A 57,671-nucleotide genomic window follows, 5' to 3' on the forward strand; every position below is an offset into this window, starting at 1 on the left:
CCCAACCCGTAAGCAACGCCCGCCCGCGCCGATGGTACTGCACTCGTGAGGGTGTGGGAGAGTAGGACGCCGCCGGACAATCTTCCAGTCGAGGGCCGCCCCATCCGGGTCGGCCCTCGACTGCGTAGCGCCATTGGTGGCGCAATCAGGAAGGATGTACCTGTGAGTTCAGGACCGCAGGGCGGAGACCGTCCCCGTCGCTACGAAGACCGTACTGACGGTGCGGGCGGACGCGACCGCGGCCCGCGCCGCGATGACCGAGACCGGCCCCCGTACCGGGGAGACCGCGACAGCGGTGGCGGCGCCCGCGGCGGATACGCCGGCGGCCGCGACTCTGGTTCCCGTGGCGGCGACCGGGACAGCTCGCGCTCCAGCGCCCCCCGCGAGGGCGGTTACCGGGGCGGCGACCGCGACGGTTCGCGCTCAGGTGCTCCCCGTGAGGGTGGCTTCCGCGGTGGCGACCGCGACGGTTCCCGCTCGGGTGCCCCGCGTGAGGGCGGTTTCCGTGGTGGTGACCGGGACGGTTCGCGCTCGGGTGCCCCGCGTGAGGGCGGTTACCGTGGTGGCGACCGCGACGGTTCGCGCTCGGGTGCCCCGCGTGAGGGTGGCTTCCGCGGTGGCGACCGGGACGGTTCGCGCTCGGCTGGTCCGCGTGAGGGCGGTTTCCGGAGTGGTGCTCCCCGTGAGGGCGGCTTCCGTGGTGGCGACCGGGACGGTTCCCGCTCGGGTGGCCCGCGTGAAAGCGGGTTCCGCGGTGGCGACCGGGACGGCGCGCGTTCCGGCGGCCCGCGCGAGGGTGGTTTCCGGGGCGGTGACCGCGATGGTGGTTTCCGAGGCGGCGACCGTCGTGAGGGCGGCTATCAGGGCGGCGACCGCACCCGGTCGGCCCCTTCCCGTGAGGGTGGTTTCCGGGGCGGTGACCGCGAGGGCGGCTTCCGCGGTGGCGACCGTCGCGAGGGCGGCTTCCGCGAGGGTTCCCGGCCTGGCGCCCCCCGCGACGGTGGCGGGTTCCGCGGCGGTGACCGCCGCGAGGGTGGTTTCCGTGGTGGGGACCGGCCGAGCGGACCGCGTGACGGCGGCGCGCCCCGTGAGGGCGGTTACCGGGGCGGCGACCGTGAGGGTGGTTTCCGGGGCGGTGACCGCGAGGGCGGCTTCCGTGGCGGTGACCGTCGTGAGGGTGGTTTCCGGGGCGGCGACCGTGACGGTGGGTTCCGTGGTGGCGATCGGGACGGCTCGCGTTCCAGTGGCCCGCGTGAGGGTGGTTTCCGGGGCGGTGACCGCGACGGTGGTTTCCGCGGTGGTGATCGTCGTGAGGGTGGTTTCCGTGGTGGGGACCGGCCGAGTGGCCCGCGTGACGGCGGCGCGCCTCGCGAGGGCGGCTTCCGCAGTGGTGGCCGCGAGGGCGGCTTCCGGGGCGGTGACCGTCGTGAGGGTGGTTTCCGGGGCGGCGACCGTGACGGTGGGTTCCGTGGTGGCGATCGGGACGGCTCGCGTTCCAGTGGCCCGCGTGAGGGTGGTTTCCGGGGCGGTGACCGCGACGGTGGTTTCCGCGGTGGTGATCGTCGTGAGGGTGGTTTCCGTGGTGGGGACCGGCCGAGCGGCCCGCGTGACGGCGGCGCGCCCCGTGAGGGCGGTTACCGGGGCGGCGACCGTGAGGGCGGCTTCCGTGGTGGCGACCGTCGTGAGGGTGGCTTCCGCGGTGGCGACCGGGACAGCGGTTTCCGCGGTGGCGACCGCGACGGTGGTTTCCGTGGCGGTGACCGCCGTGAGGGCGGCGCGCCTCGTGAGGGTGGCTTCCGGGGTGGCGACCGTCGTGAGGGCGGCTTCCGCGGTGGCGACCGGGACAACTCTCGGCCGAGTGGACCGCGTGCGGGCGGCGGCTACCGGGGCGGTGACCGCGAGAGCGGCTACCGTGGCGGCGACCGGACGGGTTCTTCCCGGGCCGACGAGCGGCCGCGTCGCGAGGGCGAGTTCCGCCGCGACGACCGTGCTGGTGGCTCGGAGTCGTTCGAGGGCGGGCGTAACTCCGCCCCGGCCCTGCCGGACGACATCCTCGCGACCGACCTCGACAAGGACGTTCGCGCTGAGCTGCTCTCGCTGAACAAGCCGGTCGCCGAGACGGTGGCCCGGCACCTGGTCGCGACCGGTCAGCTGATCGACGAGGACCCGGCCGAGGCGTTGGCGCACGCGCTTGCCGCTCGACGGCTCGCGTCGCGCATCTCCGCGGTCCGTGAAGCGGTGGGTCTTGCCGCGTACCACGCGGGGGAGTGGCAGTCGGCGATCGCCGAGCTGCGCACGTACCACCGGATGAGTGGTCTGCAGAGCCACCTGGCCGTGCTCGCGGACTGTGAGCGGGCGCTCGGCCGGCCGGAGCGGGCCATCGACCTGTTCCGGGGCGCCGACCGGGAGAAGTTGGACCAGGCTGTCGCGATCGAGCTGCTCATCGTCGCCGCGGGCGCCCGGGGTGACCTCGGGCAGAAGGACGCCGCGGTCGCGATGCTCCAGGTCCCGGACCTCACCAGTGAGGCCACGGTGCCGTGGACGGCTCGGCTGCGGTACGCGTACGCCGACGCGCTGCTGGCCGTGGGTCGACGCGAGGAAGCCCGCGAGTGGTTCTCCCGTGCCGCCGACGTGGACACCGAGGGCGAGACCGACGCCGCCGAGCGGCTGCTGGAACTCGACGGCGTCGTCATCGAAGGCGACGACGAGGACGAGGCCGCCGAGGAGATCGCCGCGGGACCGGGTGCTCCCGGCGCGGTTCCGGCCCAGCCGGACGCCGACCTGACCGGCGACGACCGCGACGAAGACGAAGACGAAGACGACGAAGACGACGAAGACGACGAAGACGAAGACTTCGACGACGACGAGCAGGACAGTGCTGTCGGCCGCGCTGACGACGACGAGGACTCCGTCGACGAGGACGAGGACTTCGACGACGACGAGACCGGCACCGCCACGGCGGACACCGCCGCCACCGGCGGCGTGACGTCCGCCGACGCGGTGAACACCGACGCGGTGAACGGCGACGGAACCGCCCCCACCCGGGGCGACGAGTCGGAGCCGACGCAGCGGTGAACGCGGGCGCGGGGGAGCGGCTGGTCGACGGGTACACGCTTGTCGTCTTCGACCTGGACGGGGTGATCTACCTGATCGACCGGCCGATCCCCGGTGCCGTCGAGGCGGTGGCTCGGCTGCACGACGAGGGTCGGGTGGTGGCGTACGCCACGAACAACGCTTCCCGCCGGTCCAGTGAGGTCGCCGACCTGCTGTCGGGGATGGGTGTGCCGGCCCGGCCGGAGGAGGTGCTCACCTCCGCTGCCGCCTCGGCCGAGCTGTTGCGGGACCGGCTGCCCGTCGGCGCACCGGTGCTGGTGGTCGGGGCGGAGGCCCTGCGCGCCGAGCTGCGCGCCGTCGGCCTGACCCCGGTCAGCAGGGCCGACGAGAGTCCGGCGGCGGTGGTGCAGGGGTACGGGCCACAGGTCGGCTGGGCCGAGCTGGCCGAAGCGTCGATCGCGGTGCGGGGCGGTGCGCTCTGGATCGCCACCAACACCGACCGGACCCTGCCCAGTGGGCGGGGACCGTTGCCGGGTAACGGTTCGCTGGTCGCGGTGCTGCGCACGGCGCTGGAGCGGGACCCGGACGTGGTGGTCGGAAAGCCGGAGTCGGCGCTGTTCGAGACCGCCGCCCGGCGTGCCGACGGTGGTCGGAGCCTGGTGGTGGGCGATCGGTTGGACACCGACATCGAGGGTGCCCGCCGCGCCGGTCTGGACAGCCTGCTCGTGCTCACCGGCGTCCACGGCGTACCGGAGCTGTTGGCCGCAGAACCGCGGCGGCGTCCCACGTACGTCGCGAGGGACCTGGCGGGGCTCTTCGACCCGGCTGCCGCGGTGCGGGTCCCGGGCCCGGCGGACGCCGGCGGTTGGTCCGTTACCGACCGCGACGGCACTCTGGAACTGGCCGGCTCGGGTCGGCCACTGGACGCGTTGGCCGCGCTCTGCGCGGTGGCCTGGTCGGCACCGGAGCCGGCGCTGCCGTCGATCCGCCCGATCGGCCCGGACGCGGCCCACGCGCTGGAGAGCTTCGGCCTGACCGCCGCCGCCTGACCGTGGTCGTCAGAGAAGCTTGCGGAGCTTCAGCAGGTCGAACGGGTTGGCTTTGATCGACACCCGGCGGGAGGTCACCGCGCTGGTGACGTCCAGGTCGCCGCGGACCAGGGCGAGCAGGTCGTCGCTGGACGTGCTCAGCGCGATCTTGGCCTTGGGGTCGTCGCCGTCGGTCAACTCGACAAGTCGACCGCCGGTGATCCGGCCGTGGAAGGCGGTGTCCAGGTCGGTGATTCGGCAGGCCAGCGTGCGGTCCAGGTCGATCCGTTCACGCACCGTCTCGGCGTTGCGATCCAGCCGGGCGGCCAGCTCCTGCAATGCCTGCCGGCACTCGTCCACGCTGGCCACATCTCCCCCTCGCTGATCGCCACGCCGTCCTCGGCACCGTACCGCACGGCACGGTCCGGGGTGCCCGGTAGCGTGACACCTGCACACCTCGCCCCGTGGAAGGACTCAGGCATGCAGGACGCGTGGCGCGCCTACCTCGAGCTGGCCATGGGCCTGACGGAGGCGCCGCGGAAGAAGGCCCAGGACGCGGCACGTCGCCTCGTCGGCTCCGGCGGCGCGACCGCCGCCCAACTCCAGGCCCTCGGCGAGGAGTTGGTCACCACCGGCGCCGCCAACCGAGAGGCGTTGACCAAGCTGGTCCGTTTCGAGGTCGACCGGGCCCTCGGCGCGGTCGGGTTGGCCACCGCCGACGAGGTGGCCGAGCTGACCCGACGGGTGCGCGACCTCGAACGGCAGCTACGCGAGGCGCGCGCCATGGAGCCACCGACCGCCGTGCCGACCGCCGCCGCACCGACGACCGCCGCACCGACGACCGCGCCGACGACCGCCGCACCGACGACCGCCGCACCGACGACCGCCGCTGACCCGGCGGCCGCGCCGACGGCCAGCCGCGGCGCGCAAGCCGACCCGACGCTCGCCGCGCAGCCCGGCACCGGCCTCGTGCCGTCGGACGCCCCCGCGGGTGCCCCGGTGGCCAAGAAGGCCGTGGCGAAGAAGGCGGTCGCCAAGAAGGCGGTCGCCAAGAAGGCCATCGCGAAGAAGCCGCCGGCGACGATCAGCCGCACCGCCGACGAGCCGCCCACTCCCGCGGACATGCCGGCCAAGAAGGCGGTCCGTAAGCAGCCCCCGGACGACGTCGAATGAACCGGCCCGGTCCACCGCCCGGCGGGTCGTTCCCGCCCCGGCCCGCCCCGCCTCCGGCTGGCGGAGCACTTCGGCCCGCCCCGCCGGCTGGCGGAGCAGCTCGGCCCGGCCCGCCGATGGGCGGGCCGCTGCCCGACCCCGGGGACGACGCGGCGCGGCACCCGGCGGTGGACGCCGCGGTGCGGGCCATGGCCAACGCGGCGACGCTGGCCCCGGCCGACCAGATCGCCCAGTACGAGGCGGCCTACGAGACGTTGCGGGAAACCCTCGCCACCATCGACCAGACCTGAGTGGAACGACCAGGCCTGAGCAGACCGGAGAACCACCCATGGCACGTCGCAACCGGCTGGACGCCGAACTCGTCCGCCGTGGTCTGGCCCGCTCCCGGGAGCAGGCCGCCGCGTTGGTCGAGGCCGGCCGCGTCCAGCTGCGTGGGGTCGTCGCGCGCAAGGCCGCCGCGATGGTCGACCCCGCCGATCCGCTGCTGGTGACCGGCGAGGACCCGACCGAGGAGTACGTCTCCCGGGGCGGGCACAAGCTCGCGGGCGCGCTTGCCGCGTTCGCCGCCGGTGGGCTGCGCGTCGCCGGTCGGCGCTGCCTGGACGCCGGCGCGTCGACAGGTGGCTTCACCGACGTGCTGCTGCGCGCCGACGCCGCCGAGGTGGTGGCCGTGGACGTCGGCTACGGGCAGCTCGCCTGGTCACTGCGCACGGATGAGCGGGTTCGCGTCCTGGAGCGCACCAATGTTCGTACCCTCGAACCGGACGTGATCGGCGGGCCGGTCGATCTCACGGTGGCCGACCTGTCGTTCATCTCGCTGCGGCTGGTGCTGCCGGCGTTGGCCGGCTGCACCCGCGACGACGGTGACCTGGCGTTGATGGTCAAACCGCAGTTCGAGGTCGGCAAGGACCGGGTCGGTGCCGGCGGTGTGGTCCGTGACCCGGAGCTGCGTGCCGAGGCGGTGCTGGACGTGGCGGCGGCGGCCGCGCGGCTCGGCCTCGGGCTGGCCGACGTGGCGGCCAGTCCGCTGCCCGGGCCCAGCGGCAACGTGGAGTTCTTCGTATGGTTGCGCCGGGGCGCCGCACCGGCCGACCCGCGGCGGGTGCGGGCCGTGGTGGCGGCCGGGCCGGACGGCCCGACGACGGCCGGCGACGTGCCGGGCGTGGCGGCGGAGGAGGTCGCAGGGTGAACGCGCGTAGCGAGGGCACCAGGGCGTGTGTCAACGCCTCGGTCGAGCCCAGGACGGCCAGGGGCTTTGCCACACGCCCTGGTACGACACGCGGTGGTGCCGGGGCGACGGTGGCGCACCGCCGCCCGGTCGGGCGGGTGACCCGATGAGCCGGACCGCTCTGCTGGTGACCCACACCGGCCGTCGGCGCAGCACCGAGCACGCCCGGTCGGTAGCGGCCGACCTGATCGCCGCGGGTTTCGAGGTACGCGTGGTGGCCGACGAGGCCGACGACCTCGACCTGCCCGGCGTGGTACCGATCGCCGGCCCGCAGGCCGCCGAGGGCGCCGAGATCGTCTTCGCGCTCGGCGGGGACGGCACCTTCCTGCGTGCCGCCGAGCTGGCCCGGCCGGCGAAGGCGCCGCTGCTCGGCATCAACCTCGGCAAGGTGGGCTTCCTGGCCGAGGCGGAGATCGACGACCTGGACAGCGCGGTGCGCGACGTCGTCGATCGCAACTACAGCGCCCACGAGCGGCTCACCCTGGACGTGACCGCCGAGTTCGACGGCGGGCCGACGATCGAGTCCTGGGCGCTCAACGAGATCAGCATCGAGAAGGGCGAGCGGGCGCAGATGCTCGAACTGCTCGTCGACGTGGACGGGCGGCCACTGTCCCGCTACGGCTGCGACGGTGTCGTGTGCGCCACCCCCACCGGCTCCACCGCGTACGCGTTCTCCGGTGGCGGCCCGGTGGTCTGGCCGGAGGTGGAGGCGCTGCTCCTGGTGCCGATCAGCGCGCACGCGTTGTTCAGCCGCCCGTTGGTCACCGCGCCGACGTCCACCTTCGTGATCACCGTCGACCCGTTCACGACCCTCGCGGTGCTCGCCTGCGACGGGCGCCGCGTCTACGACCTCCCGCCCGGTGCCCGGGTGACGGTGCGTCGGGGTGCGCTGCCGGTGCGCATCGTGCGGCTGCGGGCCCGCCCTTTCACCGACCGGCTGGTCGCCAAGTTCGGCCTTCCCGTGCACGGCTGGCGCGGCAGCCGCCGGTGACCGCGGCGCACACCGTGGGTGGACGGCGGTTGTCCACCTGACGACATGTCGCCGCTACGGCGGCTGGCGACTAGTGACCCGGTGACGGGCTCCGTCGCAGACTCCGATCGGCCCCCGTCCACGGATGGCGGGCCTGGAGGAGTAGAGGAGCACATCGCATGCACTGGTCCCCACGCTGGCTCGCCGTCGGCGCGGTCGGCGCGTTGGTGGTCGGCCTCGCCACACCGGCGTCCGCCGACCCGCCCGCCCGGCCCACCGGCCCGAGGGCGGGCACGCCCGCCCCGGGCGCCGCGCCCGTCCGTCTCACGCTGATCACCGGCGACCAGGTCGACCTGGTGCGGGCCGCACCTGGTCGGGTCGCCGCCACCGTCCGCCCGGGGCCCGGGCGCGAGCGGATCGTCTTCCAGACCATGCAGGTCGACGGCGCGCTGCGGGTGCTGCCCAGCGACGCCCTGCCGTACGTCTCCAGCGGGGTGCTCGACGCCAACCTGTTCGACGTGCAGGAGTTGGCCGCCGACGGCTACGGCGACGCCGCGCAGGGCAACCTGCCGCTGATCGTGCGTTACCAGGAGCCGGCCGCCGGCCGGGTCCGGCCGCTCGCCGGCGTCACCGACGCCCGACCCCTGGAGAGCATCAACGGCGCGGCGCTGCGGGTCGGCAAGGGCGACCTCGGTGGCCTGTGGAGCGTGCTCGCCGGCACGCCCACCACCCGGGCCACGGCCCGCGCGCCCCGGCTGGGTGGCGGCATCGCCCGGATCTGGCTGGACGGGCGGGTCCGCCCGACGTTGGAGCACAGCGTGCCGCAGATCGGCGCCCCGCAGGCCTGGGCGGCCGGGCGGGACGGCAGTGGCGTGACGGTGGCCGTCCTGGACACCGGTGTCGACGCCACCCACCCCGACCTGGCCGGGCGGATCACCGAGGCGCGGGACTTCTCCAACAGTGGCAGCGCCCGGGACGGTCACGGCCACGGCACGCACGTCGCGGCCACCATCGCCGGCAGCGGCGCCGCGTCCGCGGGGCTGCGCAAGGGCGTCGCGCCCGGCGCGCGGCTGCTGGTCGGCAAGGTGCTCGACGACGGCGGCTCGGGCTACGACTCGGCCATCATCGCCGGTATGGAGTGGGCCGCCCACTCCGGTGCGAAGGTCGTCAGCATGAGCCTCGGCGGCGGCCCGACCGACGGCACCGACCCGATGAGCCAGGCGGTCAACGACCTGACCGCCGAGACCGGTGCGCTCTTCGTGATCGCCGCCGGCAACGCGGGCGCGGCGCGTACCGTCGGCTCGCCGGGCGCGGCCGCGGCGGCGCTCACCGTCGGCGCGGTGGACCGCGACGACAACCTGGCCGAGTTTTCCAGCCGTGGTCCGCGGCTCGGCGACAACGGCCTCAAACCGGAGATCACCGCCCCGGGCGTCGGCATCATCGCCGCGCGGGCCGCCGGCACCACCATGGGTACGCCGGTGGGCGACGCCTACACGACCGCGTCCGGGACCTCGATGGCCACCCCGCACGTGGCCGGCGCGGCGGCGATCCTCGCCCAGGATCACCCGGACTGGGCCGCCGGGACGCTCAAGGACGCCCTCGTCAGCACCACGAAGGCCAACCCGGCGCTGACCGTCTTCGAGCAGGGTGGCGGCCGGGTCGACGTGGCTCGGGCGCTCAGGCAGCAGGTGTACGCCTCGGCCACCGTCGACTTCGGTCGGATCACCACCGGTGGCGCGGCGGTGCAGCGCACCGTGACGTACACCAACGACACGACGGGCGCGCAGACCCTGCGGTTGGCTCTGGACCTGCGCAACCTGGACAGCGGCGCGGCCGAGAACGACGGGGTCGCCGTCGAGTCCGGCGAGGTGACCGTTCCGGCGGGCGCCAGCGTGGCCGTGCCGCTGCGGGCCGACCCCGCGAAGCTGGGTCGGGGCCCGCACGGCGGTTGGCTGGTGGCGACGGGCGCGGACGGTGTCGCCGTACGCACGCCGGTGGGGCTCACCGTCAGTGGCCCGCTGCACCAGGTCACCGTGAAGGTGCTGGACCGGCAGGGTCAGCTGACCCTCTCGCCGGGGCTCACCCTCTACGGTGAGCAGCCCGAGTCGGACTTCTGGGGCTGGTGGCCGGGCGAGGGCACCCTGCGGGTCGAGGAGGGCACGTACCTGCTGACCGCGCTGGTCGAGCACGGCGCTCCCCTCGATGAGCAGCTGACCGAGGCCGTCGAGCCGGAGCTGGTCGTCGACCGGGACCTGACCGTGGTGCTCGACGCCCGCAGGGGCACGCCGGTGCGGATCGAGACGCCGAAGCCCAGCGAGCAGCGGGCCACGCTCAGCTACTACGTGCACCGGGTGTTGGGCAACGGCCGGCAGATCGACCACGGTGTCATGGCCTACAGCACGATCCAGCAGGTCAACGTCACGCCGACTCCCCCGGTACGCCAGGGTGAGTTCGAGTTCGCCTCCCGCTGGCAGCTCGTCGCGCCCATGGTGGACGCCACGATCAGCGGCGTGTCCGGCCCGTCGGACATCAACCTGCTGGGCACGTCCCCGACGCCGCCTGGTCGACGGAAGCTGCCGCTGGTCTGGGCCGGCACTGGAACCCCGGCCGAGCTGGCCCGGGTGCGGGGTGCGGCGGCGCTGCTCGCCGCCGATCCGGACCGTAACGAGGATGAGCAGGTGGCCGCCGCGGCGGCGGCTGGCGCCGCGGTGGTGCTGATCGTCCGACCGGAGGACCGGACCGCGTGGACGGTCTGGCGGCCGGCAGGGGAGCGGCTGCCGATCCCGGCGATGGTCGTCGCGTACGACGACGGGCAGCGGCTGATCGCGGCGGCGCGCAAGGGCCGGGCGACGCTGGACCTGACGCTGACGGTGGACAGCCCGTACCTGTACGACGTGTGGCAGGTGTCCAAGGGTCGGGTGCCGGAGCGGATCGTGCACACGGTGACCGCGCAGAACACCGCCGAGGTGACCGCCAGCTACGGCGACACGGGCGCGGGCTGGGCCACCGAGGAGCGGTTCGGCTGGCGTCCGTGGCAGGAGTACTCCTGGAACGACGACCAGCGCCTGGTCCGCAACGGGACCACCCGGCAGGAGTTCGTCAGCGCTGGGGACAACTGGTGGCAGCACCGGGTGCTGCACAAGGAGATGTTCATGCAGTGGGGGCAGGTGGCCGGTGGGCTGACCCAGGAGCCCCGGCGGTACGCGGCCGACGACCGGGAGACCGAGACCTGGCATGCCCCGGTGCTCCGCCCGGCCGTACCGGCCAGCGGGGCTCCGGTGCCCACGCGCACCGGTGACAGCCTGGACCTGCGGGTGCCCGAGTTCGTCGACGCCGACGGGCACTACAGCGTCGCCGGCGGCAGTGAGGAGTCGGACACCGTCGAGGCCCGGGTCAGCCGGGACGGCACGCCGATCGCCGACCTGTCCGGCGGGTGGGCACCGGTGCCCACCACGGCGCAGCGGGCCCGCTACCGGCTGGACCTGACCACGAGGCGGTCCTCGGCCGAGTGGCGCTACGGCACCCGGACCGACACGGCCTGGGAGTTCACCTCGGCCCGGCCGGCGGGTGCCGCCGCCACGCCGTTGTCGCTGCTCCAGGTGGACTACCGGGTGCCGGCCGACCTGCTCGGCACGGTACGCGGCAACCGGCCGCACCAACTGGGGCTGACCCTGCGGCAGCCCGCCGGGGTGCCCACGCCGACCGGCACCAGCGTCCGCGTGCAGGTCTCCTTCGACGGGGGCGTCACCTGGCGCGACGCGCCGACCAGGGGGTCGGGTACCCGGTACACCGCGACAGTGCCGGCCGGGCACGGAACGGTGTCGCTGCGGGTGCACGCCGCCGACCGGGCCGGGAACTCCGTCGACCAGACGGTGCTCCAGGCGTACGGGCTGCGCTGACCCGCACCGGGCGGGGCGGCCTGGCCGCCCCTGGGGTCCGCCGTCGACCGGCGGCGGACCCCACCGGCGTCAGAGCCAGCCGCGACGGGCGACCTGGAACGCCAACCCGGGCCGGGTGTCCACACCGGCGGCGGCCATCAGGTCGGCGATGCGCCGCTGCACGGTACGCCGGCTCACCCCGAGCTGGGAGGCGATGGACTTGTCCGGTACGCCGGCCACGAACAGCGAGAGCAGCCGCGCCTCGTCGGCGTCCGGCTGATAACCGTCGCCCGGCTGATCCGGTGGATCTGGACGTCGAGTGCCGGTCGTCGCGACGACGAGGGGATCGTCGAGCCGCAACCGGGTGGCCACCCGCCAGTGGCTCTCGAAGAGGGCGAGCAGCGCGTCGAGCAGTTGACTGCGACCGATCACGGCGGCGCTCGGTTCGCCGCCGTCGCGGTCGGGCACCAGCGGGCAGATGGCGACGCGGGCGTCCACGATGGCCAGCCGGACCGGCAGCCGGTCCAGGACCCGGGCCTGCTCCCCGGCGGCGACACCCTTGGCCAGGTCGGCAAGCGCGCCCGGTTCCAGCAGCAGGTCACGCTCGTAGATCGCCCGGTAGCTCACCCCGCGGGCCAGCGCGTCGAACTCCTCGACGTTCTCCGGGCCGGCCATCGCCAGGGGATTGGCGCGGCAGAACCAGAGCACCTCGGCGCGTGCCGCATTCTGCAGATCGCGCAGACGGTCCCGCAGCACCCGACCACCGGTGATCACCTCGACGAGGTGGTCGACGTGGTGCCGGCGCAGCCCGGACCGGTACTCCTCGGCCAGTTGGGTGACCCGGCGGCGGGCCGCCTCCAGGTCCTCCTGGCGGCGCAGCAGCGTCGCGCCGAGGGCGACGTCCGGGGCGGTCGGGCGCAGCGGAGCGTCCGGGTCGTTGTCGGTGGGCTGCACGAGGCCCTTGCCGCGCAGCGCCTCGACCTGGGCGACGACCTGCGCACGGGGCCGGTGCAGACGACGGACCAGCTCGTCGATGCGGGCCGTGGTGAGCTGGAGCAGGCAGCGGTAGAGCTCCTCCTCAGCCGAGGTCAGGCCGATCACGTCCAACACGGGGCAGAACTGTACGTCGGCCGGGTACGGGCCGCACCCGGGCCCGTCGGCTGGTCAACTGTCGTGCCTCGCGTCTACTGTCGGTGGCTGTGCTGGAAGAGCTGCGCATCACCGGACTGGGCGTCATCGAGGACACCACGCTGCCGTTGGCCGGCGGCATGAACGTCATCACCGGCGAGACCGGTGCGGGCAAGACGATGGTGGTGACCGGCCTCGGCCTGCTCTTCGGCGGTCGGGCCGACGCCGGGCGGGTCCGTGCCCAGCCGGGCCGGGCGGTGGTGGAGGGGCGGTTGCGCCTGCACGGGCGGGTCGCCGACGCCGTGCACGCGCGGATCACCGAGGCCGGTGGCGAGCCCGACGAGGACGGCTCGGTCCTGCTGAGCCGCACGGTGACGGTGGAGGGGCGCTCGCGGGCCCACGTCGGCGGCCGGAGCATGCCGGTGTCGATGCTCGGTGAGGTCGGCGAGCAGGCCGTGGCCGTGCACGGCCAGTCCGACCAACTGCGGCTGCTGCGCCCGGCCGAGCAACGCGCCGCACTGGACCGGTTCGCCGGCCCCGCGCACGAGAAGCTGCTCGACGCGCTGCGCGAGGCGTACACCGGGTGGCGGCGGGTGGTCGACGACCTGGCCGACCGGCGGCGCAACGCCCGCGAACGCAACCAGGAGGCCGACCTGCTGCGCCTCGGCCTCGACGAGATCACCCGGGTGGATCCGCAGCCCGGTGAGGACGACGAGCTGAAGACCGAGGCGCAGCGGTTGGAGCACGCCGAGGGGCTGCGCACGGCCGCGCAGATCGCCCAGCAGTGCGTGGCGGGCGGTGCGGAGGCCGCCGACGAGACCCCGGACGCGGCGGCGCTGCTCGGCACCGCCCGTCGGACGTTGGAGGCGCAGTCCGGCACCGACCCGGCGCTTGGTGAGTTGGCGGCCCGCCTGGAGGAGGCGGCCACGCTTGTCACCGACGTGTCGGCGGAGCTGTCGGCCTACCTGGCGACGCTCGACGCGGACCCGGCCCGCCTGCAGCACGTCTACGAGCGGCGGGCGGCGCTGCGCGCGCTGACCCGCAAGTACGCCGACGACGTCGACGGCGTGATCGCCTGGGCCGACCGGGCACGCACCCGGCTGTCCGACCTGGACATGTCCGACGACCTGCTCGACGAGTTGGAGCGCGAGGGTCAGCGGCTCGCCGTGGAGGTGGCCGACCTGGCAGGGCGGGTGTCGGCCTCCCGGCAGGAGGCGGCGATCCGGTTCGCCGAGCAGGTCACCGTCGAGCTGGCCGGTCTGGCCATGCCGCACGCGCGGATCGAGGTGGCGGTGCTGCCGCGACCGGCCGGTCGGGCCGAGCCGACGCTTGCGGTCAACGGCGTCGAGGTGGGTGTCACACCGGACGGTGGCGACGAGGTGGAGCTGCGGTTGCTGGCCCACCCGGGAGCGCCGTCGTTGCCGTTGCAGCGGGGCGCCTCGGGCGGTGAGTTGTCCCGGGTGATGCTCGCCATCGAGGTGGTCTTCGCCGGCTCGGGCGGCCCGCCCACGCTGGTCTTCGACGAGGTCGACGCGGGCGTCGGTGGGCAGGCTGCGGTGGAGATCGGCCGCCGGCTGGCCCGGTTGGCCCGCAGCCACCAGGTGCTCGTCGTCACGCACCTGCCGCAGGTGGCCGCGTTCGCCGACCGGCACCTGGTGGTGGCGAAGGACACCGGCGGGGCGGTGACGACAAGCGGGGTGCGGGTGGTGGAGGACACCGAGCGGGCCCGGGAACTGGCCCGGATGCTGGCAGGTTTGCCCGATTCGGATCTGGGTATCGCCCACGCCGAGGAGCTTCTGGCCGTGGCCGCCAAGGAAAGGCGGCTGTGACGCCGCGTATTGTGAGCGCAAGCACACCGGCTTATGCCGACGTGTGCTTCCCTGGGTAGGCGGCCCTGCTCAGGCATGTCGCGACAGAAAAGCCTGCCTCACATGCCAGGATGGTCACGATGCGTCTACCCACGTTGCGCCGAAACCGAAACTCCGACCCGGGCAAGGTCCTCGGCACCGCGCGCCTTGATCGCCGAACAAAACGCCTGGTCGGTCGGCTGCGACCCGGTGACATCGCGATCATCGACCACGTCGACCTGGATCGGGTCGCGGCCGACTCGCTCGTCGCGGTCGGGGTCGGCGCGGTGCTCAACGCCAAGCCCTCGGTCTCCGGCCGTTACCCGAACCTCGGGCCGGAGGTGCTGATCGCCGCCGGCATCCCGCTGCTCGACGACCTCGGTGAGGGCGTCTTCGAGCAGATCCGCGAGGGCGACCAGGTGCGCATCGAGGGCAACACGGTCTTCGCCGGTGACGAGCCGGTGGCCCACGGCAGCCTGCAGGACGCCGAGTCGGTCGCCAAGGCGATGGCCGACGCCCGGGAGGGTCTGTCGGTGCAGTTGGAAGCGTTCGCCGCCAACACGATGGACTACCTCCGGCAGGAGCGCGACCTGCTGCTCGACGGGGTGGGCGTGCCGGACATCGAGACGCAGATCCAGGGGCGGCACTGCCTGATCGTGGTCCGTGGCTACGACTACAAGGCCGACCTGGACGTGCTGCGCCCCTACATCCGCGAGTTCAAGCCGGTGCTCATCGGCGTCGACGGCGGCGCGGACGCGCTCGTCGAGGCCGGGTACACCCCCGACATGATCATCGGGGACATGGATTCGGTCACCGACGACGTGCTGCGCTGCGGTGCCGAGGTGATCGTGCACGCGTACCCGGACGGGCGGGCACCCGGCCTGCCCCGGGTCAACGGCCTCGGCGTGCCGGCGATCACCTTCCCGGCGGCGGCGACAAGCGAGGACCTGGCCATGTTGCTCGCCGACGAGAAGGGCGCCTCGCTGCTGGTCGCGGTCGGCACCCACGCCACCCTCGTCGAGTTCCTCGACAAAGGTCGCGGCGGGATGGCCTCGACCTTCCTGACCCGGCTGAAGGTCGGTGGCAAGCTTGTCGACGCCAAGGGCGTGAGCCGGCTCTACCGGCAGAGCATCTCCGGGTCGTCGCTGCTGCTGCTGGTGCTGTCGGCGATCGCGGCGATGGCGTCCGCGGTGGCTGTCTCGACCGTCGGGAAGGCGTACCTGGGTGTGGTCGCCGAGTGGTGGGACAATTTCGTGTTCCAGCTGTACCGGCTCTTCTAGTTCCCGACCGATCAAGAGGCTGCAAGCGTGATCAACTTCCGCTACCACGTGGTGTCCCTCACCGCGGTGTTCCTGGCTCTGGCGATCGGCCTGGTGGTCGGCACGGCCGCCCTCAACGGCCCGGTCGCCGATTCGCTTGAGGGTCAGGTCACCGGGCTGCGCAAGGACAACCAGTACTGGCGCCAGCAGGTCAACAACATGGAGAAGCAGCTCGGGCTGGAGGAGGAGTTCGCCGAGGAGATGTCCCAGGTCGTCCTCCCGGGCGCACTGACCGGGCGGCGCGTGCTGGTGCTCACCCTGCCCAACGGGCGCGACCACACCGAGGGTGTGCTCAAGAAGCTCCAGCTCGCCGGGGCCACCATCACCGGCCGGGTCGATCTCCAGGACAAGCTGGTCAACCCGGACAACAACTCCAACCTGCTGGAGTTGGCCGTCACCGCGGCCCGTCCGACCGCGCAGACCACCGGCCTGCCGGGCAACGGGCACGGCGTGGAGACCTCCAGCGCGCTGCTGGCCAGCGTCCTGCTGGACCGGGCTCAGGGCGTCGCGCCGGTCAGCGACGCCGACCGGCGGGCGGTGCTCGCCGCGTACAACAACGCCGGCTACCTGACCACCGACAACAACAAGGTCACCGGCTCGGCGGAGGCGGTCGTCGTGGTCAGCGGCCAGCCGTACGTCGACAAGGACTCCGACAAGCGGGACGAGTCGGTCGTCAAGATCGCCGAGCAGTTCGACCGGACCGGCGCGATAGTGGTGGCCGGCAACGGCTCCGCCGGCGGCAACCTGGTGTCCGTGGTCCGCGGTGACCCGGTGCTGTCCCAGACCATCTCCACGGTCGACAACGCCAACACCGTGCAGGGCCAACTGGTCACCAGCCTCGCCCTCGTGCAGCAGCTCACCGAGAAGAAGGCCGGCCAGTACGGCGTCGGTGACAACGCCGCCTCCGGCCTGTTGCCTAGACTGCCCCAGTGAGCGAACGACGTACCCCCGTGTCCGTAACCGACGAGGCGGCCGGAAGGGCAGCCGCGTGAGCGTCCTGGGCCGGCTGCTGATCGCCGGTGCCGGTGCCGCCGCCGCCCGCTACGCGCTGCGCGAGGTGCGTACCTCCCCGGCCGGCCCGGCGCTGGAGCGCACCAACTTCCGGGGCCGCACGGTGACCCTCGCCGCCGGGCCGGCGCTCGCCGCCGGGGCGAGCGCCGTCGGCGCGTTCGGTGCCACCAGCGGCGCGTCCGGTGGGGCCGCCCTGGTCGCCGGCCTCGGCGCCGGCAGCGTCGGTCTCTACGACGACGTGGTCGGCGCACGGCCGGAGCAGAAGGCGGCCAAGGGTTTCACCGGTCACCTCGCCGCGCTGCGCGCGGGACGGGTCACCGCGGGCCTGGTCAAGGTCGTCGGGGTGGGTGCCGCCGGGCTGGGTGCCGCCGCGCTGCTCGCCGCCGACCCCCGCGTCGCCGCCCACCCGCGCCGGCAGCGCCACGGGGCCGTCGGCCGCGGCGTCGACGTGCTGCTCGGCGCCGGTGTGATCGCCGGCACAGCCAACCTGCTCAACCTGCTCGACCTGCGGCCGGGCCGCGCCCTCAAGGCCGGGCTGCTGCTCGCCGCGCCGCTGACCGGCGGCCCGCACGGCGGGATCGCCGCCGGCGCGGCCGGTGCCGCCGCCGGCCTGCTCCGCGACGACCTGGCCGAGGACGTGATGCTCGGCGACAGCGGCGCGAACGCCCTCGGTGCGCTGCTCGGCGTCGCGCTCGCCGCCCGCACCGGCCCGCTCGGCCGGGCCGCCCTGCTCGCCGCGCTCGCCGGTCTCACCGCCACCAGTGAGAAGGTCAGCTTCACCGCCGTCATCCAGCGGACCCGGGGGCTGCGCGAGCTCGACGCACTGGGCCGCCGCGCCGACTGACGTGACCAGACCGGCCCCCCTCGCCGGCACCGGCCGGCTGGCCGGAGCAGCCGCGCTCATCGCCGTCCTCACCGTGGCCAGCCGGCTCGCCGGCTTCGGCCGCACCGCCGTGTTCACCTGGAGTCTGGGGACCACCGACCTCGGCGGCACCTACGTGGTGGCCAACGCCGTACCGAACTTCATCTTCGAGATCGTCGCCGGTGGTGCGCTGGCCAGTCTTGTCGTACCGCTGCTGGCCGGCGCCGTCGCGGCCGGCGACCGGACGGCCGTGGCCCGGACCACCGGCACGCTGCTGACCTGGACGCTGGCCCTGCTGGTGCCGCTCGCGGTGCTGGTGGTGCTGCTCGCCGGGCCGGTGGTCGAGTCGCTGGGCCACCACCTGACCGACGCCCAGCAGCAGAGCGGCGTCCGGATGTTGCGGGTCTTCGCGCCGCAGCTACCGCTGTACGGGGTCGGCATCGTGCTCACCGGGGTGCTCCAGGCGCACCGGCGCTTCGCCTGGCCGGTGCTCGCGCCGCTGCTGTCCAGTCTCACCGTGATCGTCGTCTACCTGGGGTTCACCGCGACGCAAGGTCGGTACGCCACCGTCGGCGGGGTGAGTCCCGGTGGGGAGTTGCTGCTCTCCGCCGGCACCACCCTCGGTGTGGTGGTGCTGTCGCTGTCCCTGCTGATCCCCGTCCGCCGACTCCACCTGGGGTTGCGGCCCAGCTTCGGGTTCCCCGCCGACGCGCGGGCCCGGGTCGGCGGGTTGGCGGTGGCCGGCGCGGTCACCGTCACCACCCAGCAGATCGCCCTGATCGTCAGCCTGAACCAGGTCACCGCCGGTGCGCGCAGCAACCCGGGCATCTACAACCTGGCCCAGACCGTCTACCTGCTGCCGTGGGCGGTGCTGGCGGTGCCGCTGGCCATCGCGGCGTACCCGACTCTGGTCGCGGCACGGGCTGCCGGTGACGAGGACGCCTACCGGGCGACGCTGGCACCGGCCGTGCGCGGGGTGCTGCTGTTCAGTTGCCTCGGCACTGCCGCGTTGATCGGGACCGCCGCACCCGTCGGGCATTTCTTCTTCCCGGCATCCACCGCACCCACCGCCGCCGCCGCGATCATCGGGTACGCCCCGGGCCTGGTCGGCTACGGCCTCTTCGCGGTGCTCACCAGGGCGCTCTACGCCCGGGGGGAGACCCGGGCGGCGACTGTCGCCACCGCCGTCGGCTTCCTGGTGGTACCGGCCGTCGTCCTGCTGTTCGGTGCGTTGCTGCCGCTGCGGGACCGGGTATTCGCGGTGACGTCCGCGAACTCGGTGGGCATGCTGGTGCTCGGTGCCCTGCTGCTCGGTGCCGTGCTGCGCGGCGCCGGCCGGGCGGCGCTGGCCGGTGCGGCCCGTGCCGGTGCGGCCGGTGGCCTCGCCGGAGTGCTCGCCGCGCTCGCCGGGTGGGGCCTCACCCGCTGGCTCGACACGCCGGGCGGCGGCACCCCGACGACGGCGGCGGCACTCGGTCAGGGCATGCTGTCCGGGGTTCTGGTCGGGGCGGTGTTCCTCGCTGTGGTCTGGTTCGTCGACCGGCGGGACGTGCAGCCGCTGCTCGCCGGGGTGCTGCGGCGTCTGGGTCGGCGGGGGCCACGGGGCGACGGGCCGACGCCGGTCTCCCCGGAGCGGGGCGACGGGAAGGAGACGGCAGCGCGATGACTGAGCCACCTCAGCCTGCCGGTTGGTCGGGCAGCGTCGCGTTGGTGCTCGCGTCCAGCACCGGCGGTGTCGGCCAGCACGTCCGTTCGGTGGCCCGTGGCCTCGTCGCGGGTGGTGCCACGGTCCTGGTCTGCGGGCCCGCCGCCACGCAGGAGCAGTTCGACTTCACCGGTGTCGGTGCGCGGTTCGAGCCGGTGGAGATCCCGGCCAGCCCGACCCCGGCCGACGCGCGGGCGGTGCTCGCGCTGCGCCGGGTGCTCGCCGCCGCCGGGGTCGACGTGGTGCACGCGCACGGCCTGCGGGCCGGCCTGGTCGCCGTACTGGCCCGCCCGGCCGCCCCGCTGATCGTCACCTGGCACAACGCGGTGCTCGCGGGGGGACTGCGGGGCAGGGTGTCCCGCCTCGTCGAACGGGTGGTGGCCCGAGGCGTCCGGGTGGCGCTCGGGGCTTCCGCGGACCTGGTGCGACGGGCCGCCGAGGTGGGCGCCACCGACGCCCGGCTCGCCCCGGTCGCCGCACCGACGCTGCCCGCGCCGCGTCGCCGTCCAGCGGCGGTACGTGCCGAGTTCGGCGTCCGCCCGGACCAGCCGTTGATCCTCTCGGTCGGCCGGCTGCACCCGCAGAAGCGCTACGACGTGCTGATCGACGCGGCGGCCCGCTGGCGTACGCGTACCCCGCCGCCGGTCGTGGTGATCGCGGGTAGCGGGCCGGCGTATCTGCCGCTTGCCGCGCGGACGTCGGCGGCCCGCGCACCGGTGACCCTGCTGGGGCACCGCACCGACGTGGCCGACCTGCTCGCCGGCGCCGATCTCGCGGTGGTGACAAGCGACTGGGAGGCCCGACAGCTCTTCGCCCAGGAGGCGCTGCGCGCCGGCGTACCGCTGGTGGCCACCGCGGTCGGTGGCCTCCCGGACCTGGTCGGTGACGCCGCCACGCTGATCTCCGCGGGTGACGTGGACGCGGTCGACGCGGCGGTGCGGGCGTTGCTGGACGACCCGGCGGCGCGGGCCGAGTTGGGTCGGCGGGGCGCCGAACAGGCGGCGACGTGGCCGACCGAGACGGACACCGTGCGCACGCTGGCCGCCCTCTACGACGAACTGGCCCCGGACCGCACCGCTCCGGCGGCCACCCCGGACTCCGACGCCCCGAGAACGGGACACCGGTGATGCTGCGCCGAATCGCCCCCGCCCTGTTGACCGTGCTCGTGGTGGCGCTCGGTGTCACCGCGCTGGCCGCCCGCCCACCCCAGGGCACCCCGCGACGCACCGCCGACTTCGTGGTGCTCGCCGGGATCGCCGGGCTGCGCTGGGAGGACGTCGACCCGCAGAGCACCCCGACGCTGTGGCGGATGGCCCGGGACGGGTCGATCGGCTCGCTGTCGGTGCGTTCCGCGCACCGCCCCACCTGCCCGGTGGACGGCTGGCTGACCCTGGGCGCGGGCAGCTTCGCCGCGTGGGACGGCAGCCGGCCGCCCGACGGTTGCCCGCCGGCCGGGGTGGTCGTGGAACAACCCGACGGCATCGGCGCGAACCTGCCCGAGCAGGAGAGCGTGGTGCAGCACAACCAGCAGCGCCTGTCCTGGGGGGCCATGCCCGGGTCGCTGTCGGAGTCGGTCCGCTGCTCCGTCGCGGTGGGCCCGGGTGCGGCGGTGGCGGCCGCCCGGCCGTTCGGCCGCGTCGACAGGTACGCTCCGGCGCTGCCGACCGATCCGCGGGCGCTGCTCGGTTCGTGCGTGCTGAGCATCGTCGACCTCGGCACCGTCGAGGGGATCGATCCGGCGTCGCGCGCCGCGCAGGCCCGCGCGGCGGACGCCCAACTGGCCCGGGTGCTCGCCGCACGGCCACCACGGTCGTTGGTGCTGGTCGCGGGGATCTCCGACACCGCCCAGCCGTCGCGGCTGCACGTGGCGGTCGCCGACGGGCCGGGCTGGGAGCGGGGGTGGCTCACCTCGGCCAGCACCGGCCGCGACGGGTACCTGCAACTCGTCGACCTCGCGCCGACCGCCCTCGCCGCGCTGGGCCGGCCGATGCCGGAGCGGCTCTTCCTCGGTCGTCCGGCGGTCAGCACCGACGGTCGTCCGGCCGACCTCGCCGACGCGATAAGCGCCCCGGCGGACGCCGATCAGGAGGCGGCCGCCCAGCGGACCGTCTCCGGCCGGTTCTTCACGCTGCTCGCCTGCGTGCAGGTGTTCCTGGCGCTGGCGGTCCTGCCGCTGCTGCGCCGTGCCCGCCCGCAGGCCGGGCCGACCGGCCCGACCCCGGGGCGGATCGTGGCGGTGGCGGAGTTGCTGCTGGTCGCCGCCGCGTTGACGGTGCCGGCGGCGCTGCTGGCCGACGCGGTGCCCTGGTGGCGGGGCGACCACCCCGGCTGGCTCTTCGCCGGGATCACCGCGCTGCTGGTGGCCGCCGGCACCGCGGCGGTCCGGTTCTTCCCCGGGTACGCGGGCACTCTCGGCCCCCTCGGCGCGGTGGCCGGCCTCACCACGCTGGTCGTCGGCATGGACGTGCTCACCGGGGCCCGACTCCAGCTCAACGGCGTGGTCGGCTACTCCGCGTTGCAGGGCGGCCGGTACGCCGGGCTGAGCACGGTGGGGCTGGGCGTGTTCCTCGCCGGCGCGTTGCTCACCGGGGGGTGGTTCGCCCAACGGGTGCACCGGGGCTGGCGACCCGCGGTGATGGTGGCCGTGGGCGGCCTCGCCGTGGTGGTGGTCGGCAGCCCGTACCTGGGCGCCGATCCGGTCGGCGCGATCGCGCTCACCGCCGGGGTGAGCGTCGCCGCCGTGATCAGCGCCGGTGGCTGGTTGACGATCAGCCGGCTGGCCTGGGCCGCCATGGCCGCTCTCGCGGTCGGTATCGGGTTCGCCGTGGTGGACCTGCGGCGTTCGGCGGCCGAGCGGGGCAGTCTGGGCAGGTTCCTCTCCGCGCTCGGCGACGGCACCGGCGGGTTCACCGTGCACCGGTCCAGCACGGAGAATTTCGAGACGTTGGTCAACAGCCCGCTGACCGTGTTGGCGCTCGTCGGTGGGTTGCTCGTGTGGTTCGCCCTGTTGCAGCCGTGGGGCGGGTTGATGCGGTTGTTCGGCATCTACCCGGCGGTCCGGGCCGCGATGGCCGGCACCGTGGTCGCCGCGGTGCTCGGTGGTGTGCTCGACGGCGCGGCACTGGACGTGTTGGGCACCGCCGCCGCGCTTGTGGTGCCGATGGCCGCCCTGGCGTCGTTGCGGGTCCTCGGACATGCCGCCGACCGGACCCGCCCGCTGGCGGGCCGCTCCCGCGCGGACGGCGTGGACGAGTCGGGGCCCGGCGGGGTCGGCCCGACCGGCGGCGACGGCCCGACCGGCGGCGGTGGCGACGGCCCGACCGGTGGCGGCGGCCCGACCGGTGGCGGCGGGCCGCTGGGCGCGGTCCATCCCCGTCCGATCAGCGGCCCACCCTCGGGCTCGGTGACGGCTGTCGCGCCGCCGGAGACCCCGGACGACTCCACGACCGACGCCGACGACCCGGCGGCGCCGACCGCGAGCGGGTCGACGCCGGACGCCGCGCCGACGGTGCCCGGGCCACCCCGGCAGGTCAACAGGTCATCGACCGAGGTTGCCGCCTCCTGAGCGCGGGCCTGCTCGCGGATGACCCGGTGGTGTCGCAGCCGGGGTGCGGCCTGCGGGTCCCCGGTCGGGAGGTGTTACCGTCGAATCCCGTGGATCGCGATCACTGAGCTGATCATGCACGGCGGTCTGCATGACCGCGACAGACGACACGGGAGCAGGCCTTGGCCCCATCAGCACGGACGACCAGGCACATTTTCGTCACCGGGGGCGTCGCCTCCTCGCTGGGTAAGGGCCTCACCGCCTCCAGCCTCGGCAACCTGCTGACCGCGCGCGGGCTGCGCGTGGTGATGCAGAAGCTCGACCCCTACCTCAACGTCGACCCGGGGACGATGAACCCGTTCCAGCACGGTGAGGTCTTCGTCACCGAGGACGGCGCCGAGACCGATCTCGACGTCGGGCACTACGAGCGCTTCCTGGACCGGGCGCTGTCCGGCAAGGCGAACGTCACCACCGGCCAGATCTACTCCGACGTGATCGCCAAGGAACGCCGGGGGGAATACCTGGGCGACACCGTCCAGGTCATCCCGCACATCACCAACGAGATCAAGTCGCGGATCCTGGCGATGGCCGACCCGGACGAGGACGGCCAGCTCCCCGACGTGGTGATCACCGAGGTCGGCGGCACGGTCGGCGACATCGAGTCGCTGCCGTTCCTGGAGGCGATCCGCCAGGTCCGCCACGACCTCGGCCGGGACAACTGCTTCTACCTGCACGTCTCGCTGGTGCCGTACCTGGCGCCGTCGGGTGAGCTGAAGACCAAGCCGACCCAGCACTCGGTGGCGCAACTGCGCAACATCGGTATCCAGCCGGACGCGATCGTGCTGCGCTGCGACCGGGAGATCCCGGTGAAGCTCAAGGAGAAGCTGTCGCTCTACTGCGACGTGGACGCCGAGGCGGTCGTCGCCGCCCCGGACGCTCCGAGCATCTACGACATCCCGAAGGTGCTGCACCGCGAGGGGCTCGACGCGTACGTGGTGCGTCGGCTCGGTCTCTCCTTCCGCGACGTGGACTGGGCCAGCTGGGACGACCTGCTGGAGCGGGTGCACCGGCCCCGGCACACGGTCACCGTCGCCGTGGTCGGCAAGTACGTCGACCTGCCCGACGCGTACCTGTCGGTCAGCGAGGCGATCCGCGCGGCCGGGTTCGGCCACCGGGCCCGGGTGCAGCTGCGCTGGGTGCCCAGCGACGAGTGCGTCACCCCGGCCGGTGCCGCGGCGGCGTTGGCCGGCGTGGACGGCATCCTCATCCCCGGTGGCTTCGGCGTCCGCGGCATCGAGGGCAAGATCGGCACCGCCCGGTACGCCCGCGAGACCGGCATCCCGCTGCTCGGGCTCTGCCTCGGCCTGCAGTGCATGACCATCGAGGTGGCCCGGCACCTGGCCGACCTGGACGGCGCCAACTCGCTGGAGTTCGACGAGCAGGCCGCGCACCCGGTCATCGCCACCATGGCCGACCAGGAAGACATCGTTGCCGGCAAGGGTGACCTGGGCGGCACCATGCGGCTCGGGGCGTACCCGGCGACGCTGACCGAGGGGTCGATCGTCGCCGAGGCGTACGGCAGCACCGAGATCAGCGAGCGGCACCGGCACCGGTACGAGGTGAACAACGCCTACCGGGACGCGCTGACCAAGGCGGGTCTGCACATCTCCGGCACGTCGCCGGACGGCCGGCTCGTCGAGTTCGTCGAGCTGGACCGCAGCCTGCACCCGTTCTTCGTGGCCACGCAGGCGCACCCGGAGTTGAAGAGCCGCCCCACCCGCCCGCACCCGCTGTTCGCCTCGTTCGTCAAGGCGGCGGTGACGTACTCGCAGGCCGACCAACTGCCTGTCGACCTGGATGCGGCGACGGAGGCCCCGACGACGCGCAAGGCCACCCGCAACGGTGCCGCGACGAAGGCGACGTCCTCCTCGTGAGCGAGCGCAGCGAGCGAACCAGCAGGCTCAGCAGCGAGGCGCCTCGCGCCGTCGTCGAGCGCAGCGAGGCGACGGCGTGAGCAACCTGGAGCACCGCTACGAGGTGCGGTCCCGCGAGGAGCGGTACCGGGGGCGGATCTTCGACGTGGTCACCGAGGAGGTGACCATGCCGGGCGGCGGGACCGGCGTGCGGGACCTGGTCCGGCACGTCGGGGCGGTGGCCGTGGTGGCGCTCGACGACGCCGGTCAGGTGGTGCTGATCCGGCAGTACCGGCACCCGGTCGGGCGGCACCTGTGGGAGCTGCCCGCCGGGCTGATGGACGTCTCCGGCGAGGAGTTGCCGGCGGCCGCGTTGCGGGAGCTGGCCGAGGAGGCGGACCTCACCGCCGGGCAGGTCGACGTGCTTGTCGACCTGCACAGCTCACCCGGGTTCACCAACGAGCTGGTCCGGGTCTTCCTGGCCCGGGATCTCGCCGAGGTGCCGGCCGACGAGCGCCACGAGCGCCGCGACGAGGAGGCCGACCTCCAGGTCGTCCGGCTCGACCTGGACGAGGCGGTGGCCATGGTCCTGGCCGGTGAGATCACCAACGCGTCCGCGGTGGCTGGGCTGCTGGCCGCGGCCCGCGCCCGGGACACCGGCTGGTCGGCGCTGCGCCGGGCGGACGCGCCGCTGCCCCGCTGAGCGCCGCCGCCGGTCCCGCATCGGCGGGGAGTACGCGCGAAGGGGCCCCGCGGTCAACCGCGGGGCCCCTCGCCGACTGTTCTCGGCGGCAGGCGGCGGCCGGGGCGATAATTGTCGGATCCCGTCCGGACGGCGGCGGCGACGGTCCCCGGCGAATCCGCCCGGTGCCCTGACACTCCGTCAGGACACCCGGGCACCGGATGCCACTGTGCTGGCTCACGGCGGCGTCGGGCGCGCCTAGACTGCCGCCGGCGGGACCGGTGGACCGTGGTGGCAAAGGGGCCATTGCGGCACCGAGCAGTCGGGGGAGAGCGGCCCCGAAGAGAGGTGTCTGCATCGTGAAGGTCGGAATCCCACGCGAGGTCAAGAACCACGAGTACCGCGTGGCGATCACGCCAGCGGGCGTCAACGAGTTCACCCGCAGTGGTCACCAGGTCTTCGTCGAGGCCGGTGCCGGTGTCGGCTCCAGCATCACCGACGAGGAGTTCACCGCCGCCGGCGCGACGATCCTCGCCACCGCCGACGAGGTGTGGGAGACCGCCGAGCTGGTGCTCAAGGTCAAGGAGCCGATCGCCGAGGAGTACCACCGGATGCGCGAGGGGCAGGTGCTCTTCACCTACCTGCACCTGGCCGCCTCCAAGGAGTGCACCGACGCGCTGATCGACCGCCGGGTCACCGGCATCGCGTACGAGACGGTCGAGCTGCCCGACCGGTCGCTGCCGCTGCTCGCCCCGATGTCCGAGGTGGCCGGCCGCCTCGCCCCGCAGGTGGGCGCCTTCTACATGATGCGTACCGGCGGTGGGCGCGGTGTGCTGCCCGGCGGTGTCTCCGGCGTGTACGCGGCCAAGACCGTCGTCATCGGCGCCGGCGTGTCCGGCATGAACGCCGCCGCGATCGCGCTGGGCCTGCAGTCCGAGGTGCTGCTGCTGGACAAGAACGTCGCCCGGCTGCGCTCGGCCGACGCCATCTACCGCGGCCACCTGCAGACCATCGCGTCCAACGCCTACGAGGTCGAGCGGGCGGTGCTCGACGCCGACCTGGTCATCGGCGCGGTGCTGGTGCCCGGCGCGAAGGCGCCGACGCTGATCTCCAACGAGCTGGTCTCCCGGATGAAGCCGGGCAGTGTGCTCGTCGACATCGCGATCGACCAGGGCGGCTGCTTCGAGGACTCGCGCCCCACGACCCACGCCGACCCGGTCTACAAGGTGCACGAGTCGATCTTCTACTGCGTGGCGAACATGCCCGGCGCGGTCCCGAACACCAGCACCTACGCCCTGACCAACGTCACCCTGCCGTACGCGCTGGAACTGGCCAACCACGGCTGGCGCGAGGCGCTGCGCCGCGACCCGGCCCTGGCCCTGGGCCTGAACACCCACGACGGCCAGGTCACCTACGGCCCGGTCGCCGAGGCGCACGGCATGGACGTGCTCCCGCTGACCGACGCGCTGGCCTGAGCGGTGGCGGGCTGACCGGCGGCACGGACTCCGGCGCCGGCGTGGGCGAACCACCCACGCCGGCGCTACGCCGTGCCGTGCGCGGCTACCTCGACCACCTCACCGTCGAACGTGGACTGTCGGCGAACACGCTCACCTCGTACCGTCGGGATCTGGACCGCTATCTCGCCACCCTGGCCGACGCCGGCGTCACCGACCTCGCGTCGGTCGGCGCCGGCCTCGTGGAGTCGCACCTGGCGCGGCTGCGCGCGGGCGACGACGCGCACCCGCCGCTGGCGGTCTCCTCCGCCGCCCGCGCCGCCAGCGCGGTCCGCGGCCTGCACCGCTTCGCCCAGCGCGAGGGGCTGGCCGGCGCCGACCCCAGCCGCGACGTCCGCCCGCCCACCCCGCCCCGCCGGCTGCCCCGGGCGCTCCCGGTCGACGACGTGGTCCGCCTGTTGGAGACCGCCGGGCCGGTCACCGCGATCGGCGCGGACGCCCCGCTCGCGCTGCGCGACCGGGCGCTGCTGGAGTTCCTGTACGGCACCGGCGCGCGGATCTCCGAGGCGGTCGGCGCCGCCGTGGACGACCTGGACACCGACGAGGGCACCGTGCTGCTGCGCGGCAAGGGCGGCCGGGTGCGGCTGGTGCCGATCGGCGGGTACGCCGTCGACGCGGTACGCGCCTACCTGGTCCGGGCCCGCCCCGGCCTGGCCGCCGCCGGTCGGGGCACCCCGATGGTCTTCCTCAACGCCCGGGGCGGCGCGCTGACCCGCCAGGGCGCCTGGGGCATCCTGCGCGCCGCCGCCGGCCGGGCCGGGCTGCCGGTCGACGGGCCCGCCGCCGTCTCCCCGCACACCCTGCGCCACTCGTACGCCACCCACCTGCTCGACGGTGGCGCCGACGTCCGGGTGGTCCAGGAGTTGCTCGGCCACGCATCGGTGACCACGACGCAGGTCTACACGTTGGTCACCGTGGAGCGGCTGCGCGAGGTGTACGCCACCGCCCATCCGCGCGCCCGGGACTGAACCCGGTCGCGGTCAGCGCCGACACGCCGGGCCGGTGCCGAACCCCCTGCTGGTCGGTGGCGTACAGTCGGCATCGGCGCGGACCTCCTGGAGCGACACGACCGGGGTGCGCAGCGGCGCCGCGAAGGACGTCGGACGGCTCCGACGCCGGGTGGGTCGTCGGGAGGGGGCAACGAGCACATGGCTGGCAACGGTGACCGTGCCGAGACCTGGACGTCGGAGCTCCGCGAGCAGCAGGCCACGCTCGGCGCGGACCTGGGTCCCGCGGACCCGGCTGCCTACACGATGCGCAAGCCCATCCCCGAGCCCATGCCCACCGATCGGCACGGTCCGGCGCGCATCATCGCGATGGCCAACCAGAAGGGTGGCGTCGGCAAGACGACCACCACCATCAACCTGGGCGCGGCGCTCGCGGAGTACGGCCGCAAGGTGCTGCTCGTCGACTTCGACCCGCAGGGCGCGCTCTCGGTGGGGCTGGGGGTCAACCCGCACAACCTCGACCTGTCCGTCTACAACCTGCTCATGCAGGACGACGTGATCGCCGAGGACGTCCTCATCAAGACCGACGTGGCGGGCCTGCACCTGCTGCCGGCCAACATCGACCTCTCCGCCGCCGAGATCCAGCTCGTCAACGAGGTCGCCCGGGAGATGGCCCTGGCCCGGGTCCTGCGGACGGTCCGCAAGGAGTACGACTACATCCTGATCGACTGCCAGCCGTCCCTCGGCCTGCTGGCGATCAACGCGCTGACCGTCGCCCACGGCGTGCTCATCCCCCTGGAATGCGAGTTCTTCAGCCTGCGCGGTGTGGCCCTGCTGCTGGACACCATCGACAAGGTGCGCGAGCGGCTCAACTTCGACCTGGAGCTCGAAGGCATCCTCGCCACCATGTACGACAGCCGCACCACGCACTGCCGGCAGGTCCTGCAACGGGTGGTCGAGGCGTTCGGCGACAAGGTCTACCAGACGGTCATCACCAAGACGGTGAAGTTTCCCGAGTCCACGGTGGCCGGTGCCCCCATCACGACGATGGACCCGGCGTCCTCCGGGGCACGTAACTACCGTCAGCTGGCCCGCGAGGTGATCGCCGCCCAGTCGGAGCGGTAGCCGGAACGCCCGGTGCCCGCCTCGTGGACTACGGTCGTGCGGTGACCGCGCCACCCCTCGACCCGCCCGAGACCGCCGCTCCGGCCGTGGTCGACGGTGGGCCGCCCGCGGATCCGGCCGCCACCGGCTTCACGGTGCGCCTGGCCAACTTCACCGGCCCGTTCGACCTGCTGCTGCAACTGATCGGCAAGCACAAGCTCGACGTCACCGAGGTGGCCCTGCACACGGTCACCGACGAGTTCATCGCCTACATCAGGGCGATGGGCGACGACTGGGACCTCGACGAGGCCAGCGAGTTCCTGCTCATCGCCGCGACCCTGCTCGACCTGAAGGCCGCCCGGCTGCTGCCCTCCGCCGAGGTGGAGGACGAGGCCGACCTCGCCCTGCTGGAAGCCCGGGACCTGCTCTTCGCCCGGCTGCTGCAGTACAAGGCGTACAAGGAGGCGGCGGCACACATCGCCGAGTTGGAGGCGGTCGGCGGCCGACGGTATCCGCGGGCGGTCAGCCTGGAGGCCCGCTACGCCGACGCGCTGCCCGACCTGGTGCTCGGCATCGGCCCGCAGCGGCTGCTGAAGCTGGCCGTGAAGGCGATGACCCCGAAACCGGTGCCGGAGGTCTCCATCGCCCACGTGCACATGGTCCGGGTCAGTGTCCGGGAACACGCGGCGATCCTCACCGCCCGGCTGCGCCGCGCCGGCACGGCCACGTTCTCGCTGCTCTGCGCCGACTGCGAGGCCACCCTGGAGGTGGTGGCCCGGTTCCTCGCGCTGCTGGAGCTGTACCGGGAGGGCCTGGTGTCCTTCGTGCAGGAGCAGGCCCTGGAGGAGCTGACCGTGCGCTGGACCGGCCCGGCCGACGGCGAGACGGAGCTGCACGTCGACGAGTACGCCGGCACCCCACCCGACCGCGAGTTGGCCGAGGTCGGGTCCGAGCCGCCCGGGGTTGGTCCTGAGCTGGCCGGGGTTGGGCCTGGGCCGGTGGGGGTTGGGCCTGAGGTGGCCGAGGTTGGGTCCGAGTCGGCCGGGGTTGGGTCCGAGCCGGCCGGGGTTGGGTCCGAGCCGCCCGGCGTTGGGCCTGGGTCGGTGGGGGGTGGGCCTGAGCTGGCCGGGGTTGCGCCTGAGTCGGTGGAGGAGGCCGGTGGGCCGGACGGGACGGGAACGACGGAGGGTGCGCGGGATGAGTGACGAGGAACGCCGGGACTCGCTGGCCGACCAGGCTGCCGCCTGGGTCCCCCCGTGGGACCGCCCCCGCCCGCCCGCCGCCGAGAACACCACCCCCGACACCCCGCCAGACGAGTCGACCGCGCCGCCGCTGCCGGTCGAGTCGACCGCGCCGCCGCTGCCGGACGAGTCGACCGCGCCGCCGAAAGGGTCGGCGACGGCGCCGTCCTCCGATCAGGGAGATCTTGGAGGGAAAGTGCCCCTCCAGGGGCCGGAATCTTCCAAGATCTTCGCCGGACCGGGCGCGAACGTGACGGGGGCGGGGGCGGGGACAGGTTCGGGGGCGGGGGCGGGTTCGGGTTCGGGGGTTGGGGCGGGTGGGGCTGGGGGCGTACCCCGTCGGGAGGTTGTCGGACGGCGGCGGGTGCCGGCCGCGCCGGAGCCCGCGCCGGAATTGTCCGACGCCGAGCTGCGCGGCGCCCTGGAGGCCATCCTGCTGGTGGTCGACGAGCCGGTCAGTGAGTTGGTCCTGGCGCAGGTGCTGGAGCAGCCCGCCGAACGGGTCGGGCCGATGCTCGATGAGATCGCGGCCGGCTACACCGCGACCGGGCACGGGTTCGAGCTGCGGCGGGCGGCCGGCGGGTGGCGGCTCTACACCCGGCCGGAATACGCTACGTACGTCGAACGGTTCGTGTTGGACGGGCAATCGGTGCGGCTGACCCAGGCGGCGTTGGAGACGCTCGCCGTGGTCGCCTACAAGCAGCCGGTGACCCGTTCGCGAATCTCAGCCATCCGGGGTGTGAACTGCGACGGGGTCATCCGTACGCTGGTCACCCGCGGCCTCGTCGAGGAGTGCGGCACCGAACAGGACAGCGGGGCGTTCCTCTACCGGACCACCACGTTGTTCCTGGAAAAGCTCGGGCTGAACACCGTCGACGAGCTGCCGCCCCTCGCACCCTTCCTGCCCGACGACGTAGAAGAGCTTGCTGATGCGACCCGATAACCGTTCCCCGAAACCCAACGCGCCCGTCTACGAGGGGGCTGAGCGCCTGCAGAAGGTGCTCGCCGCCGCCGGCGTGGGTTCCCGGCGCGCCTGCGAGGACCTGATCTTCCGCCGCCGGGTGACCGTGGACGGGAGGGTCGCCAAACTCGGTGACAAGGTCGACCCGGCCACCGCGGTGATCCACGTGGACGGGGAGCGCCTCCAGGTCGACATCCGCCTGGTCTACGTGGCGATGAACAAGCCGCGCGGGGTGGTCACCACCATGGCGGACGACAAGGGCCGCAACGAGTTGGCCGAGTTCATCGGCAACCGGGTGGAGCAGCGGGTCTACCACGTCGGGCGGCTCGATGCGGACAGCGAGGGCCTGCTGCTGCTCACCAACGACGGCACCCTCGCGCACCGGCTCATGCACCCCTCGTACGAGGTGCTGAAGACGTACCTCGCCGAGGTGGTCGGGCCGATCCCGCGCAACCTGGGCAAGCGGCTGCTGGCCGGCGTCGAGCTGGAGGACGGGCCGGTCAAGGTCGACTCGTTCAAGGTGGTGGACACTCTGGGCAAAAGCGCCCAGGTCGAGCTGAGCCTGCACGAGGGCCGCAAGCACATCGTCCGGCGGCTGATGGAGGAGGTCGGACACCCGGTCACCCGTCTGGTGCGTACCTCCATCGGGCCGATCCGGCTCGGTGACCTGCGGACCGGGCGGATCCGGCGGTTGACCAACGCCGAGGTCGCCGCCCTGTTCAACGCGGTGGGCGACTGACCCCGGGGGTTGCGGGTACGGCTGCCGGTAGGCTCCACCGATGGCCGGGACGCGGCCGGAGGTGGCGTGGATCGCCCCCGGCGGCGTCGCGCGCGGGTCCGCCACGGACCGCGGGCATGATTGATGACGATTGACAAACCGCTTGCGGCGCCACTCACCGGGCGATCCGTGAGGTACGGGCTGAGGAGGACACGGTGCAGGAAAACGTACGGGCCGGGCGATGTGTGGTCGCTGTGGACGGGCCGTCCGGTTCGGGTAAGTCCACCGTGTCGCGGCGCCTCGCCGCCGCCGTCGGTGCGCGCTACCTCGACACCGGGGCGATGTACCGGGCGATCACGTGGGCCGTGCTGCGCTCCGGCGTGGACCTCACCGACGCCGCGTCGGTGGCGAAGGTCGCCGGCGAGGTCGACCTGCGCATCGGCACGGACCCCCAGGGGTACGACGTGACAGCCGACGGCGTGAGCGTGGACGCGGAAATCCGGGGCGCCGAGGTGACCGGGGCGGTCTCCGCCGTCGCCGCGGTGCCGGCGGTCCGCGAGCTGATGGTCGCCCGGCAACGCGAGATGATCGTCAACGCGGGCCGGATGGTCGTCGAGGGTCGTGACATCGGCTCCGTCGTCGCGCCCGACGCGGACCTGAAGGTCTTCCTGACCGCCTCGGAGGCGGCCCGCGCGGCCCGACGCAGCGCCGAGGACGCCGCCGACGTGGCGGCCACCGCCGCGGACCTGGCGCGCCGGGACCGTCTCGACTCGACCCGCAAGGTCAACCCACTGACGCAGGCACCGGACGCGGTGGTGCTGGACACCACGGAGCTGGGCATCGACGAGGTCGTGGCGCGGCTGCGCGACCTGCTCACCGAGCGGGGTGTCGCATGAGTGAGTTCGGCGCGGTTGTGCCTCATGGCGGTCCGGAGCGAAGCGGAGGAGCGGCATGAGTGAGCGTGGCGAGCGAATCATTGGGTTCAGTGTGGTTGTGCCTCATGGCGGTCCGGAGCGAAGCGGAGGAGCGGCATGAGTAGCGATGGTGGTGGGTGGGTCGAGCTGCGGGAGCCCGACGTCGCCGTCGAGGAACCGAGCGGGCCCCAACCGGTCGTGGCCGTGGTCGGCCGCCCCAACGTGGGCAAGTCCACGCTTGTCAACCGGATCATCGGCCGTCGACAGGCGGTCGTCGAGGACGTCCCCGGTGTCACCCGGGACCGGGTGCCGTACGACGCGCAGTGGAACGGCCGGGCGTTCACCGTGGTGGACACCGGCGGCTGGGAACCGGACGCGAAGGACCGCGCCGCGGCCATCGCGGCGCAGGCCGAGACGGCGGTCGTCACCGCCGACGTGGTCCTCTTCGTGGTCGACGCGATGGTGGGCTCCACCGATGTCGACGAGGCCGCGGTGAAGATGCTGCGGCGCAGCGCCAAGCCGGTGATCCTGGTGGCCAACAAGGCCGACAACACCTCCATCGAGATGGAGGCGACCTCGCTCTGGTCGCTCGGCCTCGGTGAACCGTTCCCGGTTTCCGCACTGCACGGACGCGGCTCCGGCGACCTGCTAGACGCCATCCTCGCCGCGTTGCCGGAGGCGCCGGCGATCGTCGAGAACCGGCCGCGTGGACCCCGGCGGGTGGCACTGGTCGGGCGGCCGAACGTGGGCAAGTCCAGCCTGCTCAACCGGTTCTCCGGTGAGGATCGGGCGGTTGTCGACTCGGTGGCGGGCACCACTGTGGACCCGGTCGACAGCCTGGTCGAGATCGGCGGTCAGACCTGGCAACTTGTCGACACGGCGGGGCTGCGCAAGCGGGTCGGCAAGGCCAGCGGCACCGAGTACTACGCCAGCCTGCGCACCGCCGGTGCCATCGAGGCCGCCGAGGTGGCCGTGGTGCTGCTGGACTCCAGCGAGCCGATCAGCGAGCAGGACCAGCGGATCCTGTCGATGGTGACCGAGGCCGGCCGGGCGATGGTCATCGCGTTCAACAAGTGGGACCTGGTCGACGCCGACCGTCGTTACTACCTGGACAAGGAGATCGACCGGGAGCTGCGCCGCATCCCCTGGGCGATCCGGCTGAACCTGTCGGCGATGACTGGCCGTGCCGTGGACAAGCTGGCCCCGGCCCTGAACAAGGCCCTGGCCAGCTGGGAGACCCGGATCCCGACCGCGCAGCTCAACCAGTGGTTGACCGCGCTGGTGCAGGCCACCCCGCACCCGGTGCGCGGCGGTCGCGCACCGCGGATCCTGTTCGCGACGCAGGCCGGAGTGGCACCGCCACGGTTCGTGCTGTTCACCACCGGCCCGCTCGACGCGGGATACCAGCGCTTCGTCGAGCGCAAGCTCCGCGAGGAGTTCGGGTACGAGGGCAGCCCGATCGAAATCTCGGTCCGCCCCCGCAAGAAGCTCGGCCCCGGCGGTCGAGGCAAGGCGCACGGCTAACCTGATCGCGGAAAATGCCGGATGGGCTCTCGCTGTGGCCCATCCGGCACCCCAAGACCCCCACCCTCCTAGGACGCTCTAGGGGTTGTGCGGTGGGTGATTCGGTAACGTCGCGACGCACGTGGGGCCTGTGCGGACGAGCCCAAGCCGCTGCGCTAAGCTGTACCGGCTGCCGCGGGGGAAACCACGCGGGGGCGGGACGTGGCGCAGCTTGGTAGCGCACTTGACTGGGGGTCAAGGGGTCGTCGGTTCGAATCCGGCCGTCCCGACAGCGAGAGGGTTTTCGCAGGTCACTGACTTGCGGGGGCCCTCTTTTCATTGCTCGGCATGGATGTCCGGTTTAGCACACCGCTGTTGGACTCCTTGACTCAAGCAGGTTGTCATGGTGCTTCTCGATCTTCAGAAGCTCTCCGTTGGGCTGTCTCGGACCTGGGCCGGGTTCCTGCGGGACTGGGACCGGTCGCTGCGCGCCGGGAACTATCCGGAGACCACCCGCTACAACTATCTCTTGCTGCCGCCCAGTTGGGTCGGTATCTAAGACGTCGGGGTGACGGCCTTCACCGGCCGTCGCTGGCTGATCGAGCAGATCGGATGCGGGCCAAAGCCGGAGACCTCTCAGGTTCGATCGAAGCACATCGAGAGCTCCCCGCCGGCTGCTGATCTAGCCGGCGAGGATCCGGGCGACGGCGGTGCTCAGCACGCGTACGCCGCGGGTCGAGCCCGGCTCCAGCCCGGTGAGGTCGCGCACCCGGGTCAGCCGGTAGTCGAGCGTGCGCGGGTGGATGCACAGCGCGGCCGCGGTGTCGAGCCGGTTCATGTCGTGCTGGTAGTAGGCGTCCAGCGTGGCGACCAGGTCGGGGCCGGCGTCGAGTTGCGCCGCCACCACCTGGAGCCACTGCCCGACCTCCGTCAGCCGGGCTGCGCCCAACTCGGCGAAGACGTCGGTGACCGTGTACGCGTGGCGCGGCACGGCCCGCACCGGTGCGACCTCGCTGACCTGCCGGGCCAGCGCCACGGCGTCGCCGAACGCGCGCACCCGCCCGGGCGCGGTGCCCGCCGCGCACGGTTGGCCGGTCATCGAGGCCACGTCGCGGGCCAGCGCGAGCCCGCGCTCGACTGCCGGCTGCCGGGCGCCCGGCGAGCTGGGGATCAGCGCGACCACCTCGTGCGGCTCCGGCCAGCTCAGCGGCATCCAGTGCGTCTTCAGCAGCGCGCCGGCGAACTCGTCCCGCGCCGCCTGGTCCGGCCCGGGCGACCCGCCGGCTACCCGGACCACCGTCGCGACGACGTGGTCGGGGACCGGCATGTGCAGGCCGCTCGCCAGGTCGGTCGCGCTGTCGTCGCCGGCCAGCAGCATTACCGTCAGCAGCCGCACCTGGGCGGCGGTCGCCAGCGTGCGCCGCTGCCCCTCGATCCAGCCCCGGGTGTACGCGCCCTGGGCGGCCAGTCCCGCGGGAGCCAGCCAGGCGAGCGTGTGCATCGTCGCGGCGATGTCGTTCGGGCCGGCCGCCTCGTACACCTCGCGCAGCGTCAGTCGGGTGTGCACGAGCAGTACCTGCCGCTGCGCGGTCAGGGTGAGTCCCTTCTCGCCGCGCTGGCGGCCCATCGCGGCCATCAGGTCCAGATCCTGCACGCGGAACGGCGCGTTGTCCGCCGCGAGGTCGACCGTGCGCTGACGGAGGAAGACCGCGAAATCGAGCATCTCCGACCGCACCTGCGGCATCGCCGCGAGGTTGCGGTATTCCAGCAGCTCCTCCTGGTAGGCGTCCACGGCCCGGCGGGCGTTGTCGGCCACTCGCTGTCGCCAGAGGCTGAACAGACCGCCCATGCCGGTCAACGGTAATCGATGCGTTCTGGCCATGTCGCCCGGTTGACGCGGACCGGACAGCCTTGCGGACATTCGCAAAAACCGGGTTACGTCGGCGACCCGGTTCTCGCTCTGTCACGAAGACCCGGCCACCGGCACCCTGGAACGCTTCGCCTTGGACGTCGGACGACGGCCCGGCCGGGTCGGGCGCGACCAGGTACGCGCCCCGGCATCCGCAGATCGCACAACACTCGAGAGGTGGTTCTGGTTATGACATGGCGTAGTCGACCCTCCGCCGGGGCACGTTCCGGCACCCTCCGCGCATCCAGTCTGCTGTTGGCCGCGACGGCGATGCTCGCCGCGTTCATGGCCGCACCGTCCGCGGCGGTCGCGGCACCCGCGCCGAGCGGCGACGCGGCTGTCGCCGCCATCGGAGCCGAGCGGGCATCGACGAGCTCCGCCGGCACGTTGAGCGTCACGACGTCGACGGCGGCCGCCACCTCACCGGCGAAGGGCGGCGGTTTCTCGGTGATGTCGGGCTCCTGCCCGTACGCCGGGCAGTACATCGACCCGTGGCTGATCGTGTTTCAGGGCTGCACCCTCACCGGCCAGCCGACGACCGCGGTCAGCGCCCGGTGCTCCAACGGGGCCACCCTGGGCCCCGTACACGTGCCGCCCGGCGTCTACGACATCTATGTCGACTGCTACCCGGCGTTCTTCAGCTCGCTCGCGTTTATCTGATCGGTCCACCCGGCACGGATCCCGTTGCGGGATCCGTGCCGGCGGTGCCGGTCTCAGGGCAGCGCGTGCCGCCGCCGATCTGGTGCGGACCGCGAAGGAGCAGGGTCTGTCACTGACCGGCCCGGCTGGGCTGTTGAAGCAGTTGACCAAGACAGTCTTGGAGACCGCGTCGAACGAGGCGATGACCGAGCATCTCGGCTATGCCAAACACGAGGCCGACGGTGCCGGTTCGGGCAACGTCCGCAGCGGGACCCGGTCGAAGACGGTGCTGACCGACGCCACCGGTCCGGTGCAGATCGACGTGCCGCGGGACCGGGTCGGCACGTTCGAGCCGCAGATCGCGCGTAAGCGGCAGCGGTGTTTGTCCGGGGTCGACGAGGTGGTGTTGTCGTTGTATGCCAAAGGTTTGACGACCGGAGAGATCAGCGCTCACTCCGCCGAGATCTACGGCGCTTCGGTCAGCAAGAAGCGATTTCACGGATCGGCTCGATGATTTCCCACTCGCGTCGGTCACGTCAGAGGGGGTACCGCAATCGGCTCGACGTCCGCTCATTCCGCCGATGAACGGACGTGTCGCTGCGGCCGCGAGGCCGAGCATCGTTTCGCCGCAGAGGGCTGGAACAATCCGTACGTGAGAATCGATGACCTCGTCCGTCGGCAGCACGAACTCCAGTCTGAGGCAGCCGACCTGCGAGCGGACCTCGCACTCGATGACGTCCTGGCTCGGCATGGCCGCGTCACGGGAGTCGGTAGCGCCGCGCTGGGCCTGATGGTGTGGCGTGACCTAGACCTGACGGTTGTCGTCCCCACCCTGGACGCCGGAGGGGTGGCCGAAACGGGTGCTCTACTGGCTCTCCACAGACAGATGCGCGAGGTGTGCTTCAGGAACGACACCGGCGACTGGAACACCGATCCCCGTTATCCCGACGGTCTGTATCTGGGTTTGCAGTGCCGTAGCCGCGCTGGCCAACGATGGAAGATCGACATCTGGTTCGTGGACGAGCCTGACCGCCAACCCGATCTTGCCCATGTGAGGGACCTCCCCACGAGGCTGACCGAGGAGACTCGTGCCGCGATCCTGCTGGTGAAGGATGCCTGGGCTGGGCGACCGGAGTACGGCAAAAGCGTGTCCAGCTGGGACATCTACGCTGCCGTGCTTGACGACGGCGTGCGCACGCCTGCCGATTTCGAGGAATGGATTCGCAGGCGTCACATAGGGCCAACGTCGGAATAGTTGCTGGCAGCGCCCGCATCTGGCCGCAGTAAGCGCGTCCTGTCGCGTTCAGCCCGCACAGTGGTCGTTACTCGGTGTTGCAGCCGCATGGGCCGGGGTGGACCGATGCGGCAAAACGCCGCGGCGTCAACCGGCACCGAGGCAGACGAACGCCGCCGCCGTGGCCCCGGCGGTGCCGTCGCCGGGGCTGGTGAAGGCCTGCTGTGCGTCGGCGAGAGCCTGGGCGGGGCGGATGCCGGCCCGCATTCGTTGGTGCAGGTCCAGCATGAGAGCGGTGGTGGGGTCGGCCGGCACCGGCAGCACGGTGGCGATCAGGCACCGTGCGCCCAGTGCGAGCAGCACGGCGGTGAAGCCCATGACCTCGTCGCCGGGACGCACCCCGGTCAGCCCAGAGTCGCAGGCGGAGAGCACCACGCAGCCGGGCGGCCGGGAGACCCGTTCCCACTCGTACGCGAACAGCGGCCCGTCGGCCAGCTCCAGGGTGGAGAACTGGGGGTTGTCGGCGCGGAAGGTGCCGTGGGCGGCGATGTGGACTAGGGCGGCCCCGTCCAGCGCTGCGGTCAACGCGTCGGCGGTGGCGTCCGTACCGGTGAGCAGGGTGGCCCCAGGCAGCACCTGCGCGAGTCGGCGTACCTCGGTCCGGCCGGCCGGCAGGCGCGGCCCGCAGGCCAGGACCGAGGGCCCGGCCGATGGTTGCCGGCCGTCCGCCCTGAGCCAGGCGGTGGCCGACGGGGCAACCGTCACGGGACGTCCGGCACAGGTCGGCAACCCTGACCACGGCACGGCGTGCAGGGCTCCGAGCGGCACGATCACCAGGGGGCGGTCGCCGAGGTGCCGCCGCAACGGATCGAAGAGCTGGCGGTCCAGGGTGGCGGCGGCGTGCCTGGCCCCGGCCCGCGCGGTGGGCGTGTCGCCGGTGGTGACCAGCCGGCGCAGGGCGAACCGGTGCCACCGGACCAGGTGCACCGCCTCGGCGAGCGGGCCGAGGTCGTGCAGGCTTGCGCGGCCGTCGCGGATCAGCACCGCCCGGAGCCGGTCGCCGTGGGCGATCAGTTCGACAAGCACGCGGGAGCCGAGCCGCCCGGCGAGCATGCCCACGCCGGGCGGGGTCACGACGCCGCTCCCGCCGGGCACCCGGCGGGCCAGGTCCTGGATGCGCCGTTCCAGCCGGGCCTGCCGGGTGCGCAGGGCGTGGGTCGGCCGGCCGGCCAGCACGGTGTCCTCCAGCAGACTACTGACGAGCCGGAGTTCGGTGAGCGCCGCGAACAGGTCCGGGTCGTCGGGGGGCAGCGCCGGCCGCATCCGCAGGGTGTTGGCCCGCCAGCGTTCGGCCCAGGTCAGGGTCCGGGCGGGGGAGCCGGCGCGGACCGCGATGTCGAGGCCCTCGACGGCCAGCTCTTGCCCGTACGTCCCGCTGTGCGCCCGTAATTCCGTAGCACCGAGCGACGTGCGGTGCCGGTCGAGGACGGCCAGCCCCCGGCGCAGGGCCCGGGCAGCACCGGAGTCGTCCCCGGTGAGCCGGCGCGACCGGGCCAACGCGTACCAACCCTGGGCGCGGCGGGGGGCGGTGCCGCTTCGGCGGGCCTGGGCGGCCACGTCGAGCAGGGCCACGGCCCGGTCGACGCGACCCGAGGCGGCGGCCAGCAGGCCGGCTTCGATGCGGGTGGTCAGCGCCGGGCCCGACCACCCGGTGGCGTCGAGCTGGCCGGCGGTCCGCACCATCGCGGCGAGCAGGGCTGCTGTCCGGGTGCCCCGGCGGAACTCCGCGCGCAGTTCGACGTGCCGGGCGAAGACGGCCCAGGTGCGGCGGCCCTGACGCCGGAACCTGACCCGGGCCTGGGCGGCAGCCGCGGTCGCGGTGTCCAGGTCGTCGGCGAGCAGCGCGGCCCGGGCCTGGGCGAGCAGCGCCTCGGCGAGGTCCGAGGCCATTCCTCTGCGCTGCAGCTCCCGTACCGCGGCGGCGGCGACCTCGACCGCCTCGTCGAGCAGCGGCACCGACAGCAGCAGCTCGAACCGGTCCAGCAGCAGCGCCGGACGGGGGACGGCGAGCCGCCGGTACTCCTCGTCGACGTCGGCGAAGCAGCGTAGCGCCACGGCGATCTCGCCCCGTTGCCCGGCGGCGATGCCACTGTTCCAGCGGGCGTCTGCCGCTGCGAGGTCGAGTCCGAACCGGCGGAAGACCGCCGCCGCCCGGGAGAGGTCGTCGTCGGTGCTGCCGGGGGAGCCCCGGTGCGCGTTGAGCAGCCCACGATTGTTGCGGGCGCGGGCCTCCAGTATTGGATCGCCTTCGCGTTGGGCTATGTCGATGGCGATGCCGTAGTCGCGCACCGCCTCGGCATAGCGGCCGCGGTAGTGCAGCACCACCCCCCGCTGCATCCGGGCTCGGCCGGCGTCGGCACCGGTGAGCTGGGGCAGCGCGGCGGTCACGGCCCGCAGCGCGGCAGCGGTACGACCGGCATTGGCCAGCACGTACCCGAGGCTCATCCGGGCCAGCGCCCGGGTGCGGGGTGTGCCGGCGGCCCGTACCGCCCGGCGTAGGTGGCGCAGTGCGCCGGTCAGGTCGTTGAGTTCACGCAGGGCCAGGCCGATGGCCCGCTCGGCGGTGGAGCGCTCGTCGTCGTCGACGGTCTGACCGGCGAGCACCTGGTGGGCGATCGTGATCGCCTCGGGTGGGTGTCGCTGGACGGCGTCGAGTGCCGCCTGGGCCGCCGAGGCACCGGAACCGGTGCTGTCGGGCATGCCCTAGAGAGTCCACGACGGACAGCCGCGAGTCAACGTCGGAAATCCGTCGCGGGAATGTCGTCAATGGATGTCATTCTTGGTCACGTAATTGACAACCGGCGATTGTTCGGAATAATTGGCGGTCCGGGAATTCGCGGCGCTCACCATCAGTGGGCGCGTTTCTCTCACGAGCATGGAGGTTCCGTGCCGCCGTCTGACCACCCTACCGTGCCAGGTCCGGCCGGCCGGCTGTCCCGACGGCGGGTCCTGGCGCTGTCCGCGCTGGCCGTGGCGGCACCGTTCGGCGTCGTACCGCGCCCCGCCCCGGCGGTCGCTGGCGATGCGGACGCCAACGCCTACCAGAAGGCGTTCGAGGCGGCGCTGGCAGCCGACCAGAACGTTCGTCGGTATACCGCGCCGGGGCGGGAGATCCTCTACCGGCCCCGGCAACTGCTCGCCGCCGACGTCGACGTCAAACGGGTCGCCACCTGGTTGCGCACCCACGATTATCCGGTCACCGTCGCAGCCGGCTTCGCCGGTGTCACCCGGCTGCTGTTCGATCGGGAGACCGACATCCCCGGCGTGGTGGGGAAACTGCGCGACCCCCGGCAGTGGCCCGGCCAACCGGTGCCGGCGGTGCAGCCGCACCATGTGCTGCTCGGCCTGGGCAACATCATGGGAAACCCGGGCACGCCACCCCGCCCGGCCGCGGCGCTGCCGCCGCCCGACCCGACCCGGCTCGGCGAGGGCGCAGACGTCACAGTCGGCATCTGCGACACCGGGATCTGGCGGCAGGCCGGCACCCGTCATCCACAGTGGCTCGGCGGCGCTTATCTGCCGCAGCTCGACGACGAGGACCCGCTCTACTTCCACACCGACGTGCTCGCCCCACAGGGCGGGCACGGCACCTTCGTCGCGGGGGTGGTCCGGCAGGCCGCGCCGGGGGTACGCGTCGACCCGGAGCAGGCCCTGGACCCGACCGGGGTGGGGGACGAGGCGACGGTGGTGGCCGCCCTGAGCCGGCTCGCACCGCAGGTTTCCGTGTTCAACCTTTCGCTGGGCGGATACACCCTGGACGATCACCCGTCGCTGCCACTGGCAAACGCGCTGGCGGCGCTGCCGCCGACGAGCGCAGTGGTCGCGGCGGCCGGCAACGCCGGCACCAGCCGTCCGTTGTGGCCCGCCGCCCTGGACCGGGTGCTGGCGGTCGCGGCGGTCAGCCAGACGGCCGGCGGTCCGGTGCCGGCGATCGACAGCTGCTACGGGCCCTGGGTGGACGCCTGCGCCCTGGGCGAGCGCCACAGCACCTACGTCGAGGGGCAGCTGCCGCTACCCGGGCGGCCGGTACGGCAGTTCCACGGGTTCGCCATCTGGGCGGGCACCTCGTTCGCCACCGCACACGTCTCAGGGCGGCTCGCCGCCCTGATGACCGCCGCGGGCCTCAGTGCGGACGCGGCGCGTACGACCCTGCTCGCCGCCCCCCGCTGGCATCCCGACTACGGGGTGCTCGTCGGATGAGCCGCGTCGACAGTCGGGCGGTGACCCGGTGATCGGTGCCAGCGCGACCAGCCTGCTGTCCGCCGCCAGCGGCGGGGACGAGTCGGCCTGGGCCGAGCTGGTACGCCGGTACACCCCGATCGTGTACTCGGTCATCCGGGCGTACGACCTCAGTCGGGCGGATGCGGCCGATGTCAACCAGACCGTCTGGCTTCGCCTGGTGGAGCAACTGGGCCGGGTACGCGAACCCGAGGCGTTGCCGGGCTGGCTGGCCACCACGGCCCGGCGCGAGTGCTACCGGTTGTCCCGCCTCAGCCGCCGGGCCCAGCCCGTCGACCCGTACGACCAGTCGCTGGAGACTTACCACGGGTTCTCCGGGGAGCTGGCGGCGATGGCTCCCGCCCCGGACGACGAGTTGCTGCGCGCGGAGCGGAGGCAGGCGTTGCGCGCGGGTTTCGTCCAGCTCCCGTCGCGCTGCCAGGCGTTGTTGGCGCTGTTGACGGCCGACCCGCCGGTGAGCTATCGGGAGGTCGCCGAGCGGTTGGGCGTTCCCGTGGGCAGCATCGGCCCCACCCAGGCCCGTTGCCTGCGTAGGCTGCGGGCATGTCCGGCGATCGTCGAGTTTCTCGGCGCGTCCGCCATCGGCACGAACGGGGGTGAGCCGGATGGAGCCGTGGCGGCCGGTCGATGACGATGCGCTGACAATGGAGCTGGGTGCGGCGTTGTGGGACACCGGGCCGGCCCCGGAGGCCTACCTGAGCGCGGCGTTGGCAGCGTTCACCTGGCGTACCGCAGACGCGGAACTGGCCGTCGCCGAGCTGACGTTCGACTCGGCGGTCGACGCCGAGCTGGTGGGAATGACCCGGTCTGCCGCGTCCGCGCGGACGCTCTCGTTCCGCAGTGGGTCGGTGGTGGTGGAGATCGAGGTGAGCGACGCCGGGATCGTCGGGCAGGTCTCCCCGTCCGGTGGCGGACGGGTGAGTGCCCGTACGGCCGCCGGCACGTACGACGAGGCGTCTGTGGACGCGGTGGGCTTCTTCTCGCTGGGCGTCCCACCGCCGGGCCCGGTCCAGTTGTGCGCGCGCACCGTCGGGTACGCGGTGTCCACCGCCTGGGTCTGTCTGCGTTGACCTCCCGGCCGCTTCTGGGGCGGCGGGGCGGCCGGCCGGTGTCCGACCTCGACCGGGACGACGACGAGGGTGGGGCGCGGACCGGACGGCCCGCACCCCACCCTGATCGGTGACGACCCGCGCTACCCCCGCTGCTCGCCCGCCAGCAGGTACTGCACCCCACCGAGGTCGGCGCGCTGAGTGCCGTCGGCGTCCGGCCCGAACTGGGTCACGTTGAACGCGGTCTCCTTGGTCAGGACGGTGTCGGTCGAGAAGGCCAGGGAGAATTCGAGGCGCTCACCGGGCTTCAACACCAGGCCGTTGATGCTGGCCTTCGCCGGTTCCACGATCTCCACCTCGGTCTTGCCGACCTGGCGGACTCCCGTACCGACCTTGCCGGTGGCCTCCCAGCGCTCGAACAGGGTCGGGCCGAGGTCGACGACGACCCGGGCACCCTGAGCCTGCTCCGCCGGCTGGGTGAAGACCAGGTCGTTCCGGGTCTGCGCGGTGGTGACGTTGCCGATGGCGAACGGCCGGACGACCCGCGGCCCGCCCGGCGTGAGCCGGACCGAGTCGACGTTGCGCCAGGCGATGTTGTTGTTGTGCAGGGTGTTGACGCTGTTGCTGGGGCCCTCGAAGGTCATCGGATCGGTGGGCGACACCCAGCGCGCCAACAGGCAGAAGTGGCCCGGTCCGGGCACCCCGGTCCACGGGATCGTCACCGTGGTGACGCCCGGGTAGACGGTCACGCTGGCCGCGCCGATCTGGGTCCAGTGCGTCGGCCAGGTGGCGCCGCCGCCCGGGGTGGTGCGGTAGATGCGCAGCACTCCGCTGCCGATGCCCGAGCCGTACGGGCCGGGGTTGCGCAACTTCACGAAGAGGTAGTTGGTGACGCCGACGATCGGGTTCTGACTGACGGCACACTCGACGGCGGTCGGGCAGACCTTGATGTCGGGGCTGGCCCACAGCGGGCTGTACGAGTGTGGCTGGATGCCGGTGTCGGCGGCGACGTCCTTGAGGTAGACGTCGGTACGGGCCGCCGCCGAGGCGGCCTTGCCCTGCGGTGCCTCGCCGGGTGCCGCGGCGGCGGCGGTGACCGCCAGCAGACCGGCCAGCGCCGCGCCCGTGAGTACGGCCAGCGTCGAGCGGCGGAGGTGCTTTCCTACCTTGCCCATGACAGGTTTTCTCCCATCGGCGGGGGACGCCGAACCCGGCGTGTTTCGATGCCGTGTCGGCGCGATGACGTAGTTGAAGAGCCGTAAATGCGCCGGGAAATACCGCCGCGGGTCCTGCCGTCAGATGACGCCAGGACCGGCAAAAGCGACTGGCGTCGATGCATGCAGGTGTCGGAGCCTCGGAGCGATCCGATTTGATCTGCGGGGCGAGTACGCCCGGGCACCTGCGCCGGCGTGTTGTGCGCGCGGCCCACCTCGACCACTGTCGCGCCGACCCGGTGGCTGCGCCAACGGGCGCATCTCTCGCTGTGGTGCCTCGCCCGTTGGCCGGCGAGGTCAGGTGACGTGTTGCCGTACCGGGACGATGCGGAAGTCGACGGTGGAGCGGTCGATGGTCGCGTGCACCGGGGAGTCGGCCATCTCCGTCATGATCCCGGAGGCGCTGCGCCGGCCGTCGGCGGCGGAGTCCCACGCGACGATGTCGATGATCGTGCCGTCGCCGTCTTCGGTGATTCGTCGCCAGCGGAAGCCCGGCTGGCGTCGCAGGTAGGTGTTGATGTCGTCGTTCGCCTCGACGAAGTCGGCGCCGGTGAGGCCGGGGACGAGCCGCAATATCGTGACTTCGAGCGCTTCGCCCATGGTCGTACTCCGTTCCTGGCCGGTGGTCAGCCCTGTGCGGTGGATCGGGCGACGATCTCATTGACGTCGACGGTGTCGGGCTGGGCGACCGCGTAGGCGATGGCGTCGGCGACCGCGGAGGCCGGCAGGCCCAACTCGTCGGTTGCGGCGCGGGCGGCGGCCTGCACCTGGGGGTCGCCACCGTGCTCGGTGAGCTCCGACTGGGTGTATCCCGGGCTTACCAGGGTCACTCGTACGTTCCGGCTTTCCTGGCGGAGCCCTTCCGTGAGCGCCCGGACCGCGTACTTCGTGGCGCAGTAGACGGCGGCTGTCGGGTCGACGCGGTAGGCGGAGGAGGAGGCGATGTTGATGATGTGGCCCCAGCCTGCGGTGCGCATGAGGGGCAGGGCTGCCGCGATGCCGTGCAGGGTGCCGCGCAGGTTGACGTCGGCGGCCCGCAGACGCTGTCGTCGGCATCGCTGCTGCCGTGATCGGGTGCGCGCAGTATTCGGCACGTCCGGATGCAGGCATACGCAGTCCGGGAACGGGGCCAACAGCCAGACGACCGCCGCAGACAACGCGTCCTGGCCAGCCTCACCCAGTCGTCACCGTTCGGATCTTTTCCAGAATGCGGTCGGCGTCCTGGCCCAACTCCACGATGATGTCCAGCGCCTCCCGCCACACCCCCCGCGCCGCCGACCGTTCGCCCACAGCGAGATGGGTGTCGCCGAGGTGGGTAAGCGTCATCGACTCGTAGTAGCGCTCGCCCGCCTCGCGCCAGAGCGACAGGGCCTGTCGGTAGCACTCGGTGGCCTCGGGGTACTGGCCCAGGTGGTGGTGCACGCACCCGAGGCTGTCCCAGGTGTGAGCCTGCCAGTAGCGGTCACCGGCTTCCTGCTGCAGCAGCAGCGCCCGCTGACAATGGTGTAGCGCAAGCTCGTGGTCACCGAGCTGGCTGTGGTACCAGCCCGCGTTGTTCAGGGCATTCGCCTGCCCGGATCGGTGCCCGGCCGCCCGAAACAGCCGCAGCGCCTGTTCGGCGTAGCGCAGGGCGATCCGGGGCTGGCCCCGATGCTCGGCGACCGTACCCAGGTTGAGTAGGGTGCGGGCCTGCCCGACCTGATCACCAAGCCCGCGGTAAAGCCGCACCGCGTGCCACAGGTGGTCGCGGGCCTCGCCGTGCAGACCCCGACGCAGGAGGGCGATGGAGATGTTGCGGTGTGCGCGAGCCTCCCCGTCCCGGTCCGAAACCCGGCGGGCCGCCTCCAGCGCGAGCTGTTGGACGATCGCCTGGTCATGCCAGCGGCCACACCGGTCCAGAAACGTGGTCATGGCCCAGCCGAGCTGCCACGCGTGGACGTCGTACCCGTCGCCGCCGGCCCGTCGCAGAAGATCGAGCAGCACCGGATACTCCTGGGTGAACCAGGTCCAGGCGGCCTCGCGGTCACCGATGACCGCTACGGTCACGCCCGCGACCGTCGCTGGTAGCCGGATCGGATCCCGGTGTGGGTGCAGCCGCAGGTCGGCAAGGTGGGCGCTGGCCAGGTAGTGGTCGAACATTCGGTGCGTCACCGCCAGCCGCTCGGCGCGGTCCTCCTCGATGTCCGCCCGCTCCATGGCGTAGGCGCGGAGTAGGTCGTGCATGGCGTACCTGCCGGGCGTGTGTTCGGTGACCATGTGCGCGTGCGCGAGCTCGGCCAACAGCGGGCGTACCCGTGGGGCCGGAACACCGGTGAGGCTGGCCGCAGCAACCGCACCCAGATCCGGGCCGGGATGCATGCTGAGCAGTCGGAACAGGCGTGCGGCCGGACTGCTCAGGGCGCGGTATGACCAGGAGAAGACCGAGCGGACGTCAGCTTCGGCGTCCATGCCGGTGAACCCCTCCAGACCTCCGTGGGCCAGGTCCAGCTCCGCGGCGATGGCTCGCAGAGCGAAGCGGGGGTGATTAACCAGCCGGGACGCCACGATGGCGAGCGCCAGGGGCAGCCCCGCCGACCGGGCCATGATCGTTGTGACGGCCGCCGGCTCGGCGGCGAGCCGGGTCGCACTGAGGCGGCGGATCAACATACTGTGCGCGTCGCCGGGCGGCAGCGGATCGAGCGTGATCGGATGTGCTCCTTCGGCCATCACCAGGCCGGTCAACCTGCTGCGGCTGGTGATCAGGGTGAGGCAGCCGGGTCCACCGGGCAATAGCGGGCGGACGTGCTTGCTGTCGCGGGCATTGTCCAGCAACAGCAGGACCCGACGCCCGGCCAGCAGCGTGCGCAGCAACGCCGACTGGGCGGCGAGACCCTCGGGCAGGTGTTGTGCTGGTACCCCGAACGCGTCCAGGAAGCCACGAACCGCCTCACCGGGGTCAAGCGGCGGACCGGTCGGATGGAAGCCGCGCAGGTCGACGTGGAGGTGGCCGTCCGGAAACCGGTCGGCCACGAGGCGGGCGAAGTGCACTGCCAGGGCCGTCTTTCCCACCCCCGCGATGCCGGAGAGGACTGCCACCATGCTCGTGCCGGCTCGAGTGGCCGCATCCAGCAGCCCGCACAACTCGTCAAGCTCAGTAGTGCGTCCGGTGAAGGCGTACGGCGACGCGGGTAGCTGCGCCGGAACCGGCTTGGCGGTGGTCGATGCCTCCGGCCGGCTGGGCTCCGGCCGGGAGATGGCCGCCAGCGCTGTGACCGGTGCCAGTCGCGGGTCGGCGTTGAGTATCGCGCGGTGCAGCTCGGTTAGTTCCGGCCCCGGCTCGATCCCCAGTTCACGCACCAGCAGTCGGCGTACCTGGTGATACGTCTGGAGCGCCTCGGTCCGGCGGCCGGCCCGGTACAGGGCCAGCATGAGCTGCCCGTAGGCCCGTTCGCGCAGTGGTTCCTCCGCGACCAGGTCGGCGATCTCGTCCACGAGTTCGGCTCCGCCACCCAGCGTGAGTTCGAGTGACAGGCGTTCTTCCTGGAGGCTGCGGCGTTGGTCGTTGAGCTGAGCCGCCGCCGCCTCGACCAGCCGGCCGGTCACTCCGGTGAAGGCCGACCCGCGCCATAGCGCCAGCGCCTCCCGCAGGTGGACGACCGCGCCCGTCAGCTCTCCGGCGGCTGCGAGCCGGCGGCCCTGCCGTGCCCGATCGACGAAGACTCGCAGGTCGATCTCGTCGTCCGGGACGCGCAGGGAGTACCCGCCGGAGTCGGTGACGATCTCGCCCGCCGTCGCCAGCTGCCTACGCAGCATCGACACGCAGTTACGGACCACCTTGACGGAGCTGGTGGGCGGATGCTCGTCCCAGATCGCCTCGACCAGCCGGGTCACCGGCACCACCCGGTTCGCGTCGAGCAACAGGGCGGCCAGGATACGTTGCTCCCGTGACGCGCCCAGGGGAATCTGGCCACGGTCGAGCTGCACTCTGAGCGGCCCCAGCACCTCGAACCTCACGTACCTCCCGCCCTCGTCCCTGCCAGCCGAGCCGTCCCATCGGGCCCCGCGCGGCCGACGGCTCGGCCGCCATCCGAACGAGCCGTAGCCCTTTGGATTGTCACACCGCCACGAGCGCATGCATAGGCGGCTGTCAATGAATTGCGGAACCTGTCCCGTGCTGTCTCGGTGCCGGACCAGGCGCCGCCGGGGACGAACCGGGGACCGATTGGGGACGGCCAGGCGCAGGGTGCTCCTGACAAGTCGCTTTGATGTGCGGGAGGTAATCATGAATCACCGCAAGGTCTGGCTCGGCCTGCTCGTGCTGGCCCTGGCAACGGTGTCCCTCGGCTTCGGGGCCCGCGGCCAGGCCGACCCCGGCTGGCCAGCCCCGCCGCCGCGGTACCGGGCCACGGAACTCTCCGATGCGATCCTGTTCAACGACGGGCCGGCCGCCTACCGGCTGGTCTACCTGGAGCGTCCGCCGACACAGTGGACGCCGGCGCTGCGGCAGGCCCAGGGCGCGCTCAGTTCGGAGCTGATCCGTCGGGGCACCTGGTCCGACGCGATGATCGTGCAGCGGATACAGAGCGGTAACCCGGTCGCGGTGCGCGAAGGGCTGGTCACCCTCGTCGCGCTGGCCCGCGAGGTGTTCAACCGGACATTCGGCAAGGAGACCGTGGACTCCGCCGTACGTCTGGTCAACGATGCCCTGCTGGCGAACGCGTATGAGGTCGTCCGAGCCGACTCCTACATCAACATGGACAACGACAACCGGACCCCGCTGGAGGTCGGTACCATCCGGGCCATCTTCGCCGGCGGTTTCGCCGACTGGTCCTGGGACATGGCCGGCAACCCGGCGCCACGGGCCAAACTGGTGCAGGATCAACTCATCGCGGTCATCGCCCGTGACCTGCGAGCCAGGTAGCAAACAGTGGACGACACGCGGTTGGGACGGTGGATCGCCGGGACCGCGGTGGTCGCCATGCTCCTCGTGGGCTACCTCACCCGGGCGGTGCTGCCGGTAGCCGCGATGCCGGCCCCACCCGGCCGGATGGTGGCCCGTGCACTGGTACCGGAAGGCTGGGCGTTCTTCACCCGCGACCCCCGCCAGCCCAGCCCGGTGGCCTACACCACGGACCGAAACGGCCGGTGGCGGCTCGCCTCGGGCAGCAGCCGTGGCCCGGCCGGCCTGGACAAGCGGGACCGGGCCCGCAGCGCGGAGATCTCGCTGCTCACCCGCCGGCTGGACGGGCCCGCGTGGACCAAGTGTGACGGCGAACCCTCCACCTGCCTGGCCGCCGCCCCGGCCACCGCGGTAGCCAACACCGCGACCGTACGCACGCTGTGCGGCGACATCGGGATCGTCCTTCAGGAGGTACTGCCATGGGCCTGGAACAACCTGCCGACCGTGCTCCCGTCCCGGGTGGCCCGGCTCACGGTGACCTGTTAGACCGGTGGCTGGCCCGGCTCGGCCGGCGCTGCCGACCCGCCCTGGCCGTCGCGCCCTGGTCGAGCGGATTCGGGCTGGCCCGTACGCTGCTGGCCACCGGTACCTGCGCCACCCTACTGGTCAACCCGCCGGCGATCCTGCTGTCGATGGACAGCGCCGAGGACTGCACCGGGCCGGCCGCCGCGGGCATCTGGTGCGTCCTACCCGCCAGGCAGGGGCAGCTCGCCGGGTGGATAGGGATCGCCGTGCTGGTCGTGGTGGCCAGCGGCTGGCGCCCCCGGTGGACCGCTTTGCCGCACTGGTACATCTCCTGGAGCGTGATCGCAAACCTGTCCGCGCTGGACGGCGGTGACCACATCACCGCCACCCTCAGCCTGTTGCTGCTCCCGATGGCCCTCACCGACCCCCGGCGGTGGCATTGGCAACCACCACCGGCCGGCGCCGCGATCGGCGCCGGCCGGGTGGTCGCGCACGCCGCCCTGGTCCTCGTATGGCTCCAGGTCGCCATCGTGTACCTGCACGCCTGCATCGCGAAGCTTGGCGTCGCCGAGTGGGCCGACGGTACGGCGATGTTCTACTGGCTCCGCACACCCGGGTACGAGCCGCCTGATTTCCTGCGTCCGCTGGCCGAGGCGGCTACCAGTTCCGCAGTGGGGGTGACGCTCTTCACCTGGTCGGTGCTGGTGCTGGAGTTCGCTCTGACCGTGGCCCGGCTGTTGCCTCCCGGGCCGCGCCGCGTACTACTGGTCGCCGGGCTGGCGTTCCATATCGGTATCGCGGTCGTCCTGGAACTGGTCACCTTTGGTCTCGCGATGAGTGGGGCGCTGCTGCTCTATCTGTTGCCCGTGGGACACCAGGTCAGGCTGCCGGCGATCGTGGTGGCGCGGATGGGCAGCGCCCGTCGAGCAAGTCGGTAGGCGGCCTGTGAGCCGAGCACTTCGACGCGGATTAGGTCCGCAACTCGTCGAGCTTGCCTGCTCACGCCGGCCGGCAGGCCTTCAGCTGTGAAGGTTCGCCACCAAGTTGGCGCGCGAGGATTCTACGCACGTCACGGCTTTACTAAGATTGAAGCCACCAAGGGTTCGGCAACGAGGAGCAGGCGCCGGCATCCGCGTCGGCTGGAGGCCAGCATCGGCCACGATCTACGCGGATGTCCGCTCATCGGCACGACCGGATGTCCCGGTGCCGGGCGTGCCACCGCTGATAGTCACCGAGGGTGATAGGCGTTCTGGCATCTGCGCGCACCGTCGGCGGCAGAAGAGTGCACGGCTTCCTGCTGGCGGGTCAGCCAGCCGTAGAACGAGCTGGGCTCGTCGATGAACCGGCCGTCGGTCGCCGACGCGACCGAGCCGTCCACCGCGTGCACCAGAGCCCGGTAGGGCAGATGCGGGTCGGCGCCGCTGTCACCCCAGCCGAACACCGTGCCTGAGCGGAAGTGTCGCCGTTATCGTTGACCGGTGATCGACAACCTTGAGACGTTCCAGGACGAGCTGGCTGCCAGCGGGTTTCCGCCGCTGGTCAACAAGCTGGCCGGGGCCGACTTCCGGATCCGGATCGCCACCCGTGACCTCGGGCCGCTGCGGTTGGTCTCCCTCGACACGCCCGAGAGCGCCTGCATCGGGCGGGGGTGCGACGCCTCCGACGGCAAGAACCTGGCGGTCAAGGTGATGACCCGGGGCCGGACGCGGATCGAGCACGGGCGCGGCGACGCCGAACTCGGGCCGACCGACCTGGTGCTGCTCGATCCCACGCGTACGCTCCAGTTCGAGAGCACCGCCGCGGCGCACGTCACCATCCTGGTTCCGCGCCGGGAGCTTCGGATCCGGCCCGCGCAGATCGACCGGCTCATCGGCGTACGCATCGACGGCAGCCACGGCCCGGGCGCTCTCGTCTCCGTGCTGGCCCGGGAGTCGGCGCGGTCGGCGACCGAGTTCCGCGAGGCGGAGGCGCTGCGGTCGGCGGCGGCCGTCATCGAGCTGATCGCGGTTGCACTGGAGGCCCGGCTCGGCGACGAGCAACCGGCCCCGGACGAGTGGCTGCGGAACCGGATCGCCGGCTACATCGAGGCCCGGCTGGCCGATCCCGATCTGTCTCCGCCCGGCATCGCCGCCGCCCACTACATCTCCGTTCGCCGGCTGCACAAGCTGTTCGAGGACCAGCCGCTCACCGTCGCGGCCCTGATCCGCCGTCGCCGCCTGGAGCGCTGCCGGGCCGAGCTGACCGGAAGCGGACGTACGGTCACCGCCGTGGCCGCCCGGTGGGGATTCTCCGATGCCACCCATTTCAGCAAGCTCTTCAAGGCGACGTACGGCTACAACGCCCGCGCACTGGTAACCAGCAACCGTGCACGCACGACCAAGACGCGCACAGCCGGCCCGGAAAAGGATGGTGGTCACCAAGGCAAGCAATAGCAAGAGGAGAAGTCGTGGCGAAGGTAAACATCGTCCGCCCCGGTGAGGGCGAGATCCTCGGCAGCGGGGCGCAGCAGATCCGCATCCTGGAGAATGGCGAGCACACCGACCACCGGCTGGGGTTTGCCGAGGTCACCATTCCGCCGGGCACTCCGAGCCCGTTGCAGCATCGCCACGCCCAGCATGACGAGGGCTTCTACGTGCTGGCGGGAACCTTCCGGTTCACCGTCGGCGAGGACCATTACGACGCCGGGCCGGGCACCTGGGTCATCGTGCCGACCGGGGCGCCGCACACGTTCGCCAACGTCGGCGACGTGAACGCGGTCATGCTGAACACGTTCACACCGGACCTGTACGTGCAGTACTTCCGCGACTTCAAGGCCATGATCGATTCCGGGCAGCCGGTCAACGCCGAAACCATGAGACCGCTCTGGAAGAACTACGCCACTGAGATCTCGAACGAATACGCCTCGTGAAGCGGCTTCAGTACGACCGCTACGGTGGCCCGGAGGTGATGTGGCTCGCCGAGTTCGAGCCAGCACGCCCGGGTCGGGATGAGGTTCTCGTCCGCGTCCGGGTGGCAGCTTCCAACGCGCTGGACTGGAAGATGCGCAACGGCGAGATGAAGCTGATGACCGGTCGTTTTCCCGGGGCGATGGGGCACGACTTCGCCGGAGTCGTCGAGGCGGTCGGCGTCGGCGTCACCCGACTGAAGGCCGGCGACGCGGTACTCGGCGGGGCTCGGTTCCGGCAGGCGGGGGCGTTCGCCGAGATGGTGACGGCCCCGGAGAAGGCGGTCGTGCTCAAACCGGTGGACCTTTCGTACGAGCAGGCCGCCGCGCTGCCGACCGTGGGCGTGCCCGCCTACCAGGCCACGGCGGAGGTCCGGCCCGGGGCGGGCGGGATAGCCCGGGCGCTGATCCCGAGATCATACTCCGTTCCACTGCACCGACGACCGGCGGCGGGGCTGCCCGATACGCCTCTGAAGCTCGAACGAAACCCGCGCACGGATCAGTCATCCTCATCGCGCACGAGGCGACGACAGTCACGTATGCCGGAACAGATCTTCACGGGTTGCCGACATGTCACCATCGCCGCGGGCCGCGACCTGCTGAAGCACGTCAAGCATCGGGGGACAGCGACCGTCAGTGGCCGTCCGCGCACGACGGGGTCGCTCCGCATGAAGCCTGACGTCCTCTGGCGTGGCCATACGGCCGACCTTGCCCTAGCCACCAGCAGGTAGTGGTCGAGGAAAAGTTCGGCTGTCGGCCCGGGGTAGCCTGACGTCCGTGCAGGCAGTCTGCCGGCGACTCGGCATGGCGCACGTCGGCCGAACTGTCAGGTACTACGACACCACGAAGGACCTGTTCGAGAAGCTGCCAGACTGTGCTGAGCAGTGATAGCGCGGACTGCTGCAACTCCGCCAGACCGGCTGATCGCGCGACGTGCGCGGCTGACCGCAACTGCCTTCGGCGGCGTCGTGCGCGGAGTTGTTCGCCGGGTGGCGGCCCGCGCGCACCAGCCCGGCGGCGGTGCGGGCCGGGTCCGCGAGCGGGCCAGCGGCCCGGAGGTGATGGGCGACGCGCCCGGCCGCTGACTCATCGCCGGCCACCGTGCGTTGCAGCGCGTCGGCGACCAGCAGGTGGATCCGGGCCGCGTGCGGTGGTGAGGTGGTCCCGGCGACTGATTCGCGGACGAGGTCGTGCGCGAAGCGGAACGAATACGGGTTCCCGGGCGAGGCTGCGAGCAGGCCGAGCTCTTCCAGTTGCTCGATGCGGTCGAGACAGGTCTGCAGGTCGATTCCGGCCGTGTTCGCGAGCAGTGTGAGGTCGAAGTCCCGAGCGATCAGTGCGGCGATCCTCAGGAGGTCTCGGGCGTCGTTGCCCAGTCCGGCCACCCGATCGCGGACGACATCGCGCACGGTGGCCGGCACGGCGGTTCGGGCTGCGGCGTTCTCGGTGAGGGTTCCGCCGTCGGCGAGGAGTCGGGAGAGTTCCCGGACGAGGAAGGGGTTGCCGGCGGTGCGGGCGTGGATGATGCGGGCGGCACCCAGGTCGGGGGCATGGCCGGTTTCGAGGCGGACCAGTTCGGCCACCTCGGCCGGGCCGAGCGGGCCGAGCCGGATCCGGCGGTGACCGGGCAGGCGGCTCGCCGTGGCGAGCATCCGTCCCAACTCCGGGCCGGGCATAGGCGCACGGTCGCGGAGCGCCCCGATCACGGCGATGCCGCCCGGCAGCCGGGCCGTCAGGTAGCTGAACAGGTTCAGCGAGGCGGTGTCGGCCCACTGGAGATCGTCCATAACCAGCACCAGCAGTCGCCTTACCGATACCCGGCCGACGAGCGCGACAACCTGCTCGAACAGGCGGAACTGGGCGCGACTGCACGACAGGCCCGGCGTGGCGGGAACGTCGCTGTCCGTTCCCAGGAGGCGGCCGAGTTCGCCAGTGTGCCAAGTTTGCCGCACTGCGTCGGGCAGAACGTCGAGGAGCGTGCCGACCGCTTCGACCCAGGGCCACATCGACGGTGTGCCGTCCCCCTCCAGGCAGCGGACCCAAAGGACAAGCGCGCCACGCCGGGCCGCCTCGGCACCGGCCTCCTCAAGCAGGCGGGTCTTGCCCGCCCCCGGTTCGCCCTCAACGAGAACGAGTCCCGTGCCTCCAGCGAACGCCGACGCCATCGACTGCCGCAGCACCCGGAGTTCCCTAGCCCGGCCAGCCAGATGATCGGCGATCGGCACCCCGGCGGCGGGTACCTGCCGCCGCTCGTCCGGCGGTTCCTGAGCCAGGCTCGGTCCCAGCACCCGGCGGTGTGCGGCGACCAGGGCCGGGCCGGGATCGAGGCCGAGATCCTCGGCGAGCCGGGCCCGGACGGTCCGGAACACGGACAGCGCTTCTGCCTGCTGGCCGTTGGCGGCCAGAGCGGAGATGTATCCCGCCTGGACGGTTTCGTGCAACGGTGCCATCCGGGCAGCCAGATGCAGTGCCTGAAGGACGCGTTCGGGCTGCCCCAGCGAAATCGCAAGGTCGGCCGCCGCCACGCAGGCGTCGAAGAACTCACCATCGAGCGCGGCGAAGATCGCCTCCGCGGCCAATCCGTAGGTCAGTCCGTCAGCGGCGAAACTCTGCCAGAGCCCCACCGCCCGCGCGTAATAACCGAGCGCCTCATCGGAGCGCTGCTCCGCGACAGCAGCCTTGGCCGCCTCGACCAGCTCACGAAACGTAACAACATCCAGCATGCCGGGACCGGCAGTGAAAAGGTAACCATTGCCACGGCGCTGCAGATACGAGCCACTGCCACGTAATGGCAGCGCCGGCTCCAGCAACCGCCGCAGCCCGCCGACGTACTTCTGCAGGATGTTGACCGCCGACGCCGGGACGTCGTCATCCCAGATCAATTCAACCAGTCCACTCATACTGATCGGCTTGCCCGCACGCGCGAGCAGCAGCGCGAGCAGGTACGCCTGCTGCCGGGGCCCGGCGGACAACTCGACACCGTCCCGCCAGAGCCGCAACGGACCGAGAACCTGCAGACGCAACTGCCCACCCGACGACTCCATGCCTACTCCTACTCTCAGGACGTGCACGTTCGACCGAATGCCTGGGCGAGTTCGGCCGCGCGACAGTGCAGGTCTCGGCCGGTCGGAAATAGCAGGCATTCGGCCGGGGACGATGGTGATGGCCCTGGGCGCGCCAGCGCACCGGCGGTTCGGGCCAGGGCCAGCCGTGTTGACGGCTCCGCCGGCCGACGACACCGGAATCCTTGCTGCGAATTCGCGGGCCGTCGTGGATGGTGACGTGGTGGACAGGCGTGCGACTCGGGTCTTGTCGGGTGGTGCGCTGAAGTCATGTAATCAGCGTGACCCGATCCGGACCACGCAGAAAATTACGCAGGACTGTCAGCGTGCAGTCGGGACAACGTCGTGCGGGCCGCCTCGTCGAGCGGTTTCAGCGGGGCGCCTCCCACCAGCTCGAGCAGGTTCCGCCGTCGTGGGCACCGGATCGGCCTTGGCGATCTTCACCGTGTTCTCCTATCCGCCCCTGGACTGCGGATCCGCCGGCACACACGTGCGGATCGTCATCCCGTGATGCCGGGGCGACCTGCACAATCTCCGGATTGCGGACCGCGACGTCAGCGACGTGCTCGACCGTGATCGTCTCGTTGTCCGTCAACGCATAGGCAGGCACCCCACCAAGACGCCTCAGCGTGGCGTCCAGACAGGCCACGATCGTCGGCAGCGTCCTGTCGAACACCGGGATCACGACCCGGAACCGCGACCAGGCCAGCCACGCGCACCGCTGGACTCCCCGGCCACCGTCAGGGCCGGACCGATGGCCAGGACGTCCGCTCGGCGGCGGGCGCGCGGGGTGCGGGGATCGGCCTTCGGCAACCTCCCGGAGCAACGTGATTCGACTTCGTGGCCGCTCGCTTCCGGGTGACTCGTCAACCACTCCAACTGCACCGCGCAACAGCCCGACACCACGATCAGCCCAGCCGCATCGCATTGATGCTCTTGACACGCTCCAGATAGCACCGTTAATATCACCGAAACATTGTTAGCGCTAACAGCCGCCGGCCAGCGATCCGTGCCGGACGAGACCGAGTCGATGGGCGTGTGCGCTCGAGGCCCAACTGGTCGAGCGGAAGCTCTCTCTCCCACCCTTCGTGATCACCGTCGAAGGATGCCTCACATCAGCAATTAACCGCGTCCGTGCGGCCATTCGTAAAATCGGACACTTCTGCCCGTTGTTAGTGCTGAACGCGCCCAGACGGAAGGTGGGACCTAATGGTTTTCGAGAGGACTGCCGGCAGTCGACGCCGAGGTTTAGCGGCTATTGGTCTTGCTCTCGCGGTGGGAGTGGGTGTGGGTCAACTGACGCCGATCGTGTCGGCCTCGGCGGAGAAGCCCGTGCCGCCGGCGGCACCCGGCGTCGGACCTCAAACCCCGTCGGCCAAGGTGCCACTGGCCGGCGTCGACATGGCTCAGACATACGTGAACCCGATCAATTTGCCCGGGATGGCCGTGCGCAACATCGTCGGGACGATGCCGCCTACTGACGAGAATGTCGCAGATACTTCGCAAATCCCGGCCAGCTTGAACCTGGAGACGTGGACGGCAGCGTCCGGGCGAACTCTCGCGAGCCGATCCACCGCCGGGTTCTCCAGGATTTCCGAGAACTCCGCACGGACCGGGGCGGACTGGTCCGCTCTGAACGTCGACGGGACCATCTATCTCTATGCGTCAGGTGC

48 protein-coding genes, 1 tRNA gene and 2 pseudogenes (1 of these 51 running past the window's edge) are annotated in these 57,671 nt (G+C 72.3%); 40 read left to right on the forward strand and 11 right to left on the reverse strand.

Annotated features, from left to right (window positions below; genetic code table 11):
- The first annotated feature begins 616 nt into the window (after window positions 1-616).
- The 3 genes from ACGFIW_RS31505 to ACGFIW_RS31515 are packed head-to-tail and all read left to right on the forward strand — an operon-like array spanning window position 617 to window position 4,103.
- Window positions 617-2,101 carry a hypothetical protein gene (locus ACGFIW_RS31505; protein ID WP_393323582.1) on the forward strand — a complete coding sequence of 495 codons (1,485 nt, stop codon included), beginning with the start codon at window positions 617-619 and terminating at the stop codon, window positions 2,099-2,101.
- A 20-nt stretch (window positions 2,102-2,121) separates the two neighbouring features.
- Entirely contained in the window at window positions 2,122-3,075 is a 954-nt protein-coding gene (locus ACGFIW_RS31510) for a Replicase polyprotein 1ab (RefSeq protein WP_393323585.1), read from the forward strand.
- Entirely contained in the window at window positions 3,072-4,103 is a 1,032-nt protein-coding gene (locus ACGFIW_RS31515; RefSeq protein WP_393323588.1) for an HAD-IIA family hydrolase, read from the forward strand. Before ACGFIW_RS31510 ends, ACGFIW_RS31515 begins: the two co-directional genes overlap by 4 nt.
- Before the next feature lie 9 nt (window positions 4,104-4,112).
- Here ACGFIW_RS31515 and ACGFIW_RS31520 read toward each other — a convergent pair whose 3' ends face one another.
- A complete protein-coding gene (locus ACGFIW_RS31520) occupies window positions 4,113-4,451 on the reverse strand; it encodes an SCP2 sterol-binding domain-containing protein (protein WP_088947517.1) in 339 nt (112 codons plus the stop codon).
- 111 nt (window positions 4,452-4,562) lie between these two features.
- Between ACGFIW_RS31520 and ACGFIW_RS31525 the strand changes: the two genes are divergently transcribed.
- The 5 genes from ACGFIW_RS31525 (at window position 4,563) to ACGFIW_RS31545 (ending at window position 11,352) form a co-directional block, all read left to right on the forward strand.
- Window positions 4,563-5,255 carry a phasin family protein gene (locus tag ACGFIW_RS31525; protein WP_393323591.1) on the forward strand — a complete coding sequence of 231 codons (693 nt, stop codon included), beginning with the start codon at window positions 4,563-4,565 and terminating at the stop codon, window positions 5,253-5,255.
- Entirely contained in the window at window positions 5,252-5,545 is a 294-nt protein-coding gene (locus ACGFIW_RS31530) for a hypothetical protein (RefSeq protein WP_393323594.1), read from the forward strand. Before ACGFIW_RS31525 ends, ACGFIW_RS31530 begins: the two co-directional genes overlap by 4 nt.
- Before the next feature lie 38 nt (window positions 5,546-5,583).
- Window positions 5,584-6,444: a TlyA family RNA methyltransferase gene (locus tag ACGFIW_RS31535; protein WP_393323597.1), complete on the forward strand. Its 861-nt coding sequence runs from the start codon at window positions 5,584-5,586 to the stop codon at window positions 6,442-6,444.
- Window positions 6,445-6,589: 145 nt separating this feature from the next.
- Entirely contained in the window at window positions 6,590-7,474 is an 885-nt protein-coding gene (locus ACGFIW_RS31540; RefSeq protein WP_393323599.1) for an NAD kinase, read from the forward strand.
- A 158-nt stretch (window positions 7,475-7,632) separates the two neighbouring features.
- Window positions 7,633-11,352, forward strand: a complete 3,720-nt coding sequence (locus ACGFIW_RS31545; protein ID WP_393323602.1) for a S8 family serine peptidase — start codon at window positions 7,633-7,635, stop codon at window positions 11,350-11,352.
- 69 nt (window positions 11,353-11,421) lie between these two features.
- On the opposite strand, the gene ACGFIW_RS31550 is transcribed toward ACGFIW_RS31545, so the two are convergent.
- Window positions 11,422-12,441, reverse strand: a complete 1,020-nt coding sequence (locus ACGFIW_RS31550) for a helix-turn-helix domain-containing protein (protein WP_393323604.1) — start codon at window positions 12,439-12,441, stop codon at window positions 11,422-11,424.
- A gap of 89 nt (window positions 12,442-12,530) precedes the next feature.
- Between ACGFIW_RS31550 and recN the strand changes: the two genes are divergently transcribed.
- The 19 genes from recN (at window position 12,531) to ACGFIW_RS31645 (ending at window position 34,803) form a co-directional block, all read left to right on the forward strand.
- On the forward strand, window positions 12,531-14,288 hold the full coding sequence (gene recN, locus ACGFIW_RS31555; protein ID WP_393323796.1) for a DNA repair protein RecN: 1,758 nt from the start codon (window positions 12,531-12,533) through the stop codon (window positions 14,286-14,288).
- Between the two features lie 119 nt (window positions 14,289-14,407).
- A complete protein-coding gene (steA, locus tag ACGFIW_RS31560) occupies window positions 14,408-15,586 on the forward strand; it encodes a putative cytokinetic ring protein SteA (RefSeq protein ID WP_357558729.1) in 1,179 nt (392 codons plus the stop codon).
- 27 nt (window positions 15,587-15,613) lie between these two features.
- Window positions 15,614-16,558: a copper transporter gene (locus ACGFIW_RS31565; protein WP_357080549.1), complete on the forward strand. Its 945-nt coding sequence runs from the start codon at window positions 15,614-15,616 to the stop codon at window positions 16,556-16,558.
- A 55-nt stretch (window positions 16,559-16,613) separates the two neighbouring features.
- Window positions 16,614-17,480 (forward strand): hypothetical protein, encoded by an 867-nt coding sequence (locus ACGFIW_RS31570; protein WP_393323608.1) that lies wholly within the window; start codon window positions 16,614-16,616, stop codon window positions 17,478-17,480.
- Window position 17,481: 1 nt separating this feature from the next.
- Window positions 17,482-19,164, forward strand: coding sequence for a murein biosynthesis integral membrane protein MurJ (murJ, locus tag ACGFIW_RS31575; protein ID WP_393323610.1), 1,683 nt, complete (start codon window positions 17,482-17,484; stop codon window positions 19,162-19,164).
- Window positions 19,161-20,330 carry a glycosyltransferase family 4 protein gene (locus ACGFIW_RS31580; protein ID WP_393323613.1) on the forward strand — a complete coding sequence of 390 codons (1,170 nt, stop codon included), beginning with the start codon at window positions 19,161-19,163 and terminating at the stop codon, window positions 20,328-20,330. Before murJ ends, ACGFIW_RS31580 begins: the two co-directional genes overlap by 4 nt.
- A complete protein-coding gene (locus ACGFIW_RS31585) occupies window positions 20,330-22,768 on the forward strand; it encodes a hypothetical protein (RefSeq protein ID WP_393323615.1) in 2,439 nt (812 codons plus the stop codon). Before ACGFIW_RS31580 ends, ACGFIW_RS31585 begins: the two co-directional genes overlap by 1 nt.
- A 161-nt stretch (window positions 22,769-22,929) precedes the next feature.
- Complete coding sequence (locus tag ACGFIW_RS31590; protein WP_393323617.1) at window positions 22,930-24,681, forward strand: CTP synthase; 1,752 nt, start codon at window positions 22,930-22,932, stop codon at window positions 24,679-24,681.
- 76 nt (window positions 24,682-24,757) lie between these two features.
- Window positions 24,758-25,363 carry an NUDIX domain-containing protein gene (locus ACGFIW_RS31595; RefSeq protein WP_393323620.1) on the forward strand — a complete coding sequence of 202 codons (606 nt, stop codon included), beginning with the start codon at window positions 24,758-24,760 and terminating at the stop codon, window positions 25,361-25,363.
- A 338-nt stretch (window positions 25,364-25,701) separates the two neighbouring features.
- The gene (gene ald / locus ACGFIW_RS31600; RefSeq protein ID WP_393323622.1) at window positions 25,702-26,817 is read left to right on the forward strand and encodes an alanine dehydrogenase; all 1,116 of its coding nucleotides are present in this window, start codon (window positions 25,702-25,704) and stop codon (window positions 26,815-26,817) included.
- A gap of 41 nt (window positions 26,818-26,858) precedes the next feature.
- Window positions 26,859-27,824 (forward strand): site-specific tyrosine recombinase XerD, encoded by a 966-nt coding sequence (locus ACGFIW_RS31605; protein ID WP_393323625.1) that lies wholly within the window; start codon window positions 26,859-26,861, stop codon window positions 27,822-27,824.
- A gap of 180 nt (window positions 27,825-28,004) precedes the next feature.
- The gene (locus ACGFIW_RS31610) at window positions 28,005-28,928 is read left to right on the forward strand and encodes a ParA family protein (RefSeq protein WP_124862901.1); all 924 of its coding nucleotides are present in this window, start codon (window positions 28,005-28,007) and stop codon (window positions 28,926-28,928) included.
- A 41-nt stretch (window positions 28,929-28,969) separates the two neighbouring features.
- A complete protein-coding gene (locus tag ACGFIW_RS31615) occupies window positions 28,970-30,112 on the forward strand; it encodes a segregation and condensation protein A (RefSeq protein WP_393323628.1) in 1,143 nt (380 codons plus the stop codon).
- The gene (scpB, locus tag ACGFIW_RS31620; RefSeq protein ID WP_393323631.1) at window positions 30,105-31,091 is read left to right on the forward strand and encodes an SMC-Scp complex subunit ScpB; all 987 of its coding nucleotides are present in this window, start codon (window positions 30,105-30,107) and stop codon (window positions 31,089-31,091) included. Before ACGFIW_RS31615 ends, scpB begins: the two co-directional genes overlap by 8 nt.
- Window positions 31,078-31,848, forward strand: a complete 771-nt coding sequence (locus ACGFIW_RS31625; protein ID WP_357080583.1) for a pseudouridine synthase — start codon at window positions 31,078-31,080, stop codon at window positions 31,846-31,848. Before scpB ends, ACGFIW_RS31625 begins: the two co-directional genes overlap by 14 nt.
- 194 nt (window positions 31,849-32,042) lie before the next feature.
- The gene (gene cmk / locus ACGFIW_RS31630; RefSeq protein ID WP_393323634.1) at window positions 32,043-32,723 is read left to right on the forward strand and encodes a (d)CMP kinase; all 681 of its coding nucleotides are present in this window, start codon (window positions 32,043-32,045) and stop codon (window positions 32,721-32,723) included.
- Between the two features lie 135 nt (window positions 32,724-32,858).
- Window positions 32,859-34,265: a ribosome biogenesis GTPase Der gene (der, locus tag ACGFIW_RS31635; RefSeq protein WP_393323637.1), complete on the forward strand. Its 1,407-nt coding sequence runs from the start codon at window positions 32,859-32,861 to the stop codon at window positions 34,263-34,265.
- A gap of 195 nt (window positions 34,266-34,460) precedes the next feature.
- Window positions 34,461-34,534 (forward strand) — tRNA-Pro (locus ACGFIW_RS31640).
- A gap of 113 nt (window positions 34,535-34,647) precedes the next feature.
- Window positions 34,648-34,803 (forward strand): hypothetical protein, encoded by a 156-nt coding sequence (locus ACGFIW_RS31645; protein ID WP_393323640.1) that lies wholly within the window; start codon window positions 34,648-34,650, stop codon window positions 34,801-34,803.
- A 123-nt stretch (window positions 34,804-34,926) separates the two neighbouring features.
- On the opposite strand, the gene ACGFIW_RS31650 is transcribed toward ACGFIW_RS31645, so the two are convergent.
- Window positions 34,927-36,093: a PucR family transcriptional regulator gene (locus tag ACGFIW_RS31650; protein WP_393323642.1), complete on the reverse strand. Its 1,167-nt coding sequence runs from the start codon at window positions 36,091-36,093 to the stop codon at window positions 34,927-34,929.
- A gap of 249 nt (window positions 36,094-36,342) precedes the next feature.
- Between ACGFIW_RS31650 and ACGFIW_RS31655 the strand changes: the two genes are divergently transcribed.
- The 3 genes and pseudogenes from ACGFIW_RS31655 to ACGFIW_RS31665 all read left to right on the forward strand — a co-directional run bounded on the left by ACGFIW_RS31655 (window position 36,343) and on the right by ACGFIW_RS31665 (window position 38,047).
- The gene (locus ACGFIW_RS31655) at window positions 36,343-36,813 is read left to right on the forward strand and encodes a hypothetical protein (RefSeq protein ID WP_393323645.1); all 471 of its coding nucleotides are present in this window, start codon (window positions 36,343-36,345) and stop codon (window positions 36,811-36,813) included.
- Window positions 36,814-36,844: 31 nt separating this feature from the next.
- Window positions 36,845-37,282, forward strand: a pseudogene (locus ACGFIW_RS31660) (transposase); the annotation flags it as partial.
- Between the two features lie 162 nt (window positions 37,283-37,444).
- The gene (locus tag ACGFIW_RS31665) at window positions 37,445-38,047 is read left to right on the forward strand and encodes a hypothetical protein (protein ID WP_393323648.1); all 603 of its coding nucleotides are present in this window, start codon (window positions 37,445-37,447) and stop codon (window positions 38,045-38,047) included.
- Window positions 38,048-38,173: 126 nt separating this feature from the next.
- Here the strand turns inward: ACGFIW_RS31665 and ACGFIW_RS31670 are convergent, their stop codons facing one another.
- A complete protein-coding gene (locus ACGFIW_RS31670; RefSeq protein ID WP_393323651.1) occupies window positions 38,174-40,786 on the reverse strand; it encodes a CHAT domain-containing protein in 2,613 nt (870 codons plus the stop codon).
- A gap of 210 nt (window positions 40,787-40,996) precedes the next feature.
- Between ACGFIW_RS31670 and ACGFIW_RS31675 the strand changes: the two genes are divergently transcribed.
- The 3 genes from ACGFIW_RS31675 to ACGFIW_RS31685 are packed head-to-tail and all read left to right on the forward strand — an operon-like array spanning window position 40,997 to window position 43,395.
- Window positions 40,997-42,286 (forward strand): S8 family serine peptidase, encoded by a 1,290-nt coding sequence (locus ACGFIW_RS31675; RefSeq protein ID WP_393323654.1) that lies wholly within the window; start codon window positions 40,997-40,999, stop codon window positions 42,284-42,286.
- A 28-nt stretch (window positions 42,287-42,314) separates the two neighbouring features.
- A complete protein-coding gene (locus tag ACGFIW_RS31680) occupies window positions 42,315-42,956 on the forward strand; it encodes an RNA polymerase sigma factor (RefSeq protein WP_393323656.1) in 642 nt (213 codons plus the stop codon).
- A 13-nt stretch (window positions 42,957-42,969) separates the two neighbouring features.
- Complete coding sequence (locus ACGFIW_RS31685; RefSeq protein ID WP_393323659.1) at window positions 42,970-43,395, forward strand: hypothetical protein; 426 nt, start codon at window positions 42,970-42,972, stop codon at window positions 43,393-43,395.
- Window positions 43,396-43,517: 122 nt separating this feature from the next.
- Here the strand turns inward: ACGFIW_RS31685 and ACGFIW_RS31690 are convergent, their stop codons facing one another.
- The 4 genes from ACGFIW_RS31690 to ACGFIW_RS31705 form a co-directional block, all read right to left on the reverse strand.
- Window positions 43,518-44,549 carry a hypothetical protein gene (locus tag ACGFIW_RS31690; protein WP_393323662.1) on the reverse strand — a complete coding sequence of 344 codons (1,032 nt, stop codon included), beginning with the start codon at window positions 44,547-44,549 and terminating at the stop codon, window positions 43,518-43,520.
- Window positions 44,550-44,885: 336 nt separating this feature from the next.
- Complete coding sequence (locus ACGFIW_RS31695) at window positions 44,886-45,188, reverse strand: hypothetical protein (protein WP_393323664.1); 303 nt, start codon at window positions 45,186-45,188, stop codon at window positions 44,886-44,888.
- A gap of 26 nt (window positions 45,189-45,214) precedes the next feature.
- Window positions 45,215-45,682 (reverse strand): SDR family oxidoreductase, encoded by a 468-nt coding sequence (locus ACGFIW_RS31700; protein WP_393323666.1) that lies wholly within the window; start codon window positions 45,680-45,682, stop codon window positions 45,215-45,217.
- A 79-nt stretch (window positions 45,683-45,761) separates the two neighbouring features.
- The gene (locus ACGFIW_RS31705) at window positions 45,762-48,581 is read right to left on the reverse strand and encodes a BTAD domain-containing putative transcriptional regulator (protein WP_393323669.1); all 2,820 of its coding nucleotides are present in this window, start codon (window positions 48,579-48,581) and stop codon (window positions 45,762-45,764) included.
- 268 nt (window positions 48,582-48,849) lie between these two features.
- Here ACGFIW_RS31705 and ACGFIW_RS31710 point away from each other — a divergent pair, with 268 nt between their 5' ends.
- The 3 genes from ACGFIW_RS31710 to ACGFIW_RS31720 are packed head-to-tail and all read left to right on the forward strand — an operon-like array spanning window position 48,850 to window position 50,930.
- On the forward strand, window positions 48,850-49,488 hold the full coding sequence (locus ACGFIW_RS31710) for a hypothetical protein (RefSeq protein ID WP_393323671.1): 639 nt from the start codon (window positions 48,850-48,852) through the stop codon (window positions 49,486-49,488).
- Window positions 49,489-49,494: 6 nt separating this feature from the next.
- Window positions 49,495-50,013, forward strand: coding sequence for an SdpA family antimicrobial peptide system protein (locus tag ACGFIW_RS31715; protein WP_393323673.1), 519 nt, complete (start codon window positions 49,495-49,497; stop codon window positions 50,011-50,013).
- Window positions 49,947-50,930: a sporulation-delaying protein SdpB family protein gene (locus tag ACGFIW_RS31720; protein WP_393323675.1), complete on the forward strand. Its 984-nt coding sequence runs from the start codon at window positions 49,947-49,949 to the stop codon at window positions 50,928-50,930. Before ACGFIW_RS31715 ends, ACGFIW_RS31720 begins: the two co-directional genes overlap by 67 nt.
- A 290-nt stretch (window positions 50,931-51,220) precedes the next feature.
- On the opposite strand, the gene ACGFIW_RS31725 is transcribed toward ACGFIW_RS31720, so the two are convergent.
- A complete protein-coding gene (locus ACGFIW_RS31725; RefSeq protein WP_393323677.1) occupies window positions 51,221-51,433 on the reverse strand; it encodes a hypothetical protein in 213 nt (70 codons plus the stop codon).
- Window positions 51,434-51,470: 37 nt separating this feature from the next.
- On the opposite strand from ACGFIW_RS31725, the gene ACGFIW_RS31730 reads away from it, so the two are divergent.
- The 3 genes from ACGFIW_RS31730 to ACGFIW_RS31740 are packed head-to-tail and all read left to right on the forward strand — an operon-like array spanning window position 51,471 to window position 53,667.
- Window positions 51,471-52,424: a helix-turn-helix domain-containing protein gene (locus ACGFIW_RS31730; RefSeq protein ID WP_393323680.1), complete on the forward strand. Its 954-nt coding sequence runs from the start codon at window positions 51,471-51,473 to the stop codon at window positions 52,422-52,424.
- Window positions 52,425-52,438: 14 nt separating this feature from the next.
- Window positions 52,439-52,900 carry a cupin domain-containing protein gene (locus ACGFIW_RS31735; RefSeq protein WP_393323683.1) on the forward strand — a complete coding sequence of 154 codons (462 nt, stop codon included), beginning with the start codon at window positions 52,439-52,441 and terminating at the stop codon, window positions 52,898-52,900.
- Window positions 52,897-53,667, forward strand: coding sequence for an alcohol dehydrogenase catalytic domain-containing protein (locus tag ACGFIW_RS31740; RefSeq protein WP_393323686.1), 771 nt, complete (start codon window positions 52,897-52,899; stop codon window positions 53,665-53,667). The genes ACGFIW_RS31735 and ACGFIW_RS31740 overlap by 4 nt, the downstream gene beginning before the upstream one ends.
- Before the next feature lie 102 nt (window positions 53,668-53,769).
- Here the strand turns inward: ACGFIW_RS31740 and ACGFIW_RS31745 are convergent, their stop codons facing one another.
- Both ACGFIW_RS31745 and ACGFIW_RS31750 read right to left on the reverse strand, forming a co-directional pair.
- Entirely contained in the window at window positions 53,770-55,980 is a 2,211-nt protein-coding gene (locus ACGFIW_RS31745; protein ID WP_393323689.1) for a BTAD domain-containing putative transcriptional regulator, read from the reverse strand.
- A 474-nt stretch (window positions 55,981-56,454) separates the two neighbouring features.
- A pseudogene (locus ACGFIW_RS31750) lies at window positions 56,455-56,716 on the reverse strand (IS21 family transposase); the annotation flags it as partial.
- 569 nt (window positions 56,717-57,285) lie between these two features.
- Here ACGFIW_RS31750 and ACGFIW_RS31755 point away from each other — a divergent pair.
- Window positions 57,286-57,671, forward strand: the start of a protein-coding gene (locus tag ACGFIW_RS31755; protein WP_393323691.1) for a family 43 glycosylhydrolase. 1,291 nt of this gene lie beyond the right edge of the window; the window shows 386 of its 1,677 coding nt (coding positions 1-386); it begins with the start codon at window positions 57,286-57,288; its stop codon lies off the right edge, out of view.

The sequence above is a fragment of the Micromonospora sp. NPDC048935 genome, from assembly GCF_043197875.1.
In the GTDB taxonomy this organism is placed as follows: Bacteria; Actinomycetota; Actinomycetes; order Mycobacteriales; family Micromonosporaceae; genus Micromonospora.

Excerpts from the sequence above, each read along its gene's own strand:
- ACGFIW_RS31525 (WP_393323591.1), top strand. The coding sequence starts at position 4,563 with ATGCAGGACGCGTGGCGCGCCTACCTCGAGCTGGCCATGGGCCTGACG.
- ACGFIW_RS31530 (WP_393323594.1), top strand. The coding sequence starts at position 5,252 with ATGAACCGGCCCGGTCCACCGCCCGGCGGGTCGTTCCCGCCCCGGCCC.
- ACGFIW_RS31535 (WP_393323597.1), top strand. The coding sequence starts at position 5,584 with ATGGCACGTCGCAACCGGCTGGACGCCGAACTCGTCCGCCGTGGTCTG.
- ACGFIW_RS31540 (WP_393323599.1), top strand. The coding sequence starts at position 6,590 with ATGAGCCGGACCGCTCTGCTGGTGACCCACACCGGCCGTCGGCGCAGC.
- ACGFIW_RS31545 (WP_393323602.1), top strand. The coding sequence starts at position 7,633 with ATGCACTGGTCCCCACGCTGGCTCGCCGTCGGCGCGGTCGGCGCGTTG.
- steA (WP_357558729.1), top strand. The coding sequence starts at position 14,408 with ATGCGTCTACCCACGTTGCGCCGAAACCGAAACTCCGACCCGGGCAAG.
- ACGFIW_RS31580 (WP_393323613.1), top strand. The coding sequence starts at position 19,161 with ATGACTGAGCCACCTCAGCCTGCCGGTTGGTCGGGCAGCGTCGCGTTG.
- ACGFIW_RS31585 (WP_393323615.1), top strand. The coding sequence starts at position 20,330 with ATGCTGCGCCGAATCGCCCCCGCCCTGTTGACCGTGCTCGTGGTGGCG.
- ACGFIW_RS31610 (WP_124862901.1), top strand. The coding sequence starts at position 28,005 with ATGGCTGGCAACGGTGACCGTGCCGAGACCTGGACGTCGGAGCTCCGC.
- scpB (WP_393323631.1), top strand. The coding sequence starts at position 30,105 with ATGAGTGACGAGGAACGCCGGGACTCGCTGGCCGACCAGGCTGCCGCC.
- ACGFIW_RS31625 (WP_357080583.1), top strand. The coding sequence starts at position 31,078 with ATGCGACCCGATAACCGTTCCCCGAAACCCAACGCGCCCGTCTACGAG.
- der (WP_393323637.1), top strand. The coding sequence starts at position 32,859 with ATGAGTAGCGATGGTGGTGGGTGGGTCGAGCTGCGGGAGCCCGACGTC.
- ACGFIW_RS31645 (WP_393323640.1), top strand. The coding sequence starts at position 34,648 with ATGGTGCTTCTCGATCTTCAGAAGCTCTCCGTTGGGCTGTCTCGGACC.
- ACGFIW_RS31650 (WP_393323642.1), bottom strand. The coding sequence starts at position 36,093 with ATGGGCGGTCTGTTCAGCCTCTGGCGACAGCGAGTGGCCGACAACGCC.
- ACGFIW_RS31655 (WP_393323645.1), top strand. The coding sequence starts at position 36,343 with ATGACATGGCGTAGTCGACCCTCCGCCGGGGCACGTTCCGGCACCCTC.
- ACGFIW_RS31670 (WP_393323651.1), bottom strand. The coding sequence starts at position 40,786 with ATGCCCGACAGCACCGGTTCCGGTGCCTCGGCGGCCCAGGCGGCACTC.
- ACGFIW_RS31685 (WP_393323659.1), top strand. The coding sequence starts at position 42,970 with ATGGAGCTGGGTGCGGCGTTGTGGGACACCGGGCCGGCCCCGGAGGCC.
- ACGFIW_RS31690 (WP_393323662.1), bottom strand. The coding sequence starts at position 44,549 with ATGGGCAAGGTAGGAAAGCACCTCCGCCGCTCGACGCTGGCCGTACTC.
- ACGFIW_RS31695 (WP_393323664.1), bottom strand. The coding sequence starts at position 45,188 with ATGGGCGAAGCGCTCGAAGTCACGATATTGCGGCTCGTCCCCGGCCTC.
- ACGFIW_RS31710 (WP_393323671.1), top strand. The coding sequence starts at position 48,850 with ATGAATCACCGCAAGGTCTGGCTCGGCCTGCTCGTGCTGGCCCTGGCA.
- ACGFIW_RS31720 (WP_393323675.1), top strand. The coding sequence starts at position 49,947 with ATGGGCCTGGAACAACCTGCCGACCGTGCTCCCGTCCCGGGTGGCCCG.
- ACGFIW_RS31745 (WP_393323689.1), bottom strand. The coding sequence starts at position 55,980 with ATGGAGTCGTCGGGTGGGCAGTTGCGTCTGCAGGTTCTCGGTCCGTTG.